Source organism: Lysobacter sp. Root604, from assembly GCF_001427505.1.
GTDB lineage: Bacteria > Pseudomonadota > Gammaproteobacteria > Xanthomonadales > Xanthomonadaceae > Lysobacter.
Window position 1 is genome coordinate 122,327 of sequence record NZ_LMGS01000009.1, and the last position, 57,281, is coordinate 179,607.

Here is a 57,281-nt window from a genome sequence, read left to right on the forward strand (position 1 = left end):
GGCTTCGCTGGCGGCGTTAGGCCCACGCACCTTGGTGCCGGTCAGCCAGCCGCGCGGGTGGTATTCGTAGTCGGTGACCACGCCGGCAATGTCCTTGAGCGACAGCATCCGACCTTGGGCGTCGTACTGCAGCACCTCGGTGACCTGCCCCAGGGCGTTGGTGGTCTTCCACAGGTCGCCCTTGCGGTGTGGGCAGGTCGCGGGCGCGGATGCGCAGCTGGCGTCGTCGCTGGGGTAGTAGGCGTAAGCGGTGACGTCGTTGACGTCCGTGCGTGGGCCATTGACCGACTTGAGCAGGCCGAGAAGCGGGCAGGTGCTGTTGCTGGCCGCGACATCGGCGGCTTCGCAGTAGACGTAGGCCGTGGTCCGGGTGGCGTTGGTGGCGGTGTCACGCACGGTGACGGAGGTCGGCTGCATTCGTGCGTTGCGAGTGATGCGGGTCTCACGGTTGCCGATCAGAGTCGTCAGCACGCGGTTGATCGCAAGCTCGTGGCGCTGCTCGACGGTGCGCGCCTGCGCTGCGCCCTGCGCTTCGACCACGGTATGGGCGCGAGCAAGAAGGCCCGACACGGTATCGGTGAGTTCCGCATACTGGTGTTTGGTCACGGTCCCGTTGGGATCAGTGACCGTGTCGATGCGGCGGCGGAAGTCGGTGGTTTCAGGGTAGTAGGTGTAGTTGGTCGTTCCGGCGCTGTTGGCGACCGATGCGATTTTGCGCGGCGCACCGCTGGGCGGCGTCGCGGTGAGCGCGTAGACATTCTGACGACCTAAGGCATTCGTGGCGGTGGCGGTGCCGGCCGCCGAATACGACAGCGACAATCCGTCGGTGATATCTCCTAGCGTGCGTGACTGCACACGCGCCTTCTCGTCGTATACATTGGTACTGAGGCGTCGATTATCCTCCGCCGTAACGCCGACCAGCAGCATCGGTATCCCATCAATACCGTAGTGGTAACGGCGCTGCGCGCCGTCCGGATAGGTCGCGGTCTCGACCTGCCCCAATGAGGTGTAGGTGTAGCTAACCAACACCACGCCAGCGGAACTGATCGATGCGATTGGAGCGCCGCCCTTACCAGTGGTGCGAGTGAACTCAAGTACTCGTCCGCCGCTGTGGGTAATCGTGCTCAGTCGCTGCAAACTGTCGTAGCCGTAGGCCAACGTGGTGCCGTCTTCGTAGGCCTGCTGTAACAATCGTCCTTCGGCATCAAAACTCAAAGTGCGATCGCTGCGGTACACGACCCAGTTCGTGCCGGAGGCAACCAGCCGGTCGCCGCTGCCATCGCTGGCCTCGTAGGCCGCGCCCACAGACTTGAACGCCGTGTGCCGCCCGTCCGCATCGACCAGCCCGTAGTGCACGGTCGGACTGCCGCCAATCGGATCGGTGCCCATCGCCAAGCGGATGTTGTGCGAGTTGGTCCAGCCCCCGCCGAATCCCCCGCCGGCGACGGAACCACCCGATTGATAGCTGCGCTGCAACGAAACCCAGCCCAGATCGAAGTCGCTGGTGGTCTCCGCCAGGGTGCCGCTGCTGATCTGGCAGTTCTCCTCTGTCGGGCAGGTTCGCACCGGTGCGCTGGCGTAGCTCATCTCGGAGCCAGGCACGCCCGCGCAGGCCTGCTTGGCGGCGCTCCACGCATGCACGGTGATGTTGGGGCATTGAATGGAGCGGTTACGCAGGATCGACCCATTCTCGTTCGTGCTGGTGCAACTGCCGGGCGAGCCGACCGTATAGCTGGCCGTGTAGGTGGTGTTCTCGTTCAGGCTCTGTCCGTTGTCCCAACTGCTGTCCACCTGCCAGTTCGGCGACACGGTCACGACGGTGGACGCCGGACAGCCTTGCCCGGTGCTGTCCGCGTCCAGGCGCTGCTTGATCTGGTCCACCACCATCTGCAAGGTCGCGTTCGGCTGCTGCGGGTCGAGCAGGCTGTGGTGGCTCCACTCGCCCACCACCGGCGGCACGCGCTCGAATTCGTACTGGTAGATCGTGCGGTCGCTCAGCACGGTCTGCTTGGTGACTTCGAAACTGAAGGGGCCGTAGGGCAGCGAGGCGGCATGAATGCTTTCCATGTCCTGCTGCACGGCGCGCTCGGTGAGGTGCGGTCCGTTGAAGGCTAAATCGCTGGTCCAGACCTGGCCGATCTCCTGCGCGGAAGCGGCGCCGCTCAGTAGCGCCAGCAAGCCCAGCGCGGCCGCGAGCGAGCGAGCGCGCACGGCAATGGAGCGGCGGCGGTTCAATCCTTCGTAACCCATACCATCCCCTTCTTGTTGTCTGCGCCGACCTTGCGGACGGCGTGGTTTGCTGCTGAGGCGTGCGCGGCGCGAGCCGGGCATGACCCACGATGAGGCCTACCCGTCGCGGTCGCTGCGACAGCCTCTAGAAGAAGTCCAACAAAGCGATGACACGCCGCAAAACCGGACGCGCCCAGGCTTCCTCGCGGCGCTTGCGCCCACCTTCGACCAACACCAAGACAGGCCCACGACAGGCGCGAATCGGCGAATGGATCGATGCGAAGGAGCCGACGGCGAACGGTCGGCGGGCCCACATTCCTTATGCGTCACTGCGTGGCTCCCCGGTGGGATGCAGCGGTTCCTGTTCGCCCCAGCACGCGGGTTACAGCCCGGTACGGCGTGGGGCCAGCTTCTACACGGCCGAGGGCGGCGTCAAGTGCCGCGCATCGAGGTTTCGAAACTGTTCGAAGCGTCGGGATTGATGGCACACAGAACGCATACTTTGTGCAGGGTCATCCAGCGCCGAAACGTGCACAAAGTGCGCCGAAACGGTGACTACTAGCCGCGCAACGCCCACCACGCCCCGACCGCGACGATCGCCAGCATGCCGGCACCGGCGCCGACCAGGATGCGTTCCTGGCGTTGCGCTTTGGCCAGCGCATCGCCGTAGGGCATCGTGGTGTGCGCGATCATGGTGTACAGCGGCAGCCAGGAACGCGGCAGCAGTCGGTTCAAGGTCACGTCCAGGCGCTTGCGCGCGAGGAACCATGGCGACTGCACTTTCTGACGCAGTTCGACGAAGTTGGCCTTGGACAATTCGGCCAGGGTGTCGGTGTGCGGGCGGCGCGAGCGCTCGTAGTCGGCGAACGCGTCCGCGCGCCGGCCCGGATGACGCGCCAGTGCGGCCATCAACGCCGAGCAATCCTCGAACGCCGAGTTCATGCCCTGGCCGTAGAAGGGATAGACCGCGTGGCAGGCGTCGCCGACCAGCACCATCCAGTCCTCGCGGCTCCACGGCGCGGTGCGCGTGGTCACCAGCGAGCCGACCGGATGCGCCATCCATTCCTCGACCAGCTGCGGCAGCAGCGGCAGCAGATCGGGGAAGTACTTGGTGAACAGCGCGCGCACTTCGTCTTCGCTGCGGGTGGTGGCGAAACTGTCCGGACCCTCGAACGGCAGGAACAGGGTGAGCGTGTGCGAGCCGTCGCGATTGGGATGCGAGACGAACAGGCCGTGGCTGCGCGGCCACACGTGCAGCGCCTCCAGTTCGATCGCCGAGCTGCCGTCGGCCAAGGGTTTGAGGGTGAGCTCCTTGTAGCCCCACTCCAGGTATTCCTGGTGGTAGTCGGCGCGTTCGCCGCGCTGCATTTCCTGGCGCGCGCGCGAGAACGCGCCGTCGGCGCCGACCACCCAATCCGGGCGCACCTTCAAGGTCGCGCCGCCGGCGTCGAATTCGAGTTCGCGCGCGACCTTGTCGGCCGCGACCAGGCGATGGCCGAAATGCAGGCGCACCTGCGGATGGCGCTCGGCGCGATCCAGCAGCAGGCGGTTGAGTTCGTTGCGGTCGATCGAGTGCAGCACTTCGCCGCGGTCCTTGCCGTAGGGCTGGTAGCGGGTGCTGCCGTCGGGCGCGTGGATCACGCGACCGGCCATGGTCACCGAGGTCGGCATCACCGCATCGATCAACTCGGCCTCGGTCAGCGCCTGGATGCCGCGCTTGGACAGGCCCAGGTTGATCGAGCGCCCGCCCTCGGCGCCGCTCACGCGCGGATCGGGGCGGCGTTCGTAGACGTCGACGCCGTGACCGAGCGCGGCCAGACGCAGGGCCAGCAGCGAGCCGGCGAGGCCTCCGCCGACGATCGCCACGCGTGCGGCGGCGGTGGATGTGGCGGAGGCGTCAGTCATCGAGCGCGGATCCCGCGGCGGCGCGCGCCGTGCGTGCGCCGCCCGCACGCGCGACGGTGCGCGGCAGGGCACTCAGGCGCGGCGCTTCGACCGCGATCGCGGCCAGACGCAGCTGCAGCTCGGCCTCGACCAGGGCTTCGATCGCCTGTTCGAAGTTATTGCGGCGCAGATTGGGCCCGAGTCGGCGCAGGTAGGAACGCAGATAGGCCGCGCGCGTTTCCGGCGCGTCGATCTCGCGGCGCAGGAACGGCAGGTCGGACTCGACCATGTGCCGGATCGCGAGCATGGGCACCGGGCTGCGCAGCGGGAAGAAATCGGGATTGCGCAGGCCGGGGCTGCTGTTGTGCGCGTGAAACTCGCCCAGCATCAGGCCCAGCTCGACGAAGCCGCCCTTGTTCTCGGCCTGGATGCGATCGACCACGCTGGCGCCGTCGACGCCCAGGTTGGGGAACACGATCAGGATCGACTTGTTGACCGCCGCCGCGCCCGAGCGCGGTTCGATCTCCAGGAACAGGCCGCGGTAGTGCGCGATCAGCTCGGCCATGCGTTCCGGATCGGGCTCGGCATCGGCGACCTCGGTGAGCCAGATCGTGTCCAGGCCCAGCGCCAGCGGCGTGAACGGACACACCGGCCCGGTCCGGCCCAGCTCCGGGTGCGGCTGGGCGAGGAACTCGCGCACCCAGCTGACGATGGTGGGCAGCGGCGCGCTGGCGGGTTGGTTGCGCTCCACGTCGGAGGCGCGCAGCAGCTGGCCGCGCGCGGCCGCGCCCGCGCTCTCGACATGGCTGCGGCCGGCCATCATGGCCGCGTCCGGGTCGGGCAGTTGGAAGGAATCGTTATCTGGGCTCATCGCCTCGCTCCTGGTTCCTGGCTCAGCCGCGTGCCGCATCGCGCACGCTGAGCGGGCGCATGTCGGTCCACCACTCGCGGATGCGAGCCAGGCAATCGTCCTTCGACCCCTCGAAGCCGGCGTCGCGCCAGCCCTGCGGAATCGCGTATGCCACCGGCAGGATCGAGTACTGGTCTTCGTGATTGACCACCACCCGATACGCGCCGAGATCCATCTCTTCTCCTTGCATGCAACCTCCATCCCAACTCAAGCCGCGGCGCCGATTCCCGCCGCCGAACCCGTCGCCAGGATCGGCGCATCGGGCAATTCGTCCTCGACCCGACGGATCGCGCGCACCGCATAGGCGCTGGCCGCGACCGCCGTCATCAGGACCCCAAGGACAATGAACATCAGGCCCAGGCCGCGGCCCGGACCGACGCCGATCCACGCCCCGACCGTGCCGGCCAGGGCGCCGCCGGGCGCCATCAACGGTTCGAACACGTGTTCGGCCAGCGGACCGGCCAGGCAATAGCCCAAGGGCATCGCCGCTTCCGACAGCACGCGCTGGATCGCGAAGCAGCGGCCCTGCAGATCGGCCGGCACCTTGCTCTGCCACAGCGCGGCATTCGACGCGTTGAGCACAGGTAACGTCAGGAAGAAGCCGAAACCGGCCACCAGCACCAGCGCGAACGACGGCGCCAGGCCGTGCACGGCCAGCAGCACGCCGGCGGCCAGCGAGTAACCGAGCACGCCGTGGATGCGCCGGCGCGGTCCGCCCCAGGTGCTCATGGCCAGGCCGCCCAACAGCAAGCCGCAGCCGCCGACCGCCATCTGCACGCCCAGCAGGGCCGCGTCGGCGAACGACAGCACCAAGGGCGTGATCGCGATGCTGGCGATGCCGAACAGGAAGTTGGTGGCGCCGAACACCAGCAGCAGGCCGTACAGGCCCGGGCGATCGTGCACGTAGCGGAAGCCGGTGGCAGCTTCGCGCCACAGACTGTCCTCGGCCTCGGCGCTGCGTTGCGGGCGCGGCACGCGCGCGAAGCACAGTGCGATCACGCCGATCACGAAGGTCAGCGCATCGACGATCAGCACGCCCTGCATCGAGATCGTGCTGACCAGCACGCCGGCCAGCAGCGGCCCGCCGACCTGGGCGATCGCGAAACCGGTCTGGACCAGGCCGTTCACGCGGGTGAGCTGCTCCTGGCTGGCGAGCAGCGGAATGCTGGCCGCGTACGCCGGCTGCAGGAAGGCGTTGGCGATCGCCGAGATGCCGACGCCGACATAGACATGCCACAAGGCCAGGCCGTCGGTGGCGTACAGCACGGCCAGCGCGACCATGGTCAGGGCCGAGACCGCGTCGCAGACGATCATGGTGCGGCGGCGATCCCAGCGATCGACCAGGGCGCCGGCGATCGGCGAGATCAGCAGCGCCGGCACCGCCATGGCGACGAAGATCAGTGCGAACTGGGTGGTGGAACCGGTGCTCTGGTACACCCAGATGCCCAGCGCGAACGATGTCAGGCGCGAGCCCACGCCCGACACCAGCTGGCCGACCCAGATCAGCAGGAAATCGCGCAGGCCGGCGTAGAGGTTCACGCTTCCTCCTCCTCGACCGCCAGCGGCAGGGCGCCGCGGCTGCGCAGGAAATCCAGATAGGTCGCGAACAGCACGCGGTCGGCGGGCGGACAGACCAAACCCAGCGCGGCGACCGCGTCGAGGGTGGCGCTGCAATCGAAGCGCGGTTCGCGCGGGTCCGGATCCTGCGGGAACAAGCCGGCGAACGGCGCCAGCGCGTTCTCGCGCGAGACCGCCGCTTCGGTCAGCAGCGCCTTGCGCCAGGACGGGTAGTCGATCTCTTCCACCGCCAAGCCGGCGTCGCGCATGGTCTCGACCGCTTCGACGATGGGCAGACGATGCGGATTGAAGAAGTGGTACTGGCCGTCGGCATCGCCCGCGCCCAAGGCCAGGCGCACGATCGCGCGGCCGACGTAATCCACCGGCGCCATGTCGAAGGACTCGTCGGGCAGGTGCGGCGCATAGCCCAGCTGCACGCAGCCCTTGATCCAGGCGTTGAAGTAGTCGCCCACGTTGCTGGTGCCCAGGCGGCTGTCGCCGGTGATGCGCGCCGGGCGGTAGATCGCCACCGGCAGCCCGCGCGCGCGCGCGGCCAGCGCCAGTTGCTCGCCCACCCACTTGCTTTGGTTGTAGCCGCCCATCTGGCCTTCGGCGTCCGGCGGCGGATCGGATTCGCGCACCACCCGATCCATATGGCGCTCGGTGAGATACACGCCCAGGGTCGAAACCAGATGCACCGGCTTGACCCGGTGACGCGTGGCCAGGCGCAGCACCTCGAGGGTGCCGCCGACGTTGGCTGCTTCCAGATGTTCGTAGGGCGCGAGGAAATTGACCTGGCCACCGTTATGGAAGATCACCTCGGCGCGCTGCGCGAGCGCGTCGAACGCCTCGGCGTCCAGACCCAGGCGCGGCGCCGACAGATCGCCGCACACCGGCAGCAGACGAAGTTCGTCGCCCGCGCGCCATAGCTCGTAGGTATCGAGGTTGGCGCGGATGCGGCGCAAGCCCTCGGCCTCGCTGTCGGCGCGCACCAGACACAACAGTTCGGCGTCGGTGGTGTCGAGCAGTTCGCGCACCAGATAGGCGCCGAGGAAGCCGGTGGCGCCGGTGACCAGGGCCGAGGCCGGTTGCGCGCGCGCGGCCGGCGCGCGCGCGCCGCTGGGATCGATGTCCGGCGGCAACACCACGCGCGCGCGCAGATCGGTGCGCGCGTCGGCCACGCCGGCGCGCTGGGCTTCGATCGCGCGCGCCAGGCCGGCCACCGTGGGGCTGGCGAACACCGCCGCCAACGGCAGCTCGACGCCGAACGCGGCGTGCAGCTTGAACACCAGCGGCAGGGTCGACAGCGAATCGCCGCCGAGCGCGAAGAAGTCCTCGTCGGCGCCGATGTCCTCGCGCCCCAGCACTTCGCGCCAGACCGCGAGCACGCCGGTTTCTATTTCGCCCTGCGGCGCGCGCACGCGGCGCTCGGCGGCGGCCGTGGCCGGCGGCGCCGGCAGGGCGTGGCGATCGACCTTGCCGTTGCGATTCAAGGGCAGCGACGGCAGCGCCACGAACAGCGACGGCACCAAGGCGTCTGGCAGGCGTTGGGCCAGGAACTCGCGCAGCGCCGCCGGCTCCAGTCCCGCCTCGGCGACCACGTAGGCGACCAGGCGCTTGTCGCCGGGCCGGTCCTCGCGCAGCGCGGCGGCGGCGGCCTGCACCTGCGGGTGCGCGGCCAGCGCGGTTTCGATCTCGCCCAGTTCGATGCGCACGCCGCGCAGCTTGACCTGGTGATCGCGGCGGCCGAGGAACTGCAGGCTGCCGTCGGTGTTCCAGCGCGCCAGATCGCCGGTGCGGTACAGGCGCGCGCCGGGCGTATCGGCGTAAGGATCGGGCAGGAACGCGGCTTCGGTGAGCGCGGGCTGGCCGAGGTAACCGCGCGCGATGCCGGCGCCGCCGATGCACAGCTCGCCGATCACGCCGCGCGGCGCCAGACCCAGCTCGGTGTCGAGCACGTACACGCGCACGCCCGGCAGCGGCGTACCGATCGGCAGCTCGGCGCCGGCGAATTCGCCGCCGTCGCGGGTGGACAGCATGGTCGCGCAGACCGAGGCTTCGGTCGGTCCGTAATGGTTGCACAAGGCGACCCGGCCGCCGCTGACGCCGGCGTAGCGACGCACCTGCTCCAGCGGCACGCTCTCGCCGCCGATCATCATCAGGCGCAAGGCCGGCAACAGCGGGCGGGTGCGCTGGGCCGCGAACCAGCCCTCGCTCCAGCGCCGCCACAGCGCGGCCGGCGCGTCGATCGCGGTCACGCCGTAATCGCGGCAGAAACTTTCCAGCTCGTACGGGCCCAGCTCGGCCGGGGCCGGATGCAGCACCAGCGCCGAACCGCTGGCCAGCGCCGGGAAGATGTCGCCGACCGAGGCGTCGAACACCAGCGGTGGAATCATCAACAGGCGCTGGGCGACGAAGTCGTGGCGCGCCATGAAGCCCAGGGTGAGATTGACCGCGCCGCGGTGCTCGATCACCACGCCCTTGGGCGCGCCGGTCGAACCGGAGGTGTAGATCACATAGGCGGCGCTGTCGGCGCCGGCCAGTTCCGCCGGCGGCTGCTCGGCCGGCGGCACGCCGTCGGTGATCACGCAGGGCACGGCGCCGGCGACCGCATCGGCGCGCGCGACCAGCGCCGCGGGCGCGACCAGGGCCAGCGCGCCGGCGTCGGCGAGCAGGAAAGCGATGCGTTCGTCCGGGTGGGCAGGATCGATCGGCACATAGGCGCCGCCCGCGGCGAGCACGCCGAGCACGCCGATCAGCGCCTCGGTGGAACGGTCGGCGAGCACCGCGACGCGGGTTTCGGCGACCGTGCCCAAGGCGCGCAGGCGCTGGGCGATGCCGTTGGCGCGCCGGTAGACGTCGCGATAGCTCAACTCGCGTCCCGGCTCGACGATCGCGATCGCCTCCGGGCTGCGCTGGGCCTGACGTTCGAACAGGGCGTACAAGGTCGGCGCAGGCGGCTGCGGCGCGGGTCCGCCGTCGCCCAGCGCCAGCACTTCGTGGCGCGCGTCCTGGTCCAGCAGCGACAGCCGCGACAACGGCAGGTCGGGATCGGCGAGCACGCGGTGCAGCAACACGCCGTATTGATCGGCCAGGCGCGCGATGGTGGAGGCGTCGAACAGGTCGCTGTCGTAGTCGAGCACGCCGTCCAGGCCGGCTTCGGACGCGCCCAGCGACAGGGTGAGCTCGAAGCGCGAGGTGTGCACCTCGGGCTCGAACCATTCGACGTTCAAACCGCGCAGCGTGAGCGGCGCGGTGCCGGCGTTCTGCAGCACGAACATGGTCTGGAACAGCGGCGTTCGGCCGGGCACGCGCTCCAGGCGCAGTTGGTCGATCACGCGCTCCAGCGGCGCCTGCGCATGCTCGAACGCATCCAGGCAGTGGGCGCGGGTGCGCGCGAGCAGATCGCGGAAGCTGGGATCGCCGGACAGGTCGCCGCGCAGCGCCAGGGTGTTCACGAACAGACCGATCAGCGGCGCGACGCCGTCGACGCCGCGGTTGGCGACCGGCGAGCCGATCACCACATCGTCCTGACCCGCGTGACGGCCAAGCAGGCTCTGGAACGCGGCCAACAGGGCCATGAACAAGGTCGCGTGCTCGCGCCGGGCGAGATCGGCCAGGCCGGCGGCGACGCTGAGCGGAATGCGCAGGTGATGGCGCGCGCCGCGCCCGGTGGGCGTCGGCTGGCGCGGACGGTCGCCGGGCAGGTCGAGCAGGCCGCTGCTGCCTTCCAGGGCCTGGCGCCAGAACGCCAGTTGGTCGGCGACCTGGCGCTCCTGCGCCGCATCGCGCTGCCACAGCACGGCGTCGCCGAACTGCAGGCGCAATTCCGGCAGGGCCGGGGTCTGGCCGTCCAGGCGCGCGTCGTAGCAACGCGAGAGTTCGTCGAACAGCACGCCGCCGGACCAGGCGTCGGAGACGATGTGGTGCATCACCATCAACAGCAGGTGTTCTTCGTCGTCCAGACGCAGCAAGGTCGCGCGCAGCAAGGGCGCGCGTGCCAGATCGAACGGACGTTCGGTTTCCTCGTCGGCGTAGCGGCGCGCCGCCGCTTCGCGTGCGATCAGGTTCAGGCCGCGCAGGTCGATCAGCGGCACTGTCACCTCGACCTGCGCCGCCACGGTCTGGCGCGGCTCGCCGGCGACTTCGGCGAACGACATGCGCAGCGCATCGTGGCGCTGAATCACGTCGGCCAGCGCGCGCTCCAGCGCGACCGGATCGAGCGCGCCGCGCAGAATGTGGTGGCCGTACACATGGTAGGCGCCGCTGCCGGGCTGCAGGCGCTCGAAGAACCAGATCCGTTGCTGCGCGGCCGACAAGGGCAGGGATTCGCCCGGTCGGCTGCGGCGCTGGATCGCGTTGTCTTCCGCCGCGTCGGTATCGCGCGCGGACAGGCGTCGGCTCAACAGCTCGCGCTGCTGCGGGGTCAGCCGGGCCAGGCGCTCGGCCATCGCGCCGGGCGCGTTGTCGTCGGGCCGGCTCATGCGCGGTCCACCGCTAAGGCGATCGTCGCGTTCATCGTTCCGCGCCCTCGCCCGCCAACAACAGTTGGATGTCGTCGTCCGACAGCCCCTCGAGCTGGTCGAGCATGCTCGCCAGCGCGTCGGCGTCGACGCTGTCCATGCGCTGGCGCAGCAGCAGCTCGGCGAAGCCGGCCACGCTGGGCGCCTCGAACAGGGCGCGCAAGGCGATTTCGCCGCCGAAGGCCTTCTGCACGCGCGTGATGAGCTGCGTGGCCAGCAGCGAATGACCGCCGAGCTCGAAGAAATCGTCGTGGATGCCGACCCGTTCCAGCCCAAGCACCTCCGCCCAAAGCCGCGCCAGGGTCTCTTCCTCGCCGTTGCGCGGCGCCACATAGGCCTGGGTCTCCAGCGCCTCGGCGTCCGGCGCCGGCAGCGCCTTGCGGTCGACCTTGCCGTTCGGGGTCAGCGGGTACTGCGCCAGCGCCACATAGGCCGAGGGCAGCATGTATTCGGGCAGACGCTGGCGCGCATGCGCACGCAGCTCGGCGGCGTCGGCCTGACCGATCACATAGGCGACCAGGCGCTTGTCGCCGGGCCGGTCCTCGCGGCAGACCACGACCGCCTGACCCACCTGCGGATGCTCGGCCAGCACGGCCTCGATCTCGCCCAGCTCGATGCGGAAGCCGCGCAGCTTGACCTGATGGTCGATGCGTCCCAGCACCTCGATGCGGCCGTCGCGCAGGCGCCGCGCGAGATCGCCGGTGCGGTACAGGCGAGCGCCGACGCGCGCGCCGTAGCGATCGGGCACGAATTTCTCGGCGCTGAGTTCGGGCCGCGCCAGGTAGCCGCGGGCGACGCCGAGGCCGCCGATCAGCAACTCGCCGGGCACGCCCACCGGCACCAGCTGGCCGCGCGCGTCGACGATATGGATCTCGGTGTTGGCGAGCGGACGGCCGATGCTGACCGCCGCGTCGTCGGCGCGCACGCGCTCGACCGCCGACCAGACCGTGGTTTCGGTGGGACCGTACAGGTTCCACAGTTGCGCGCCGTGGGCGAGCAAACGGTCGGCGAGCTCGCGCGGCAGCGCTTCGCCGCCGCACAGCAAGCGCAGTTGCGCACGCCCGCGCCAGCCGGCGTCGAGCAGCATGCGCCAGGTCGCGGGCGTGGCCTGCATCGCGCTGGCGCCGGCGCTGTCGATCAGGCGCGCCAGCGCCGCGCCGTCGGCCGCGGTGGCGCGATCGGCCAGGGCGATGCGCGCGCCCACGCTCAGCGGCAGCAGCAGTTCCAGCACCGCGATGTCGAAGGACAAGGTGGTGACCGCGCACATCACGTCGTCTTCGCCCAGGCCCGGCTCGCGCGCGACCGCGCTGAGGAAGTTGACTGCGGCGCGGTGCGGAATCTGCACGCCCTTGGGCCGGCCGGTGGAGCCGGAGGTGAAGATCACATAGGCCAGGTCTTCCGGGCCGACGCCGCTGTCGACGCGCGCGCCGGGCGCGGCGTCCAGATCGTCCAGCCACAGCGGCTCGCAGTCGCAAGCCGGCAGCTGCGCCTGCAACGCGCGTTCGCTCACGATCAGACGCATGCGCGCGTCCTCGACCATGTAGCCCAGGCGCTCGGCCGGATAGCTGGGGTCCATCGGTACGTAGGCCGCGCCGGCCTTGAGCACGCCGAGCAGGCCGACCAGCATGCGCGGCGAGCGTTCGACGAACAGGCCCACCAACTCGCCGGGGCCCACCCCGCGCGCGGCCAGCGCGCGCGCGAGGGCGTCGGCCTGGGCATCGAGTTCGGCGTAGCTCAGGCGCTGCGCGCCGCATTCGACCGCGATCGCCTCGGGCCGGCGCTCGGCCTGGCGCTCGAACAGACGATGCAGCGGCGTATCCACCGGCGCATCCAATGCGGTGTCGTTCCATTCCAACAGCAGGCGCTGGCGCGCTTCGGGCGGCAGGATCTCGAGCTCGCCGATGCGCTGGTCCGGATCGTCGGCGATCGAACGCAGCAGCTGCTGGAAGTGAGCGGAGAAGGCCTCGATGGTGGCGGCGTCGAACAGGTCGCTGGCGTACTCGAAGAACAGGGCCAGGCCGTCCTCGTGTTCGCTGGCGAACAAGGCCAGGTCCGAGCGCGCGGTGCCGGGATTGATGGTGTCGAAATCCACCGGCACCAGGCTCAGCCCGGCCAGATCGCTCTCTTCGGAGGGGAAGTTCTGGAAGAACAGCATGGTCTGGAACAGCGGCGCGTGGCTGAGCGAACGCTCCGGCTGCAGTTCCTCGATCAGACGTTCGGCCGGCAGGTCCTGGTGCGAGTACGCGCCCAGGGTGGTGTCCTTCACCTGCGCCAGCAGGGTGCGGAACGTGGGATTGCCGGACAGGTCGTTGCGCAGCGCCAGGGTATTGACGAAGAACCCCGCCAGCGGCTCGAGTTCCTCGCGGCGGCGATTGGCGACGCCGACGCCGACCACCAGGTCGTGCTGGCCGGAGTAGCGCATCAACAGGGTCTGATAGGCGGCCAGTACGATCATGAAGGGCGTCGCGCCCTCCTGCCTGCTCAGGCGCTTGATCGCGTCCCAGGTTTGCATCGACAGCATGCTGCGCAGCACGTCGCCGCGGTAGCTTTGCACCGGCGGACGCGCGCGATCGCCGGGCAGCTCCAGCACCGGCAGCGGGCCGGCCAGGCGCTGGCGCCAGTAGTCCAGCTGGGTCTGCAGGGTCGGGCCTTCCAGCAACTCGCGCTGCCACAGGGTGTAGTCGACGTACTGCACCGGCAACTCGGGCAGCGGCGAGGCCGCGCCGGCCTGGTAGGCGCTGTACAACTGGCGCAGTTCCTCGTGCAGCACGCCCAGCGACCAGCCGTCGACCGCGATGTGATGGGCGTTGAGGGTGAACAGATAACGCTCGTCGTCGACCTGCACCAGCAGCGCGCGCAGCAGCGGCCCGCGCGCCAGGTCGAATGCGCGCCGAGCTTCGGCGCGGGCCAGCGCGAACGCCGCCGACTCGCGCTCCGACGCCGGCAGCGCGCGCAGGTCATGGCGTTCGATCGGCACCGCCGACGGCGGCTGCACGACCTGGTGCGGGCCCTGTTCGTCGGCCGCGATCAGCGTACGCAGGCTTTCGTGGCGACGCTGGATCTCGTCCAGCGCGCGCGCGAACGCCGCCTGGTCCAAACGGCCCTGCATCCACAGCGAGGTCGGCACGTTGTAGGCCGCCGAACCGGGATCGATCTGGTCGAGGATCCACAGCCGCTGCTGCGCGAACGACAGCGGAATCCGCGCCGGACGCGGGCGCCGGCCGATTTCGCTGCGCGGCGCCGACGGCGATTGCTTGGCCAGTTGCTGCAGCAGCAGCGCGCGTTTTTCCGGCGACAGGCCGGCCAGGCGCTCGTGGATTTCAGCCATGCGCGCCTCCGGACAGGGTCGCGGCCAGACGTGCGCTGGCCTCCTCGTCGCTGAGGTGCTCCAGACTCGCGAGCAGGCTTTCCAGGTCCTCCGGCGCCAGCTCGGTGCTGGCCGCGGCGACGCGCGCGGCCAGGCGTTCCAGGGTGGCGTCCTCGAACAGCGCGCGCAGCGGCAGCTCGACGCCGTACTGCTGCTCGATCCGCGCCAGCAAACGCGTGGCCAGCAGCGAATGGCCGCCGAGGTCGAAGAAATTGTCGCCGCGCCCGATCCGCGGCGCGCCCAGCAGTTGCTGCCAGATCGCGGCCAGCGTCAATTCCTCGGGCGTGACCGGCGCCTCGTAGCTGGCGTCGTCGTCGCCGCCGGCCACGGCTTCCGGCGCCGGCAGCGCGCGCCGGTCGACCTTGCCGTTGGGCGTGAGCGGGAAGCGCTCGAGCACGACGAAGGCGCTGGGCACCATGTAATCGGGCAGCGCGGCCTTGAGGTGATCGCGCAATGCGGATATCGCCGGCGCGACGCCGTTGGCGGTCACGTACGCGACCAGACGCTGGTCGCCGGGCCGGTCCTCACGGCAATGCACCACCGCCTGGGTCACCTCCGGCACCTGCGCGAGCACCGATTCGATCTCGCCCAGTTCGATGCGGAAGCCGCGCAGCTTGATCTGATGATCGATGCGGCCGATCACCTCGATCGTGCCGTCGCGGCGCCACAGCGCGAGGTCGCCGCTGCGGTACAAACGGCCGCCCGGCGCGCCGAAGGGATCGGAGATGAACTTCTCCGCGGTCAGATCGGGGCGCCCGCGATAGCCGGTGGCCAGGCCGTCGCCGCCGATCAGCAGTTCGCCCGGCACGCCCGCCGGCAGCCGCTTCATGTGACGGTCGACGATGTGGATCTGGGTGTTGTCGACCGGCTTGCCGACCAGGATCGGGCCGCTGCCCGGGTGCACCCGGCACAGCGCCGAGTACACCGTGGTTTCGGTGGGGCCGTAGAGGTTCCACAGTTCTCGCGCGCACGGCAACAGACGGTCGGCCAGTTCGCGCGGCAGGGCCTCGCCGGTGGAGATGATCTTGATCCCGGCTTTGCCGCTCCAGCCCAGTTCCAGCAGCATGCGCCAGGTCGCGGGAGTGGCCTGCATCACGTCGATCGCGGTGTCGTCGACCAGACGGCGCAGGCGCAGGCCGTCGCGCGCGGTGTCGCGGTCGACCAGCAGGATGGTCGCGCCCACGGTCAGCGGCAGCACCAGCTCGAACAGGGCGATGTCGAACGACAGCGTGCTGATCGCGCACAGCACCTGACCGCGCGCCAGGCCCGGCTCGCGCGCGACCGAACGCAGCAGGTTGACCGCCGAGCGCTGCTGGATTTCCACGCCCTTGGGCTTGCCGGTGGAACCGGAGGTGAAGATCACATAGGCCGGATCGCGCGCCGCGGCGCCGCCGTCGGGCGCGCGCTCGGCGCGCGCGTCCAGCGCCGCATCGGCGTCGGCGCAGATCACCGTCGCGACATCGCCTGGCAGGCTGTCGGCGAGCGCGCGCTGGCTGACCAGCACACGCGCGGCCGAGGCCTCGAGCATGTAGGCCAGGCGATCGGCCGGATAGGTCGGGTCCAGCGGCACGTAGGCGCCGCCGGCCTTGAGGATGCCGAGCAGGCCGATCAGCATTTCCGGCGTGCGTTCCACGTACAGGCCGACCAGCTCGCCGGGACCGACGCCGGCCGCGCGCAGTTCGTGGGCGAGCGCGTTGGCGCGGCGGTCGAGTTCGCGGTAGGTCATCTCGCGCGCGCCGCAGCGCAGCGCGATCGCGTCGGGCGTGCGCTCGACCTGGGCCTGGACCTGGGCGGCGATGGTGGGATCGTCCGGCAGCTCGCGCGCGGTGTCGTTCCAGCGCGCGAGTTCTTCGCGCTCTGCGTCCGTCAGCAACTCCAACGTACTCAGCGGTGCGTCGGGTGTGGCCGCGGCCGAGGCCAGCAGGCGCAGCAGATGCCCGCACAAGCGCTCGATGCGCGCGCGGTCGAACAAATCGGTGCTGTACTCCAGCATCAGTTCGCGCTGACCGTGCTGGTTCACGAACAGGCTCAGATCGCCCTGGGCGGTGCCGGGGGCCAGATCGGTCAGATGCGCCTGGCGCACCTGCATGCCGCCCATGCCCAGGCCCAGCGCGGGATAGTTCTGGAAGAAGAACAGCGCTTGCGCGAACGGCGTGTGGCTGGCTGAGCGCGGCAGGCGGCGGGTCTCCAATATCCGGTCCAGCGGCGCGTCGGCATGCTCCATCGCGCTCAGCACGCTCTCGCGCACCTGCGCCAGCAGCTGGGCGAAACTCGGATCGCCTTCGATGCGCGTGCGCATCGGCAGGGTGTTGACGAAGAAGCCGATCACCGGCTCCAGCTCGACCCGCGCGCGGCCGGCCACGCCCATGCCGACGGTGATGTCGTCCTGGGCGGTGTAGCGCGACAGCAAGGCCTGATACGCGGCCAGGAACACCATCGAGAGCGTGGCCTGGCGCTCGCGCGCGAGCCGCTCGAGCTGCTCGTAAACCGGCGCCGGCACTTCGCTCAGGTACAGCGCGCCGCGGAAACTCTGCGCGGCCGGACGCGGCCGGTCGGCGGGCAGATCCAGCGAGGTGAGCGCGCCGTCGAGGCGCTCGCTCCAGTAATCCAGCTGCGGTTTCAGGCCGTCGCCGCCGAGGGTCTCGTGCTGCCACAGCGCGATGTCGGCGATCTGCAACGCGGGCGCGGCGGTGTCGGCGGCGCCACCGGCGCGCAGGGCGTCGTAGGCGCGCTGCAATTCCTCCAGCAGCGCATTGGTGGACCAGCCGTCGATCGCGATGTGGTGGAAGCCCAACACCAGCAGATGGCGCTGCGCGGCGACGTCGATCAGGGTCGCGCGCATCATCGCGTCGCGCCCCAGGTCGAACGCGCGCGCGGTTTCCACGCGCGCCAGGCGCAGGGCCTCGGCTTCGCGCTCGTCGGCATTGGCGCCGCTCGCGCTCAGCTCCTGCCAGGGCAGGTCGATACGCGCGAGGATGTGCTGATACGGATCGCCGTCCTGCGCGCGGAACACCGTACGCAAGGTTTCGTGGCGATCGAGCAGGGTTTGCAGGGCCGCGCGCAAGGCGACGCGATCGAGTTCGCCGTCCAGCCACAGGCCGACCGGCAGGTTGTAGGCGGTCATGCCGGGCAGAAAACGGTCCAGCCACCACAGCCGGCGCTGGCCGAAAGTCAGCGGGATGCGCTCGGGGCGCGCGCGCGGCTGAATCCGGTTCTGGCCTACGCGCTGACGCGCGCTCAACTGACGCAGCAGTTCGCGTTTCGCAGGCGATAGCTCGGCGATACGCGGGTCGATATCACTCATCCCTGAACTTCCTTGACTTACGAGCATCCTCGGCCGACCTGATCCGGTCGGTTTCCCTTTGGCATCCAGCACGCGTCGCTTCGGAGATGCTCTTGCACGCGAACCATGTTCGCGATCATCCTTGGCGTTCCATCCGTGGTGCCCCCCGTCTATATCCTATCCACATAACGTGGTCAGGGGGCAAATGCGGACCACATCGGTTGCCGGGACGTCCAATGCCCGGCTGGGGAAACCGTTGCGGGGAGTGCGTTATCCGGCCGTGGGACGGCCGGTTGCAAGTCCAAACCGAGTATTAGGGGTTTCAGGAGCAACAGCCAGCAGGGAGGGGGAACACATGGATCGACCGTTCTCGCAGCACCGAACGACGCCCAGACCACGCACCGACGCCGCGCTGGCGGGGGCGTGATGGGTCACATCGCAGCCGCTCTCGACGCGTTGATCGCCTGGTCGGCGCGGATCGGCGCCGATCCGCTGCTGGTACAGGGCGGCGGCGGTAACACGTCGGTCAAACAAGACGGCACCTTGTGGGTCAAGGCCTCCGGCACCTGGCTCGCGCAGGCGCGCGAGCGCGATATTTTCGTGCCGCTGCCGTTGGACGAGGCGCGCGCCGCGCTCGGTCACGCCGACGGCGAAGCGCGGCTGGCGCGGCTGGGCGCCGCGCATGCGTTGCGGCCCTCGATCGAAACCTCGCTGCACGCATTGCTGCCGCATCCGGTGGTCGCGCACGTGCATTCGGTGAACACCATCGCCTGGGCGGTACGCGCGGATGCGCGCACGCGACTGGATGCCCTGTTGAAGGACCTGAATTGGGCCTGGGTGCCGTATCGGCGCCCCGGTTATCCGCTCACCCAGGCGGTGCGCGAGGCCTTGAATGAACGCGCGGCCGACGTGCTGGTGTTGGCCAATCACGGCCTGGTCGTCGGCGCCGGCGACTGCGTCGCGGCCGATGCGTTGCTGAACGAAGTGGAGCGTCGATTGGCGTTGCCCGAGCGCTCCACGCGCAGCGCCGACCCGGCGCGCTTGCGCGCGGTCAACGACCTGAATTGGGAAGCACCGCAGGACCCGCGCGTGCATGCGCTCGGCGTCGACGCGGCCGCGCTGGCGATCGCCCGCGACGGCGCGCTGTATCCGGACCACGCGGTGTTCCTTGGCGCGCGCGCGGCCGTGCTGGACGGCACCGACGCGCTCTCGGACGCGGTCGCGCGTTGCACCGCCGCCAGCGGCGTCGCGCCGGCGTTCGCGCTGTTGCCCGGCGCCGGCGTGCTGGTCGCGCCCGGCCTGTCGGCCGGCGCGCAGGCGATGCTGCAGTGCCTGGCCCTGGTCGCGCTGCGCCTGCGCGGCGACGAGCCGCTGGTCTACCTGGGCGACGACGACGTCGCCGCCCTGGTGGACTGGGAAGCCGAAGCCTATCGCCGCGCCTTGGCGCGGCTCGCGCACTGACCCCCACGCACCGCACGACGCCACGGAAGGAGCCCATGCAGATCGTCGTCCCCATGTCAGGTTTCGGAGAGCGCTTCCGCCGCGCCGGTTATCGCGTGCCCAAGCCGCTGATCGAGATCGACGGCAAGCCGATCATCGCGCACGTGGTCGACCTGTTCCCGGGCGAGACCGATTTCGTGTTCGTGTGCAACCAGGATCATCTGGATCGCGACGACTACCGCATGGCCGAGCAGCTGGCGCGGATCTGTCCGAGCGGGCGGGTGCTCGGGATCGCGCCGCACAAGCGCGGCCCGGTGCACGCGGTGCTGCAGGCGATGGAGCTGCTGGATCCGGACGCGCCCACCCTGGTCAACTACTGCGATTTCGCCTGCGCCTGGGACTACCGCGATTTCAAGTCCTTCGTGCTCGACAGCGGCTGCGACGGCGCGATTCCCTGCTACACCGGTTTCCATCCGCACATGATGGGATCGACCAACTACGCCTACGTGCGCACCGACGGCGCGCGCGTGCTCGACATCCAGGAAAAGCAGCCCTACACCGACCAACCCACGCGCGAGTACGCTTCCAGCGGCAGCTATTACTTCAGGTCCGGCACGCTGATGCGCGACGCCTTCGAACGCTGCAGCGCGCGCGAGGATCTCAGCCTAGGCGGCGAGCACTACGTGAGCCTGGCCTACAAGCCGATGCTGGAAGACGGCGCCTGCGTCGCGGTGTACGAGCTCAACCATTTCATGCAGTGGGGCACGCCGCAGGACCTGGAGGAGTACCGCTACTGGTCCGACGCGTTCCGGCGCCTGGCCGATCCGGCCCGTCCGCAGGCGCCGCCGCGCCAGCGCGGCGCGGTGATGGTGCCGATGGCCGGGCTGGGCGCGCGCTTCGCCAGCGAGGGCTATCGCGAGCCCAAGCCGCTGATTCCGGTCTCCGGCGAACCGATGGTGGTGCAGGCCGCGCGCGACCTGCCGGAGCCGGCGCGGCGCGTGTTCGTGCAGCGCCGCGACCTGGAGGGCGCCGCGCGCATCGCCGATGCGCTGCGCGCGCGTTTCCCTGGCTGCGCCCTGGTCGATCTGGAGCGCGTGACCGACGGCCAGGCCCGCACCTGCCTGCTAGGCCTGGACGATGTCGACCCCGAGCAACCGCTGACCATCGGCGCCTGCGACAACGGCGCGGTGTTCGACGCGCAGGCGCTGTCGGCGCTGCTGGACGACGAGGACGTGGACGTGATCGTCTGGGTCGCGCGCGGCTATCCGGGCGCGGCGCGCCGGCCCACGCACTACGGCTGGGTCGACGAGGTCGACGGCCGGGTGCTGTCGGTGTCGGTCAAGCAGCCGCTGGCCGATACTGCCCGCGATCCGATCGTGCTGGGTACCTTCACGTTCCGCCGCGCCGCCGATTTCGCCACCGCCGCGAACGCGATGATCGCGCGCGACGGGCGCGTCAACGGCGAGTTCTACGTCGACAGCTGCATCAACGACGCGGTCGCCGCCGGCCTCAACTGCCGCGTGTTCGAAGTCGCGCACTATCTGTGCTGGGGCACGCCCGACGACCTGCGCACCTTCGAGTACTGGCAGTCCTGCTTCCACAAGTGGGACGCCCACCCCTACCGCATCGAACACGACCCGCGGGTGCCCGCGCACGCGCGCCCGGCCCTGGCCGAGCGCTACCGCATGCGCGAGCCGGAGCGCTTCCGATGCTGATCCCTGCTTTCGCCGCCGTTCGCAACATCGCTGCCCGTTCCGCTGGAGAGTCGTCCCATGGTCCTGCCTAGCACCTACTTCCCCACGCACGAGGAGAACCGCTTCGCGCACGAAGGCGAAGTCGGACTGGCGCGCGAGTTCTTCCTCAAGCACCGCCCGCGCAATCTCGAGTTCCTGCTGCACAAGCGCTACGACTGGATGAACGCCTACCTCAAGCCCGGCCAGCGCGTGGTCGAGTTCGGCGCCGGCTCCGGCTTCAGCAAGGAATTCATCCGCCACGACAATTTCCGCATCACCGACGTGGAGGCGCGGCCGTGGATCGACGACGTCGCCGACGCCATGGACCCGCCGTATCCGGACGGCTCGATCGACGTGGCGGTGTTCAGCCACATGATCCACCACCTGCCCAATCCGGTGCGCTTCTTCCAGGTCATGCAGCGCAAGCTCGCGCCGGGCGGGTTGATCCTGATCCAGGACCTCAACACCTGCTTCCTGCTGCGCCTGGCCCTGCGCGCGATGCGCCACGAGGGCTGGTCCTACGACATCGACGTGTTCGACGAGAACGTGGTCGCCAACGATCCGCGCGATCCCTGGTCGGCCAACTGCGCGATCCCGCTGCTGTTGTTCCGCGACGAGGACGCGTTCCGCCGCCACCTGCCCGGCTTCGCGATCGAACGCAACCAGCTCAACGAGTGCTTCGTGTTCCTGGTCTCCGGCGGCGTGGTGGTGCAGGCCAAGACCGTCGAGCTGCCGCGCTTCCTGCTCAAGCTGATCGACGCCACCGACCGCGCCCTGGTCCGCTTGCTGCCGTCGGTATTCGCGATGGGCCGTTCGGTGGTGCTGAGGAAGATCGAAACGCCGTGACCATCTCCCTGCGCCTGTCCCTGGTGATCCCCTGCTACAACGAAGCCCGCAACCTGCCGTTGCTGGTGGCGCGCCTGCGTCAGACCTTCGTGCGCGAGGACGTGGAAGCGATCCTGGTCGATAACGGCTCCACCGACGACACCCCGGCGGTGCTGGCCGAATTGCTGGACGGCGTCGAACGCATCCGCAGCGTCCGCGTGGAACGCAACCAGGGCTATGGCTACGGCATCCTCGCCGGTCTGCGCGCCGCGCGCGGCCTGATCGTGGGCTGGACCCACGCCGACATGCAGACCGATCCGGCCGACGCCCTGGAGGGCCTGGCCCTGTTCGACGACCGCGACCCGGGCACGCTGTTCGTCAAAGGCCGCCGCTACGGCCGGCCGGTGGCGGACGTGGTCTTCACCGTCGGCATGTCGCTGTTCGAGACTCTGCTGCTGCGGCGCCGGCTGTGGGACATCAACGCCCAGCCGACCCTGTTCGCGCGCGCCTTCTTCGAACGCTGGCAGGCGCCGCCGCACGATTTCTCGCTGGACCTGTACGCCTACTACCAGGCCCGTCGCAGCGGCCTGCAAGTGCGCCGTTTCCGGGTGCGCTTCGGCGAACGCGCCTACGGCAGCTCGCACTGGAACGTGAACTGGCGCGCCAAGGCGCGCTTCATCCGCCGCACCGTGGATTTCAGCCTGCGCCTGCGCAAAGACCTCTCGCACCCCGCATGATCATCGTCCGCCACCGCCGCAACACCCGCGCGGAACTGCGCGCGACCTCGCCGGAGTTCGGGATCGAGCTCGATCTGCGCAGCCGCGGCGACGCCATCATCATCCACCACGACGCCTTCGCCGACGGCGAGGATTTCGAGGACTGGCTGGACGACTACCGCCATCGCCTGCTGATCCTCAACGTCAAGGAGGAGGGACTGGAGGACCGCCTGATCGCGCTGATGCGCGAGCGCGGCATCCAGGACTGGTTCTTCCTGGACCAGTCCTTCCCGTTCCTGGTCCGCACCGCCGCGCGCGGCGAATCGCGCTGCGCGGTGCGGGTGTCGGAGTACGAATCGATCGACACCGCGCTGTCGCTGGCCGGTCGGGTGGGCTGGGTCTGGGTCGATTGCTTCACCCGCTTTCCGCTGGATCGCGCCCAGGCCGATCGCCTGCGCGCGGCCGGCTTCCGCCTGTGCCTGGTCTCGCCGGAACTGCAGGGCCGCGACGCCGCCCAGGGCATCGCCGAGTTGCGCGAGCGGCTCGCGCGCGACGGCATCGCCGTGGACGCGGTCTGCACCAAGGAGACCGAACTTTGGCGATGAGTCTGGCGCGGCTGTGGCGAGACCCGATGCTGCGGACCTGGGAGTTCCGCGCCGGCCTGTTGCTGCGCGCGGCGCTGATCGTGCTGCTGGTGCCGAAGATTCAGCAGCAGTGGTTCCTGCCGTTCCTGGATCACGCGATCCGCTTTCCCAGTCTGGATCCGTGGTCCAGCTTCCTCGCCGCCGGCGGCACGCCGCTGGCCTATCCCTACGGCCCGGTGATGCTGCTCGCGCACGCGCCGGGCAGCGTGCTGGGCTGGCTGGTCGACGCCGCCACCGGCAGCGACGCCTACACCGGCATCGGCTTCCGCCTGGGCCTGCTCGGCGCCGACCTGGCCTGCCTGCTGCTGTTGCGGCGCCTGCTGCCGACCGAGCAGCCGCGCATGCTGCTGTGGCTGTACTGGTGGTCGCCGATCGTGCTGTTCGTGACCTATTGGAACGGCCAGACCGACATCGTGCCGATCGCCTTGCTGCTGCTATCGCTGCTGTTGATCCGACGCTATCGCCCGGTGGCTTCCGGCGCCGCGCTCGGATTGGCGTTGGCGGCCAAGCTCAGCATGGGCCTGGCCGCGCCTTTCATCGGCATCTACCTGTGGCGCAACAAGCGCCTGCGTTCGATGTTGGCGCCGTTCGCGCTGGCCTGCGCGGTGCTGGCGACGCTGCTGACGCTGCCCTGGCTGGCGTCGTCCGGCTTCGTGAGCATGGTGTTCGGCTCGCGCGAATTCGGGCGCGTGTTCGACCTGGCCCTGCCGCTGGGCGAGGAACTCAAGCTCTACCTGACCCCTACCCTGTACCTGCTGGCGGCCTACGCGGCCTGGCGTTTCCGCCGCATCAGTTTCGAACTGCTGATCGCCAGCACCGGCCTCTCGTTTTTCCTGGTCGTGCTGGGCACGCCGGCGCCGCCGGGCTGGTACCTGTGGCTGGTGCCGTTCCTGGTCGCGCACCAGTTGCAAGGCGATCGCAGCGCACGCGTGCTGGCCGGCGGCTTCTCGCTGCTGCTGATCGCGATGCACGTGTTCATTTCCAGCGGCGCCAGCGCGCCCCTGCTGGGCTGGGATCCGGCACCGGCGATCGCGACGGTGGCCGCGCGCATCACCCCGCACGTGCATTCGCTGTGGATGACCCTGATGGTGGCGTCGGGCCTGGTGCTGATCGTGCAGATGTTGCGCGAACGCGTCGGCCGCAACGACTACTACCGCATCGCCCAGAAGCCGCTGGCGCTGGGCATCGCCGGCGATTCGGGCTCGGGCAAGGACACCCTGAGCCGCGCCCTGGCCGGCGTGTTCGGCGACCACTCGGTGGTGCACGTATCGGGCGACGATTACCACATCTGGGACCGCTACGCGCCGATGTGGAAGGGCCTGACCCATCTCAATCCGCGCGCCAACGACCTGCAGCGCTTCGGCAACGACGTGCTGGCGCTGATGGACGGCAAGGCCATCGTCTGCCGCCGCTACGATCACAGCGCCGGGCGCTTCGAGAAGCCGACCCTGCTGGCCAAGAACGACGTGATCATCGCCTCGGGCCTGCACGCATTGCACTTCCCGCGCCTGCGCCGGCGCTACGACGTCAGCGTGTTCCTGGACGTGGACGAATCGCTGCGCCGGGCCTGGAAGATCCACCGCGACGTGCATCAGCGCGGCCACGACCTGGCCGCGGTCACCGGCTCGCTGGAGCGGCGCGCGCCGGATTCGCAGCGCTACATCCATCCGCAAAAGGCGGTCGCCAGCCTGGTGCTGCGCCTGCAACCGGTCAACCCGCAGCAACTCGAGCGCGGCATCCCGCCCGATCAGGTGCGCCTGAAGCTGGTCGCGCTGATCCGCAACGGCACTTATCACGAGCGCGTGGCGCGGATCCTGATCGGCGTGTGCGGCCTGCACCTGGACGTGCAGCTGGCCGACGACTCGGGCGAAGTCGAGATGGAGATCGAAGGCGACGTGGTCGCCGAGGACATCGCCCTGGCCGCGCGCAGTCTGGTGCCGGGCCTGCAGGAGATGTTGGACATCCGTCCCCAATGGGAGGACGGCATGAGCGGGATCATGCAGTTGCTGGTCCTGGTGCACACCGAAGAAGCCCTGAAGAACCGAATCCAATGAGCCTGAACATCCACAACGCGGATACCGCCCTGCGCGCGCCGCAGGCGATCATCTTCGACACCGACAACACCCTCTACGCCTACGGTCACCCGCACGCCTGCGCGACCGTGGCCGCCGAGGAGAAGGCGGTGCGCCTGCTCGGTTGCGACGTCGCCGACGTGCGTCAGGCTTTCTCGCAGGCGCGATTGGAAGTGAAGCAGCGCCTGGGACGCACCGCCAGCTCGCACAGCCGCCTGTTGTATTTCCAGCGCGGCATCGAGCTGCTCGGGCGCAAGACCCAGTTGGTGATCACGCTGGATCTGGAACAGACCTACTGGCGCACCTTCCTCGCCCACTGCGAGCTGTTCCCGGGCGTGCGCGAGTTCCTGATGGCGCTGCGCAGCCGCGGCATCGGCACGGCGATCATCACCGACCTCACTTCGCAGATCCAATTCCGCAAGATCATCTACTTCGGCCTGGACGATTGCTTCGACTACGTGGTGACCTCCGAGGAGGCCGGCGCCGACAAGCCGCAGGAGGCGCCGTTCCAGTTGGCGATCGACAAGCTCGGCATCGATCCGGAGCGCATCTGGATGATCGGCGACGACCCGGCCAGCGACATCGCCGGCGCGCGCCGCTTCGGCATCACCACCCTGCTGCGCGTCGATCGCGCCCACAACGGCCATGCGCGCGAGTCCGCGCCGGACCTGGTGTTCGACGACTTCGAGGAACTCAGCCGCTACGTGTTCTCGGGCAAGGTCGAAGGCTGGGCCGCGCAATGAACGCCGCACGCCTTCGCTCGCGCCGCACCGTCCTTCGGAGCCAGACCGCATGAACCTCGCCGCGCACCGGATTTCCAGCGAACGCTGGGTCGTCGCCGCCCTGTTGAGCCTGCTGCTGGCGACCCTGCCCGCGGTGGCGGTGGGCGCGTATGTGCCCACCGCGTTCGCGCCCAGCGTCGCGCTGGCGATCGCGCTGGCTTTGGCGGTGTTCGCCACGCCCTGGCTCGCGCGCCGGCTGCCCGGCGAATGGGACGGCCTGCGCCGCGCGCATCCGATCTGGAGCGCGCTGTGGCTGCTGATCGCGCTGGCCGCGATCGCGCGCACCGCCGGCGTCGCCTTGTTCATGCTCGATCCGGCCCAGGCCCAGGCCTCGGCGTACTGGTTCGACGAGTTCTACGTGCGCCACAACTGTTTCTCCGGCATGTGGAAGGCCGCCGGGCTGGCCGCGCAGGGCGTGCCCAACCTCTACGATCCCGAGCACTACGGCGGCATGGAAGGCCGCTTCAAGCTCGACGACTTCCTCTACCTGCCGCAGTTCCTGATCATGCCGCGCGCCGGCCTCGCGGTGAGCGACGGCTTCCTCGAACTGCGCGCATTGTGGTTCGCGATCGAAGGCGCGGTGCTGGCGGCGAGCGTGTTCGTGCTGGGCCGCTGGATCGGCGGCGCGGCCGGGCGCCGCATCGCCTTGCTGATGCCCGCGCTGTGGCTGAGCACGCCGGTGCTGCTGACCTTGCAGCTGGGCAATTTCCAGATCGCGGCGATCGCGATGTCGCTGCTGGCGATGATGCTGTTCTGGCGCGGCCGCCCGATCGCCGGCGGCGCCCTGCTCGGCTTCGCCGTGTTCAAGCTGTTCCCCGGCTTGCTCGGCCTGTACCTGCTGGCCGCGCGGCGCTGGCGCGAGGCGGCGTGGACGATCGCGTTCGCGGCGTTGTACAGCGTGATCGCGCTGCTCTGGCTGGGCACCGCGCCCTTCGAAGCCTTCTTCCAGTTCCAGGCGCCGCGCATTCTCAGCAACGAATCCTGGGCCTTCCTGTGGCTGGACGGGCTGGAGCCGGTAGTGGCGATCAACGATTCGGTGCCGGGCCTGACGCTGAAGCTGGAGCTGCTGGGCGTGGGCGGCATGACGCCGGCGGTGGAGAAAGCCGTGTCCTGGGTCTGGACGCTGGCGGTGTTCGCGCTGGCGATCTTCGCGGCGCGCCGCGCGTCGAGAATGTCGCGGCTGGAACTGGTCTCCACCTGGCTGGCGCTGCTAGCGCTGGCCGCCTACCGCAGCCCGTTCGTGCCCGACCACAACGGCCTGTTCGCGCCGATCTGGTTGTGGCTGCTGGTCGCCGCGGGCAGCCGCCTGCAGCCGCCGCGCGTGGCCGCGCTGGCGCTGGCCTACCTGGCCCTGAGCGCGGTGCTGCCGTTCGGCGGCATGCCGCTGCCCGAACTGATGGGCCGTCTGGCGCTGTCCACCTTCAGCCAGTTCGTCGCGCTCGGCCTGTGCCTGTGGGTGGTGTTGCGCCGGCCGTTGGGCGAGGTCGACGCCACGCGCGCATCGGCAACGCCGTCGCCGGCGTTGTCGATGGGGTGAGGGCGCGATCAGCTGGCAACCACCACCCGCCAGTGATCCGGCCCCAGCGCCTGCCAATCGATTTCCACCGGCAGGAACTTCTCGATCAGGCGCGCGTTGCTGCTCAGGTGCTCGCTGATCGTGGTGGTGGTGAACTCGCCGCCACCGGCCAGGGCCATCGGCAGCAGCAGCTGATCGGCCAAGTGCTCGCCGACGCAGGCCGGCGAATCCAGATACGCGCGCACCTCGTCGGCGAGCTTGCGCGCGATGTCCTCGGCCATCACGCCGCGCTCGCCGTGACCGGTGAAGGTCTCGCAGTGCGTGGTATGGCGCACCTGCACGCTCAGCGCATTGCCCGGGCCGAGCGCCGGACGCACGCTGAGCAGCTCCAGCTCGCTTTCGCCCAGTCCCAGGCGCTCGCCCAACACTTCCAGCTCGCGGCGGCCGATGCTGGCCGACAGCGCCGACAGCAGCGCGGTCGCGCGCACCGACTCGCGCTCGCCGCGGGTATCGAACACGCGGCGCTGCAATTGGGCGCCACCGGCCACCGTCGCGTGGACGATGCCGCCACCGGCCGGATAGAAACCGTGGCGCTCCAGGCGCAGCGAAGCCTCCGCGCCGATCCGGCGCAGCGCCGGCAGATAGCTGTCGGCGATGAAGTCGGCGCTGGGCGCGAGCGGATTGTGGGTGCCGCCCTCCAGCACCAACCGCGACGCCGCGTCGCAGCTCCATAGCGCGGGCAACACCGTCTGCAGCACCAGCGTGGTCGAGCCTGCGGTGCCGGTGGCGAAGCGATAGTCGCCCGGCACGACCTGGCCCGGCTCGAAGCGCAGGCTGGTCGCGCCCAAATCGACGCCGTGCACGAAGGCGCGGCCGACGGTCGCGGCCGCGTTGACGGCGGTGAGGTGCTGGCGCATCAGGCCGGGGCGCGAACGCTTGGCGCGGATGTGCTGCATGCTGAAGCCGATGCCTGTGCATAGGCTCAGGCTCAGTGCGGTGCGCAGCAGTTGCCCGCCGCCCGCCGAGCCGTCCAGTTCGATCATGTCCATTGCGAATTCCGAATAACGATGCGGACGGGGCCCAACCCCGTCCGTTTTCCTTTCCATGCCGCGCCGCAACCGGCGACGCGCTCAACCCTTGACGCACACCACCTGACGCAGCGTATGCACGATCTCGACCAGGTCGCTCTGCGCGGCCATCACGGCTTCGATCGGCTTGTACGCGGCCGGCGACTCGTCGACCACCTCCGCGTCCTTGCGGCATTCCACGTGCGCGGTGGCCTTGACGTGGTCGGCCACGCTGATCAGCTTGCGCGCCTGGGTACGGCTCATCACCCGGCCCGCGCCATGGCTGCAGCTATGGAAGCTGTCGGCATTGCCCAGGCCGCGCACGATGAAGCTCTTCGCGCCCATGCTGCCGGGGATGATGCCCAACTCGCCCTTGCGCGCGCTCACCGCGCCCTTGCGGGTCACGAACACGTCCTTGCCGAAGTGCTGCTCGCGATTGACGTAGTTGTGATGGCAGTTCACCGCCTCGGCCGCGGCCTCGAAAGGCTTGGCGATCACCCCACGCGCGGCCGCGACCACGTGCTGCATCATGATCTCGCGATTGATGCGCGCATAACGCTGCGCCCAGTCGACCGCGAACACGTAGTCGGCGTAATGCTCGCTGCCCTCGGGCAGGTACGCCAGGTCCTGATCGGGCAGGTTGATCATCCAGCGGCGCATGTCCTGCTTGGCCAGCTCGATGAAGTGGGTGCCGATCGCGTTGCCGACGCCGCGCGAGCCGGAGTGCAGCATGAACCATACGCGCTGCTCCTCGTCCAGGCAGACCTCGACGAAATGGTTGCCGGTGCCCAGCGTTCCCAGATGGTTGAGGTTGTTGGTGTTCTTCAGGCGCGGGTGGCGCTCGCAGATGCGCTGGAAATCGGCGACCAGCTGCGACCAGCCCTCGATCGCGCGCTCGGGCGGGTTCTGCCAGGCGCCCTTGTCGCGCACGCCGCGGCCGGTGGTGCGGCCGTGCGGCACCGCGCGCTCGATCGCGCTGCGCAGCCCGGCCAGATCGTCCGGCAGGTCGCTCGCGGTCAGGCTGGTGCGCGCGGCGATCATGCCGCAGCCGATGTCGACGCCGACCGCGGCCGGCACGATCGCGCCGATGGTCGGCACCACCGAGCCCACGGTCGCGCCCTTGCCCAGATGCACGTCCGGCATCACCGCGATCCAGCGGTGGATGAAGGGCAGCTTGGCGATGTTCTGCAACTGCTGGCGCGCCTCGTCCTCCAGCGGCACGCCGCGGGTCCACAGCTTGATCGGGGCGGAGCCGGGCTCCTGGATGACGTCGTAATTCTGGGTGCTCATGACCTTCACTCTATTCGTTGGTGGTACCGCGTCGGGCCCGCGCCGTGGCGCCGGGCCGGTGGCCGCCGCCTTGGCGCGCCGTTGCTGCCGGCCCGGCTGGCCCCATTGCCAGCCAGGCGCCGCTGCCTGCTCGCACCCGCCGAAAACCGCCGGGCGCCTACGTACCAGAGCAATCGCCGTGCCAACTTCGCGACGAAGCTATATCCAATTGATATTGAAGGACTATTTTTGATATATGGGCGAATGGAGCTCGGTAGTTATCTGAATTTCGTATATTCTCAGCGCGCCTCTTATAGGAATGGATATGCGCAAGCGTCAGGTCGTGATCGGCATGCTCGGCACCACGCTGGACAGCGGCACCGGGCCCGGGCGCTGGGAGAAATGGCGGCCGACGGTGTCGCTGGGCATGCACCAGGACTTCCTGCTCGATCGCCTGGAACTGCTGCTGGACCAGCGCCGCTACGGCAAGCTCGCCGCGACCGTGCGCGAGGACCTGGGCCAGGCCTCGCCGGAGACGCAAGTCCGCATCCACGACACTTATCTGGCCGACCCCTGGGATTTCGAGGGCGTGTACGCGGCGCTGCACGACTTCCTGGCCGGCTACGAGTTCAAGCCGGAGGAAGAGGACTACTACGTCCACATCACCACCGGCACCCATGTCAGCCAGATCTGCTGGTTCCTGCTGACCGAGAGCCGGCACTTCCCGGGCCGCCTGCTGCAGACCTCGCCGCCGCGCAAGCAGGGCGGCGCCGATCCGGGCACCTACGCGGTGATCGACCTGGACCTGTCGCGCTACGACCTGATCGCGCAACGCTTTCAGCAACAGCAGCTGCACGATCGCGACCTGCTCAAGAGCGGCATCGCCACCCGCAACGCCGCCTTCAACCGCATGATCGAGCAGATCGAAACGGTGGCCACGCGCTCGCGCGCGCCGATGCTGCTGATGGGCCCGACCGGCGCCGGCAAGAGCCAGCTGGCCAAGCGCGTGTTCGAACTGAAGAAGCTCAAGCACCAGCTGCTCGGCCAGTTCGTCGAGGTCAACTGCGCGACCCTGCGCGGCGACGGCGCCATGAGTTCGCTGTTCGGCCATGTCAAAGGCGCCTACACCGGCGCGGCCGGCGACCGCGCCGGCCTGCTGCGCTCGGCCCATCGCGGCCTGCTGTTCCTGGACGAGATCGGCGAGCTGGGCCTGGACGAACAGGCGATGCTGCTGCGCGCGCTGGAAGAGAAGCGCTTCCTGCCGGTGGGCAGCGACAAGGAGGTCGAAAGCGACTTCCAGCTGATCGCCGGCACCAACCGCGATCTGCACGAGGCGGTGCAGCAGGGCCGCTTCCGCGACGACCTGCTGGCGCGCCTGAACCTGTGGACCTACCGCCTGCCCGGCCTGGCCGAGCGCGCCGAGGACATCGAGCCGAATCTGGACTTCGAACTCGAACGCTGGTCGCGCGAGCAGCACCAGCGCGTGACCTTCAACCGCGAGGCGCGCGAGCGCTACCTGCGCTACGCCACCAGCGCCGAGGCCGTCTGGAGCGGCAACTTCCGCGACCTGGGCGCCTCGGTGATGCGCATGGCGACCCTGGCCAACGCCGGGCGCATCCAGACCGCCCAGGTCGAAGAGGAGATCGAACGCCTGCGCCGTCAGTGGCGCTCGGGCCAGCCGCTGTCGCCGCTGCAGGCCCTGCTGGGCGAACGCTGGGACGCGCTGGACCGTTTCGACCGCGTGCAACTGGAAGACGTGGCGCGCGTGTGCGCGCGCGCGAAGTCGCTGTCGCAGGCCGGGCGCGAGCTGTTCGCGGTCTCGCGCAGCCAGCGCGCCAGCACCAACGACGCCGACCGCCTGCGCAAATACCTGGCGCGCTACGGGCTGGATTGGGAACAGCTGCGCGAGGCCGCCGTCGACCCCGCCTGACACGATCCAGACCCGGAAAACCTGCGCATATCCGGTGCCTTTCGACGCCGTCTGTAAACGTTGCCAGCGCGCATTCATTCGCCGTTTTGTTCGGCAAATTCGCTGTAAATCCTTTGTTTACAAGTATTTAACAGGCATGACTTTCGGCGCGACCGTGCACGAACCGCAGAGTTCCTAAACTTTCAAGTACAAAATTCAGCTTCGATTGAATCGCCGCTTGGATACTGCGCCACATCCGAATCACAAGAGCCGCCCCACCCCGAGGCGCCGCGATTCGGACGCACAACACCCAATAAGAGGCTGAGACCTTTATGAAGCGCACTTTGCTTGCCCTGACCCTGCTCGCCGCCCTGCCGTTCGCCGCCTCCGCGGCCGAGGGCGTGTCCTACAACTACGTCGAAGGCGGCTACGCCAAGACCAACACCGATGGCGGCGACGCCGACGGCTGGGCCCTGAACGGCTCGGGCGCGATCGCCGACAACTTCCACATCTTCGGCGGCTACAGCAAGCAGGAGATCGACAACACCAATGTCGACTTCGACCAGTGGCGTGTCGGCCTGGGCTACAACCACGAGCTGAACTCGCGCGTGGACCTGCTGACCCGCGTGGCCTACGAGAAGTTCGACGCCGGCCAGGGTCTGGACTTCAACGGCTACAGCGTCGAAGCCGGCGTCAACGGCACCCTGACCCCGAACATCCAGGGTTATGCGCTGGCCGGTTACGAGGACTACGAGAAGTCGGACGGCGAGTTCTACGGCCGCGTCGGCGCTCTGGTCAAGTTCAACGACACCTGGGGCGTGAACGGCGACGTCAAGTTCGTCGACGGCGACACCCAGTTCTTCGTTGGCCCGCGCATCAGCTTCTAAGCGCGAGCGCGTTACCCCGCAGCAATCGCGATTTCTCTCTCTCCCCCGAACGTCGCGATCGAGCCCGGCCCCGGCCGGGCTCATTTTTTTTGCGCCGAACCGGTTTAACCCCAGCCTGGAGGCGGTCACACGGAATTTGTGTCGCTTTTGGCAGTTGTGGCGATGTGAATGTTTCGTTATCGTGCGCCCCGCCGCAATGCGGCATGGACGCAAACCAAACATCAGGATTGAGAATTCATGAAGAAGCAACTCGTGCTGGCAGCGCTGCTGGCCACTGCCCCGTTCGTCGCCTCGGCCGAGGGCCTGAGCTATTCCTACGTCGAAGGCGGCTACACCCGCGTTGACGTCGACACCGGCGTCGCCGGCTTCGATCCCGAGCTGGACGGCGGCTACATCCGCGGTTCGGTCGAGCTGGGCGAAAACTTCACCGTCTTCGGCCACTACAGCAAGACCCAGGACGATGTCCGCGTCAACGGCATCCCCGGCACCTTCGACACCGACTTCGAAAGCGCCGAAATCGGTTTCGGCTACCACGCCGACATCAGCGACCGCGCCGACTTCATCGCCGAGCTGTCGTACCTGCGTCAGGAAATCTCGGTCGAGAACAGCAGCGGCGAAGGCAAGGGCGGCAAGCTCAACCTGGGTATCCGCGGCGAGATGACCGACAACCTGGAAGGCTGGGTCAAGGCCGGCTACATCGACGGCGGCGACTTCGACGGCAACTTCGTCGGCACGCTGGGCGGCCAGTACAAGTTCAACCAGACCTGGGGCATCGTGGCCGAGGTCGAGTTCGTCGAAGACACCACCCAGTACATGATCGGCGCTCGCGCCAGCTTCTGATCCATCGAAGCGGTCGAACGATAAGAGAAAGCCCGGCTTGCCGGGCTTTTTCTTTGCGCGTTCGATCGATGCGTAGACGCCCCGGCAGCCCCGTAGGATGCGGTGAGCCGAAAGCGAACCGCATCGCCGCGCAACCCTGCCAAACGCGGCGGACCGCGGCAACGCGATGCCGCGCTTGAGCGCGCCGCGCGCCCGATTGCCGGCCCGGCTCACTCTTCCGCGCTGGGCTCCGTCTCGGGCGCTTCCGCCGGAATCCGTTCCAGCACCTCGCGCAGCGATTGCTCGAGTTCGCGCTCCATCTGCTTGCGATTCATCGCCGCGGCGCTGGCCAGTTCCAGTTCCTCGCAGGCGACCGAACGCGGCTCGTTCTTGCAGACCTTGCGGATACCGGCCAGCAGCTTGTCGTCGCCGCTGTTGTGATAGGCCTCGACCACGTTGCCGCAGCCTTCGCGCACGTGCATCGCGCAGACCCGGTCGTAGTAGCCGGCCGCGCGCGCCCAATCGCCGCCGAGCGCGGCGGTATGGCCGGCGCCCATGCAGGCCGACATCGAGCCGCTCGCGCAGCAGGCCTCGACGCTGGCGCCGGCGGCGAGCGCGCAGTGGTCGACGCGGTAGGGCTGTTCGATGATCTGGTCGCTGGCGATCGGCAGCGGCACCGCCGCGCAGGTCTCGGGCATGCCGCGCAAATAGACGGTGAATCGGGTCCAGTCGTCCATGCCGACCAGGGTATCGTCGCCCAGCCAACGCAGCACGAAGTCGTCGCCCTTGTCGTGGCGCACCAGCACCTGGTCCTCGCGCAGGCGATAGCGCATGGTCGCTTCGCCATCGCTGGAGGCGGCCACCGCGCGGTCGTCGCCGAAGCGGAAGACATCGAACAATCCGCCGGCGCCGCTGGCGTAGGTGCCGCAGGGCTGTTGCGGCTTGCGGCGCGCGGGCGCGTCGCTGAGCTCGATCACCTTCAAGCCCTGGACGTGCTCGCAGGCCTGAGCGTCCAGCCGCCATTCGCAGGCGCTGGCCAAGGTGTCGCGCGCGCTGGCGTAGCGGCCGGCGATCCAGTCCTGTTCGGCCAACGCGGTGCAGGCCTTGGCCGAGCGCGCTTCGCGGCAGCCGGCGCGCAGGGCGGCCAGTTCCGGCGCCGATACCGCCGCGGTGCGGAACAGGTACAGCGGTGCGTTCGGGTCCTTGGGGGCGAGCGCCTTGACCCACTCTTCGCAGGCGTAGGGGCTGGCCTCTTGTCGGCAATACGCCTGCAAGCGCTGGGCGCGCTGTTCGGTCGGCATTTCGCGGTCGTAGGCGAGTTCGCCGACGCAGGCCTGGATGTCGCCGGCGGCGCAGGCCAGACGATCCTGATCGGCTTCGGGCGTGCCCTGCGGCGCGTTGGCGACACCCGCGCCCAACGTGGGGACGCAGACCGCGGGCGCGCTGCGGCGATAGGTCAGCGCCTGGCTGCGCATGCGGTCGGGTTGCAGCACCAGCCGCTCGCCGCCGGCCTCGATGCGGTAGACGTCGAGCAGCGGGCTGTCGGCGTGACGCATCAACAAGGTGTCGCCGTCGATGCGATAGCGCCAGGCGTTGGTGCTGAGAAAGCCCTGGCGGTCGCGTGCGCTCACGCTGTTGCCGGCGAAGTTGAGCAGCGGGGCGTATTCGTCGTCGGGTTGGTACTCGCCGCAGGGCGGTACGGCGGCCCAGGCGGGCGCGGAGAAACACAGCAGCAGCGGCAGGGCCGCGAGTAGCGCGCGCATCGGAAGTCCGTTTCGACGGGGAGGGCGCGCTAGTGTGGCCTCGAGCGGGGCTCAGGCCAAGATGGGCGACCGTGCGGCGCCGGACTCAGCCGAACAGTTCGTGCGGGTACTCGGGCTTCTGTTCGCGCGCGAGCAGCTGACGCAGGCCGTCGGCGGGCGTGATCTTGCCGTGCAACACGGCCTGGACCGCGCTGGAGATCGGCAGTTCGATGCCGTGGCGTTCGGCCTGGCGCATGACTTCGTCGGCGGTCTGCACCGACTCGACCACCTGGCCGATCTCGCGCACGGCCGCTTCGATGCTCTGACCGCGGCCCAGCGCCAGGCCGAGACGGCGATTGCGCGAGAGGTCGCCGGTGCAGGTCAAGACCAGATCGCCGAGACCGGCCAGGCCCATCAGGGTTTCCGGCTGGCCGCCGATGGCGTGGTTGAGGCGCAGCATCTCGTTGAGGCCGCGGGTGATCAGGCCGGCGCGCGCGTTGAGGCCCAGCTGCATGCCGTCGGCGACGCCGGTGGCGACCGCAAGCACGTTCTTCATCGCACCGCCGAGTTCGGCGCCGAGCATGTCGTCGCCGGTATAGGCGCGGAAGCTCGGGCCGTGCAGCACGCCGGCGACCGCGCGCGCGAACGCGGCGTCGTCGGAATGCACGGTCAGCGCGGTTGGCAGGCCTTGCGCGACTTCCTTGGCGAAGGACGGGCCGGTGACCACAGCCAGCGGCACGTCGTCGCCCAGCACTTCGGCCGCGACTTCATGCAGGAAGCGGCCGCTGCCGGGTTCGAAACCCTTGGTCGCCCAGGCCACTCCCGCGTGCGCGGGCCGATGCGGCGCGAGCGAGCGCAAGGTTTCGGCGAAGGCGTGCGAGGGCACCACCACCAGCACCAGATCGGCGCCGGCGAGCGCGGCCGCCATGTCGGCGGTCGCGCGCAGCGATTCCGGCAGGGCGATGCCCGGCAGGTAACGCGGGTTCTCGTGTTGCGACTCGATCGCCGCGACGCCGTCGGCGTCGCGGCCCCACAGCACGGTCGGATGACCGTGCCGCGCGATCAGGGCGGCGAGCGCGGTGCCCCAGGAGCCCGCGCCCAACACCGCCACGCGCGGCGAGGCATCACCGGAAGTCGCGTCCGTGTCCATGCCGTGGTCCGATCGCGGGCGGCCCTCAGGCGTTGCCCGCGGTCTCCGCGTCGGCCAGACCGCCGGCCTGCTGCGAGGCGCGCTGACGCAGGCCTTCGGCGTACAGGGCGTCGAAGTTGATCGGCTGCAGGAAGAACGGCGGGAAGCCGCCGGACTGGATCAGGTCGCTGACCAGCTGGCGCGCGTACGGGTACAGCACGTTCGGGCAGTGGGTGCCCAGCATGCCGTCCAGGGTGGCCTCGTCGAAACCGGCCAGGCCGAACACGCCGGCCTGCTTCACTTCGACCAGGTACATCGGCTTGTCGCCGGCGCTGCAGGTCAGGGTGATGCCCAGCACGACTTCGAAAGCGGCGTCGTTGAGGCGCTGCACGCTCTGGTTGAGGTTCATCTGCAGCTGCGGCTGCGCGGTCTCGTTGAACACCGCCGGCGCGCCGGGGACTTCGAAGGAGACGTCCTTCACGTAGATCTTTTCGACCGTGAACGCCGGACCGGCGGCTTCGACCGGCGCGACGGCGCCGTTGACGTTTTCTTCGGACATCGGATGACTCCAGCGGTGTTAAGTGTTTGACGATGCGGCCGAAACCGCGGAAAGAGGCCGATTATGGCATGCGTGCGAACCACGCCCCGCGTTCAGGCGTGGGGGCGCCGCGCGCCGCACGCAAGGGGCGGCCGCGCACGGCGGCCGCCGCCGGGCAGGATCAGGCGCGGCCCTTGACCAGCGGCAGATCGGCCTGCTGCCAGGCCTGCACGCCGCCGTCGAGCCAATAGACCTGCTCGAAGCCGGCCTTCTTCAGGCGCTTGGCGGCATCGGCCGAGGCCTGGCCGTTGCGGCAGACCATGACCACCGGCAGCGACTTGGCGCTGGCCAGCAGTTTGTTCTCGGGATCGAACTGGCCGGGCGAGACCGAACGGCTGCCGGCGATGTGGCCCTTCTCGAAATCGCTGGTCGGCGAAAGGTCGACCACCAGCGCGTTCTCGCGGTTGATCAGGCCGGTCAGCTCGGCCGGACGCAGGGCCTTGTAGCCGCGGAACAGGCGCGCGCCTTCCGTGTAGACCAGGGCGACGGTGAGGCCGACCAGACCCATCGACAGGAACATGTGGCGGCTGCCGAAGGCGAGCAGTTCTTCTAAGGTCACAGGATCACGGGGACGACGGATGGGGGCGCGATTGTCGCCCACGGCGGCGGGCGGCGCAAAAAAACCGGCTCGGGCCCGTCGCGACGGGCCCTGGGCGGGGTTACATGCCGTCCCAGAGGTCCGGCAGGCCCGAGGTCAGCCACCAGGTCTTGGCGATCGGGTCCCAGCGCCATTCCTCGCGGTAGCGCACGGTGCGTTCGGCCTGGGTGTGGCGGTTGATCACGCCGATCTCGATGTCGCGCACGGCCAGGCCGAGTTCCTTGTCCAGGCTGGAGCCGACGTCGCGGTAGGACGACACCTGGACCTGCTTGTAGCGCTCCAGCTCCAGCGCGGTGACCGGGTGGGCCTTGCGGTAGATCGGATCGATCAGGTTCTGCGCCTGTTCGAATTCGCCCCAGCGCACCGCGCCGGACCAGGCGTACTGGTTGCGTTCGAGTTCGTTGGTCTTCTTGCTGGCCAGGGCGCCGCCGGCGACCGCGCACAGGCACAGCAGCAGCAGGACTTTCAACAGGCGCATCGGGTGTCTCCGGCAAGGGACCGCGTCGGCCGACATGCTAGCCGGTTCCGGGCGCGGTGTTGTGTCGCGCGCCTCAGCCGCGCGCGATGGCGACGTAGCGGGCGGTGAAATCGGTCGCGACCCCGCCTTCGGGCAGGCGCACGCGCGCCACCAGGCCGGTGCGGGCGCGTCCGCGCTCGCGCAGCGTGCTCAGGAAGCTGTCCCAGTCGGCGTCGGCGGCGAGCTCGGCGTCGACGTCGATGTCGGCGTAGAGGGGGGCGAGGTAGCGGATCTGGCTGTCGGCCACATAAACGTCGGCGTCGAGGCCGGCCTGTTCCAGGCGCAGCGAGACCAGCCCCCAGGAGGCCAGGGTCATCATCGAGGCCAGGCTGCCGCCGAAGGCGCAGCCCTTGTCGTTCACGTGTTGGGCCAGCGGCGCGTGCAGGCGCAGGCGCTGGCCGTCGTAGTCGGCGACGTTGAGCTGCATCGCCGCCACCGGCGGCATCGATTGGTAGTGCTGACGCAGGCGTTGCAGGGCTTGTTCGAGGCTCATGGGGCACGCGTTGGGGGAGGCGGACGGGATGCCGCGGCCTGCGCGGCTATGCCAAGCTGCCGGCATGCGTCCGCACACACCGCCACAACCGCCGCGATGGTACGTGATCTCGCTGCGGCCCAGCGGCGCGCACGCCGCCCTGCGGCGGGGCGCGGCGCGGCTGGGCGCCGACTTCATCGCCCTGTCGCCGTGGCGTTGGCGCCGGCGCGACGACGAGGCCGCGCGCGCCGCCCTCGAGGTCGCGCTGAGCGCGCCCTATGCGGTGTTCACCAGTCCCGAAGCGGTACGCGCCGCGCACGCCTTGCGGCCGCTGCGCGACGACGGCCGGCGCGAGTGGTTCGCGGTCGGCGCCGGTAGTGCGGCGGCCTTGCGCCGGGCCGGCATCGCGCGCGTGCACGTGCCGCGCCGAATGGACAGCGAAGGCCTGCTCGCCGCGCTCGACACCCGCGAGCTGGCCGGCCGCGCGGTCGGCCTGATCACCGCGCCCGGCGGCCGCGGCCTGCTGACCCCGGAGCTGCAGGCGCGCGGTGCGCGGGTGTTGCGCGCCGACGTCTATGCGCGCGTGCCGATCGCGCCCGCGCCGCGCGCGATCGCGCGGCTGCGCGCGCTGGATGCGCCGGCGGTGCTGGCCCTGTCCAGCGGCGAAGCGCTGCAACGCGCCCTGGAGACCCTGCCCGAGGACGCCGCCCGCGCCCTGCGCGGCGCCACCGCGCTGGCCGCCAGCCAGCGCCTGGCCCTGCTCGCGCGCGAACTGGGTTTCGCCCGGGTCCGGGTCGCCGCCGGCCCGCGTCCGCGCGAGCTGCTGGCGGCCGTGCCGGACGAGTTGCGTCGATCCGCATGACTTGCGGGGACGGGCCTTCCGGTAGCATGGCGGTGTCATGAGCGCCTCCCCCGATTCTTCCGCCCCGGCCTCCCCCACCTCCCGGCCCGCCTCCGACGTGTCCTCGCCCTCGCCCGCCCCCCGACGCTCCTCTTACTCCTGGCTCTGGTTGCTGTTGCTCGTGCTGCTCGCGGCCGGCGGCTGGTACTACTGGAAACAAATGCAAGCGAGTGCCGCGCGCGAACGCGCCGCGGTCGCCGACGCCGACCTGCGCCTGGACGCGCTGGACGAGCGCATCAACGCGCTGCGCAACGACCAGCGTTCGCAGAACCGCCGCCTGCAGCAGGCCGACACCACCAACCGCGTGCTGCGCGACGAATTGCACGGCATCGGCACGCGCGCCAGCCTGATCGAAGACAGCGTGTCCAAACTCGCAGACCCCGATCGCCACGGCGCCCAGGCCATGCGCCTGGACGAAACCGAACTGCTGCTGACCCTGGGCCAGCAACGCCTGCAGATCGCCGGCGACCTGGCCGGCGCGCGCCGCGCCTATGCGCTGGCCGGCGGCGTGCTCGACGGCATCGACGACCCGGCCTACCTCAGCCTGCGCCAGACCCTGATGCAGGAGCGCGCCGCGCTGGACGCGCTGGGCATCGACCCGCGCGTGCGCGCGATGGCCGAGCTGGACGCGTTCGCGCGCACGCTGAGCCTGGCGCCGGTGCGCGACGCGCAGCCCGCCGCGCCGCGTGCGCCGTGGTGGCAGCGCGCGTTCGGCAACATCGTCGACATCCAGCCCAGCGACGGCGCGGTCGCGCTGCGCCCGGCCGATCGCGCGATCGCATTGGCCGGCCTGCAACTGGAAATCTCGCTCGCTCGCGCCGCCGCCGAACGCCGCGACGATGCCGGTTACCGCAACGCGCTGAGCCGCGCCGACGGCTGGCTGCAACGCCTGGCGCCGGCCTCGGCGGCGCAGACGCGCCAGCGCGACAGCCTGAAATCGCTGGCCGCCATGCCGCTTTCACTGACGGTTCCCACGCTGGGCAGCACACTGCAGCAACTGCGCCAGTTGCGCACCACGCGCTGAGGAGCCCGGATGAATCTGTTCCGCAATCTGCTGTTCTGGATCGTGTTGGCGCTGGCCGGCGCCCTGGTCGCGCAACTGCTGGTGCAGGACCCCGGCTACGTGCTGGTGCGCTACGGCGGCAACGACTACACCACCAACGTCCCGAAGGCGATCCTGATCGCGGGCGCCACCTTGATCGGCTTGTGGCTGGCCTGGAAGGTGCTGTCGCTGCCGTTCGCGGCGGTGCGCCGGCATCGCAAGAAGCAGGCGCGCGCGCGCTTGATCGACGGTCTGGATGCGCTGCATCAGGGCCATTGGTCGCGCGCGGAAAAGTCCCTGGCCCTGGCCGCGCGCAGCGACGATGTCGCCTCGATCGCGCATGTCGGCGCCGCCCAGGCCGCGACCGCGCGCGGCGACGCCGCCGCCAGCGCGCAGCATCTGGACAGCCTGAGCAATGCCGGCTACCCGACCACGCGCGCGCTGGCCGCGGCCGAACTGGCCCTGGCCGAGGATCGCGCCGACGAGGCCCTGGTCGCGCTGGATGCGCCCGCCGCGCAGCCGCTGCCGCCACGCGGACTGCTGCTGCGCGCGCGCGCGCTGGCCGCGCTGGGCCGCGCCGGCGAGGCTTACGGGCTGCTCGGTGCGCTGCGCCAGCAACAAGCCGTGCCGGCCGAGCGCCTGAGCCTGCTGGAAGCGCAGTGGGCCGAGGCGTCGCTGCGCGAAGCCGCCGACGCCAACGTGCTGGCCGATCGCTGGGAAGCGCTGCCCAAGCCGCTCAAGAGCGAACCGGCCGCGGTCGCCGCCTACGCCGAACGCGCCGCCGCGCTGCGCTGGGAAGAAGCCGCGGCCAAGAGCCTGGAACAGGCGCTGGACACGCGTTGGGACGAATCCTTGGCCGCGCTCTACGGGCGCCTGCCGATCGGCCGCCTCGACGCGCGCCGCGGCAACGCCGAGCGCTGGCTGTCGGCGCACCCGGCCAGCCCGGCGCTGCTGGTCACGCTGGCGCGCCTGGCCCGCGCGCAGGGCCAATGGCCGCAGGCCGAGGCCTATCTGCATCGCGCGCTGGCCCAGGGCGCCAACAGCGAAGCCTGGGAAGAGCTGGGCCACGGTTTCGCCGCCGCCGGCGACGATGCGCGCGCGCGCCTGAGTTACGCCAACGCCCTGCGCGCCGCGCGTGGCGAGGCCGCGAGCGAGCTGCCGGGACGCGACCTGCGCCAGAAGATTTTCGACGAGGCCGTGGTCGAGGAACGCGACGAACACGGCATGCCGCGTCTGCGCGGCTGAGCGGCGTCAGGCATCGATGCGCGGCGATCGCCGCGCGTTCGCGCAGCGGACTCAGCGGCCGCCGACGTAGGTCGGCAGCGTCGCCAGGAACGCCTGGCCGCAGCCTTTGAAGCGCGCATAGACCGGGCCGATGTGGCTGGGCATCAGGATCCGCGCCATGGCCACGCCGCCGATCAACAGCCCCAACATGAGCAGGGCGCCGGCCAGGATCAGCCAGCCGCGCTCCATATCCACGCCCATGAACATCAGTGTCATGCCCAGCGGCACGCTGGCCCAGGCGATGCCCAGGCCGATCCTGCGCCGGCGCAGGTGGCGTTCGCACAGGCCGGCGCTGACGCGCGTGTGCTTGCGCACCATCGCCGCGACTACCGCGTAGATCAGCAGATTCAACAGGATCAGCACGTACCAGGCCGGCGTATGCCAGTAATAGCCGCGATGCTTGATCGGCTCCACTGCCGGCGCATTGCACTTGATGCAGCGCGGCGGCAGTTTGCACTCCGCGCGCACCACCAGCACCGCGCCTTCCCGCCAGCAGTCGCCGTCCAGCTCGACCCGCGTCGGCGCGACATACAGCGGCGCTTTCGGCGCCTCATACGGATTGAACGCAGTCATCGGATCCCCTGTCGCCGGCGACTCGGCGCGCCCGTGTTCGCAAGGCCGCGCCGGTGGACGCGCGCCATCCCCATGACTGCGCGCCGTGCCTGCGACGAGGATAGAGGCCGCGCAGCGGCTTGCCTAGCCGGCCGCGAGCAAATCCCGATACACCGCAAGGTCCGCGGCCGAGTAGCAGCAGAAGATCGCGCGCAGCGGGTACGACTGCGTGGCCAACGTCGTCGTCGCGATCGCGACGCGCGCGGCGGCTTCGATCGGATAGCCGTAGATGCCGGTGCTGATCGAGGGGAACGCGATCGAGCGCAGCGCGTGCCGCTGCGCCAGGGCAAGCGCATTGCGATAGCACGCGGCCAGGGTGTCGGCCTCGCCGTGCTCGCCGCCGCGCCAGACCGGGCCGACGGTGTGGATCACATGGCGCGCGGGCAGCCGATAACCGCGCGTGAGCTTGGCCTCGCCGGGCTTGCAGCCGCCGAGTAGGCGGCATTCGGCGACCAGTTCGGGACCGGCGGCGCGATGGATCGCGCCGTCGACGCCGCCTCCGCCCAGCAGCGAGCTGTTGGCGGCATTGACGATGGCGTCGACGTCCAGGGTGACGATGTTGGCCTGGATCGCTTCGAGGGACATGCCGGCGCTCCTGGGTGAAAAACTCGATGCCCGTTAACACGATGGGAGCGGGGCGAGTCGCGAGGGCGCCGGGCGCCGATCGCGGCTCACGCCGCTCCCACAGGTTGCAGGACGCGTGCGGGCGAGGCTCAGCGCTCGAGGATCGCCACCACGCCCATGCCGCCGGCGGTGCAGATCGAGATCAGGCAACGGCCGCCGCCGCGCTGCTTGAGCTCCTTGGCGGCGGTGGCGACGATGCGCGCGCCGGTGGCCGCGAACGGATGGCCGGCCGCCAGCGAGGAGCCGTTGGGGTTGATCTTGGCCGGATCGATGCGGCCCAGCGGCGCGTCCAGGCCGAGGCGGTTCTTGCAGTAGTCCTCGCTCTCCCAGGCGCGCAGGGTGCACAGCACCTGCGCGGCGAAGGCCTCGTGGATCTCGTAGAAATCGAAGTCCTGCAGCGTCAGCCCGTTGCGCTTGAGCATCTCCGGCACCGCCACGGTCGGGGCCATCAGCAGGCCTTCGCCGTGCACGAAGTCCACCGCCGCCACCTGCGAATCGCGCAGGTAGCACAGCACCTCGTGGTTGTGCGCGCGCGCCCACTCTTCCGAGGCCAGCAGGCAGGCCGCGGCGCCGTCGGTGAGCGGGGTGGAATTGGCCGCGGTCAGGGTGCCGCGCCCGGAGACCTTGTCGAACGCCGGCTTCAGCGTGGCCAGCTTTTCCAGGCTGCTGTCGGCGCGCAGATTGTTGTCGCGCGAGACGCCGCGGAAGCTGACCACCAGATCCTCGAAGAAACCGCGCTCGTAGGCCGCGGCCAGCTTCTGGTGCGAGGACAGCGCCCACTCGTCCTGCGAGTCGCGCGCGATGTTCCACTCCTTGGCCATGTCCTCGCAGTGGTCGCCCATGCTCTTGCCGGTGCGCGGCTCGGCCACGCCCGGGAACTCGGGCTTGAGCTCGCGCAGATGGAAACCCTTGAACGCGGCCAGCTTGTCCTTGGTGGTCTTGGCGCGCGCGGCCTCGAGCAGACGGCGGCGCAGGCGCTTGCCGTACACGATCGGCACGTCGGAAGTGGTGTCGGAACCGCCGCCGATGCCGACCTCGATCTGGCCGGTGGCGATCTTGTTGCCGACGGTGATGATCGAATCCAGCGAGGTGCCGCAGGCGCGCTGCAGGGTGATGCCCGGCGTCAGCGGCGACAGCCCCGAGGACAGCGCGGCCTCGCGGCCGAGGTTCCAGTCGCTGCTGTGCTTGATCACCGCGCCCATCGCGACCTCGCCCAGCTGCTGGCCGTGCAGGCCGAATTTCTCGACCAGGGCGCCGAGCGTCCGTACCGACATGCCGAGATTGCCGACGTCCGCGTAGGCGGTGTTCTGGCGGCAGAACGGAATGCGAACGCCACCGAGCACGGCGACGGGACGGACAGGACGCATCGGGATACCTCGGGTTGGCGGGACAGCGGGAAGGCGGGTGAAGCTGGAGACCGGCCCGCAACATCATCGCGGGCATAATGGCGCAGTGTAGCGCCGCCTCCGCGCGCAACCAAACGCCAGCGTATCCAAGCCCGACGATGACCTCAGACGCCAGCCACCGCCAAGCGCCTCCCGCCCCGCTGCACGTGCTCGGGGCGCTTGCGCTGGAGCTCCGGGGCGACGCCGCCGTCGCCCGCCACGCCCTGTCCCAGGCCCAGGTCGGGCCGCTGGCCGACCTGATCGCGCGCGATCTGGCCGGCTTCGCGCCCCAGGCCGCGGCGCTGGAGCTGGTCGTCGTCGGCGCCCATTACGACCCGGTCGAAGTGCTGCGCCCGGGCTGGCCGCTGCACCACGAACTCGACCAGTTGGCCGTGCGCGCGCCCGGCCGGCGCGAGGCCGAGGGCCGGATCGTGGCCTTCGGCGCCCATGAGGACCGTCTGCCCGGCACCCTGTCGCCCTCGCCCGATTTCGCCGGCGGCCCGCTGCGGCTGGTGCCGTTCCTGCTCGGCGGCGACCCCGACATCGCCGCGCGCGTGGGCGACGCCTTCGAAACCAGCCTGCTCGAACGCGGCATGGCCGGCGCCGACACCGCCCTGGCCGCGCAGGAGGCGTTCGGCCTGCAGGTCGAGCACGCGCGCTACCTGACCGTGCACGACCTGGCCGCGATGATGGCCATGCAGTACGAGCACGCCGGCCTGGCGCCGCTGTGGCCGATCCTGGAAACCGCGCTGCTGCAGCCCGACGGCGAGGAGTGGTTGGACACGCCGCCGGAGCCGCTGATCCACTACGCCGACGGCGAAGCGCGGATCGCGATGTTCTCGCCGCCGGCCTGGCATGCGCGCTACGCGCCCGAGGCGCCCTGCGACAGCGACGACTGCCGCGCCCAGCTCAATCGCCGCTACCAGCATTTCGAGGCGCGCCTGCGCCAGATCGCCGCGGTGCTGGGCGCGCACGGCGTGCCGGTGACCTTCGTGCATTGCGAAGACGGTGAGCAGGCGCGCGATCAGCTTTGAAGCGCGCCTGAGCCGGCGCGCTCAGCTTTTGCCGAACTCGCTTTCGAAGATCGCGTAACCCGCATCGTCCATGGCCAGCGCACGATACGTGCTTTGCGCGGCGGTGTTGGTGCGTTCGACGTACAAGCGCAGACCGATCACGCCCGGCGTGGCCTGCGCCAGCGCGGCGACGTGGCCGTGCATGGCCTGGTACACGCCCTGGCGGCGGTGCTCGGGGGCGACGTAGACGCTCTGGATCCACCACCAGTCGCCGTTGCGCCAGTCGCTCCACTCGTGGGTGAACATCAAGGTGCCGGCGGCGGCGGCGATGGTTTCGCGGCCGGCGACTTCGACTTCGCGCATGGCGATGAAGTAACGCGCCTTGGCGCCATCGGCCAGACCGGCCTCGACGCCGGCGCGCACGGTGTCCGGATCGAGTCGCTTGTGTTCGGTTTCCCAGGCCATCGCGATCATCCAGTCGGCGATCAGATCGCGGTCGGCGGCTTCGGCGTCGCGGATGCGCAGGCGGGTCATGGCGGCGTGTCTAGGCGGGGGAGGTCAGGATAAGCGGGCGGCGCTGGTTCGTCGCCGCCCTTATGCCTCGACGGCGACGCGCGGCGCCGCCGATCGCCGAACTCAGTGCGACACCGAGATCACGCCGCAAGCCACGCGCGCGCCGGCGTTGCCGGCCGGCTGGCTCACGTAGTCGTCGGGCGCCGCATGCACCACCACCGCGCGGCCGGCGATGTCGTTGCCGGCGCCGCCGCCCAGGGTCACGGCGCGCGCGTACGCGTCGACCTTGGCCACGCCGTCGGCATCGGCGACCAGGTTGTCCATATCGCCGCCGTGGTGGCTGCCGCTGTCGACCTTGCCGTGCGCGCTCATGCCCGGATTGAAGTGGCCGCCCGCGCTGCTGGCGTCGACCGCGCTGCAATCGCCCTTCTCGTGGATGTGGATCGCATGCACGCTGCCCGGCGCGAAGCCGCCGATCACGCCGGTCAGGCGCACGCCGTCGGCGGTCGGCACGATCTGCAGCTTGCCGCTGACCAGACTGCCCGAGGCCGAGGCCAGGATCGCCTGCCCGGACTGCGCGGTGGACACCGGCTTGGGCGCCGGCGGCGCGGTCTTCTTCGGCGCCGACCCGCAGGCGGTCAGAACCACGGCGGTGACGGCGATCAGGGCGGTGCGGGCGGCGGTGTTCATGACGACTCCTGGGTTCGATCGAATGCGTTGGATAAGGAATGGGATAGCGGCCCCGGCACGCTAGCGCGCGCTCGGTTCAGCGCCGGTGAAACTAGCTGCGCTTACGACCGGAGCCGAGCTTGCGGGTCAAGGTGTTGCGGCCCAGGCCCAGGCGCGCCGCGGCTTCGCTGCGGCGGCCGCCGGTATGCTCCAGCGCGGCTTCCAGCAGCGTGCGGTCGAACCGATCGCGCGCATGCGCATGGATGTCCTGCGCACCCTCGGCCAGTTGCGCGCGCACCCACGCGGCCAGGCGCGCGTCCCAGTCGTCGTCGCCGCGCGCGCGCGCGCTGGTGGCCAGCGCCTCGTCCAGATCGGCGCGGCCGATGCTGTCGCCGGGCGCCAGCGCGGCCAGGCGCCAGCACACGTTCTCCAGCTCGCGCACGTTGCCGGGCCAGTCGTGCGCCTGCAATCGCTCCAGCGCCGCCTTCGATAGGCGCTTGGGCGCGGCCGCGAACTTGGCCGCGGCCGCGGCCAGGAAACGCTCGGCGAGCTGGCCGATGTCGGCGCGGCGTTCGCGCAGCGGCGGCAGGCGCAGGCGCACCACGTCCAGGCGATGCAACAGATCGGCGCGGAAGCGGCCCTCGCCGACCAACGTCTCCAGGTCCTGATGGGTGGCGGCGATCACGCGCACGTCGACGCGGATCAGTTCGCGGCCGCCGACGCGGAAGAACTCGCCCTCGGCCAGCACGCGCAGCAAACGCGTCTGCAACGGCAGCGGCATGTCGCCGATTTCGTCCAGGAACAGGCTGCCGCCGTCGGCCTGTTCGAAGCGGCCGATGTGGCGGCGCTGGGCACCGGTGAAGGCGCCGGCTTCGTGGCCGAACAATTCGCTTTCCAGCAGCTCGGCCGGAATCGCGGCGGTGTTGAGCGCCACGAACGGGCGCTGCGCGCGCGGCGATTCGCGGTGCAGCGCGCGCGCGACCAGTTCCTTGCCGGTGCCGGTCTCGCCGGTGATCAGCACCGACAGCGGCGCCTGCGCGAGCCGGCCGATGGCGCGGAACAGCGTGCGCATCGCCGGCGTGTCGCCGATCAAGGCATCGGCCGCGGCCGCGTCGCCGGCTTCGGCCGGTGCCGGCGCGCCGCGTTCGGCGCCTAGCGCGCGCGCGGCCAGCGCCACCGCGTCGTCGAGATCGAAAGGCTTGGACAGGAACTCGTGCGCGCCGCCGCGGAACGCGCCGGCGGTGCTGGCCACGTCGGTGTAGGCGCTCATCACGATCACCGGCAGATGCGGTGCGCCGGCCTTGAGCTTGTCCAGCAGCACCAGGCCGTCGTCGCCGGGCATGCGCACGTCGGTGAACAACAGCTCGGGCGCGCCGCGCGAGGCCAGCGCGTCCAACACGTCCTGGGCGTTCTCGAAACCGTCGACCGCATAGCCGGCCTCGCGCAAGGCGGTGGCCAGCACGAAGCGCACGCTGCGGTCGTCGTCGACCACCCAGACCCGGGCCGGCGCGGAAGGGACGTTCATTCGGGCGCAGCCTCCGGTTCGATCGACATCGGCAGCAACAGGGTGAACACCGTATGGCCGGGCCGCGAACGGTAGGCCAGCGAACCGCGGTGCTCGCGCGCGACCTGCTGCGCCAACGCCAGGCCCAGGCCGCTGCCTTCGGCGCGGCCGGATACCAGCGGCAGGAACAATTGCTCGGCTAGTTCCTCGGGCACGCCACGGCCGTCGTCGCCGATCTCCAGGCGCAGCGCAATCGCATGCGCGATGTCGGCGATGCGCACGCTGTGTTCGGCGCGCGTGCGCAGGGTCACCTGGGTCGCGCCGGCCTCGATCGCATTGCGCACCAGGTTCCACACCGCCTGCATCAGGCGGTCGGCGTCGCCGGCGAACTCGGGCAGGCTGGGGTCGTAATCGCGCACCAGCCGTACCGCCCAACCGGCCTCGCTCTCGGCCAGCCGCAGCACGCGTTCGAGCACCGCATGAATATTCAGCGCCGCATGCGCGCGCGGCGGCGCCGGCGTCAGCAGCTGATCCAGCAGCGCGGTCAGGCGATCGACTTCGCTGCCGATCAGACCGACCAGCTCGCGCGAATCGCCGTTGCCCGCGTTGCCGTGATCGAGCCGGCGCGCGAGCAACTGCGCCGCGCCTTTCACGCCCGCGAGCGGATTGCGCAACTCGTGCGCCAGCCCCTTCAACGACGCCGACAGAGCCGAGGGCAACAGCAAGGCCGGATCGTCGCCCGGGAACTCATCGACCGGGTGCACCTCCAGCAGCCAGCCGCCATCGTCCAACCGGCTCAGCCACAGATCGGCGAAACGCTCCTCGCCGTCGGCATAGCGCAGGCGGGTGCGGCGCAAACGCAGCGACTCGTCCATCGTGGTACGTGCCAAGGCCGCTGCCAGCCGCCCGTCGCCCGCATCCAGCCCGGCCAGCGGCCAGCCCGGCAGGCGCCGCGCGCTGACCCCGAGCCAGCGCGAAAACGCCGCATTGCAACCCAGGATCGCACCGCCGGCATCGCTCCAGGCAAGCGGGGTGGTGAGGCTGTCCAGGGCCGGCGCGGGGATGGAATCGGGGGGCATTGCACCATCTTAGTGCAAGTGCGAGCGGGTTCACTGGTGACACGCCAAGGACCGAACCCAGCGCGCCGGCGCCGCGCTCGCGATCAGGCCACGTTGGCCCTGGCGGCGAGCGGGCTGACCTGCCGGATCAGCTCCTGCAAGGGGCAGGGCTTGTGGATGGCATAGCCTTGCGCCGCGTCCACGCCGATCTCGCGCAAGCGCTGCAGCACCGCCTCGGTCTCGGCCCACTCCGCCACGGTGCGCTTGCCCTGCGAGCGGGCGACTTCGGTGATCGCGCGGACCACGGCGTAGTCCAGATCGTTGCGATCGATGTCGCGCACGAACAATCCGTCGATCTTGAGGATGTCGACCGGCAGGCTTTTCAGATACGCGAACGACGACAGTCCGCTGCCGAAGTCGTCCAGCGCCACCAGGCAACCGCGCGCATGCACGGCGTCGATGAAGGCATGGGCCTGGGAGAGCCGGTCGATGGACGCGGTTTCGGTCAGTTCGAAGCACAGCTTGCGAGCGACCTCGGGGTGCGCGTCCAGCAAGGCTTCGGCGCGCCGGCAGAAATCGCGCGAGGCCGCCGACTGGCCGGACACGTTCACGTGGCACAGCTCCAGCTGCTCCAGATGCGCGCGATTTCGCGACAGCGCCTGCAAGGTCAGGTTAAACACTTGCAGATCGATCATGCTGGCCTGGCCATAGCGCTCGGCCGCCGGCAGGAACGCGCCGGGATTGCACAGGTTGCCGCTGACGTCGCGCAAGCGGACCAGGATTTCGTACTGCAGCCCACCGGTTCCCGCCGTGAGCGACGCGATGCGCTGCGCATACAGCTGCAGACGATCCTCGGCGATCGCCGAGCGCGTCTGATCGACCCAATGCATCTCGCGCCGGTGCTCGGCGACCTCGGTATCGCTTTCGACATACACCTGAACGCTGTTGCGGCCACCGTCCTTGGCGAGATAGCAGGCGGTATCGGCGGCGCGAAGCAGCCAGGCCACGCTGGGGCTTTCGGCGTTGATCTCGACCAGCCCGATGCTGGCGGTCAACGCGAAATGGTGGCCCTCCCACAGCAGACAGGTGTCGGCCAGCACCTGGTTGATGCGGCCGGCGAGCCTGGTCGCGGCCTCGACGGGCGTATCGCGCAGCAGCACCGCGAACTCGTCGCCGCCCAGGCGTCCCATCCAGTCCTCGGGGCGAAGGTGGCCGGGCAGGGTCGTCGCGATGAGCCGCAGCACTTCGTCGCCGGCCGCGTGGCTGCAGGTGTCGTTGATCAGCTTGAACTGGTCGAGATCGAGGAAGCACAGCGTGTGGCGGCGACCGTCGGCGTGCGCCTGCGCCAGCAATTCGTCCAGACGATGCTCGATCTCGCGCCGGTTGATCAGGCCGGTCAATCCGTCGTGGCTGGCCTGGAAGGTCAGGATCTGCGCCAGGTCGCGCGCCTCCGACACGTCCTCGATGATGAGGAAGATCCGGCCGGCTCCGGCCTCGACCTGCACGTTCGACGGCGTGACGCGCCCCCAGAACTCGCTGCCGTCCGAACGCCGGACCTTGCGTTCGACCGGGGCCGAACCGTCCATCCAGGCATCGCCCGCGGGGCTGGCGTCGACCAGATGGTCGCTGAAACGCGTACCCACCAGGTATTCCGCCGAATAGGACAGCATCGCCGCCAACTCTTCGTTCGCCGCCAGCACCAGGCCTTCGCTGTTGAGCTTGGCCATGCCCACGCTGGCCTGCTGAAACGCCGCGCGGAACCGGCTTTCGGTGGCGCGGATGCGGCGTAACGAGGAGTGATAGGCGAGCACCGCCAAGGCGGCGATGACGACGAACAGGACGCCACTGACCAGCAGCAACAGCGCGCGCACTTGCGCTACGCCCTCGAGCAGGGTGCTCGCGAACTTGCGTTCCATGGGCTGCAGCGTGCGGCCGATGCTATCCAGCTCCGCGCGCACCTGCGGTCCGGCGGCGGTCGCGCCCGGTCGACGCCAATGCGCCTCCAACTGATCGGCGATGGCTTGCAGCCGGTAGATACGAGGCTCGGCCTCGCGCCAGATCGCGACCGCGTCGGCGAAGAACGGGGCCCGGGAAAAGGCCCGGTACACCCAGATCAGGCGCGGGATATCCGCTTCGGCGTTGCGGCCGGCGCGGAAGCCGCGTTCGGCCGCCTGCAGATCCACAGGGCGGCGCTCCAGCGCCAATCGGCCCGCGCGGTCGCCCATGGGCACTTCCAGCGCCTTGCGCGCCAGCGCCAACTCGTGCGGATCGCCCCGCAAGGAGTAGCGGTCGAGGTGGTAAACGATTTCCAGGCGGGCCCGGGACCAATGGCCCTCGCCGACCAGGTAGGCGGTCGCGCCCGCCTGGATCTCGATGACGGCCGCGGAGATGGCCGTGGCCAGCCCCGCCGCGAACACTAGGGCGACGAAACCCATCCAGATACGCCAGGGCGCCTGCTTGATGCCGGACGTCGCGCACCAGGCTCCGTTGCGCACAGCAGCTACATCCCTGTACTGCATGACCGCCCCCCCGAGCCTGGCATGTGTGACAGCGAATGTACGCCGTTGCCGGCGAATCTCAACTGCCCGGTATGCGGCCCCGCCGACGCCGAAACCCGGCGCCGGCGCGGCGCCGGTCGCCGGGGGGAGACCGGCTCAGAGCGACATCGCGGACTCGATTTCCGCGGTCTTGATGCGCGCCAGCGCCAGGCTCGATTTGGCCTTGTCCAGCACCAGGTAGATGAAGACGCCCGAGCGCTCGGTCATGGGCCGGATCACGTGGTACTGCTTGCCCAAGGTGATCAGGATGTCCTCGATGTTGTCCTTCAGACCCAGCGACTTCATGGTCTTGAGCTTGGCGCGCACGACCTCCGTGTTGCCGGCGCCGGCGACATCCAGGTCCACGCCGCCGCCGGCCTTGCCCAGCACCATGCCGCTGTTGGAATCCACCACCGCGGCAGCGGAAGCACCGTCGATCAGCATCAGCTCTTCCAGGGATTGCGTCAGATTGCCCATGGCCCACCTCCTCGGTTTCGCACCGGAAACGGAACGGCCACGGACCCGATGCGACGTCCGCGGCCGGTATGCGGATCAAGTCGCCAGGCGTCGCCCCAGCGCGTGCGCCGTGTCGCGCGCGGCGTACAGCACCGACCCCAGACTCGCGGCGTCGCTGCACAGAACGCTCATCAACAGTTCGCGACCCGGCACGGGTATGCGCAAGGTCACCACCGCGCCGCCGTCGGTTTCGACGATGACGTTTCGACAGCCGCTCATCTGCAGCTCTTGCGCCACCGCTTCGCTCAGCGCGAGCAGCGAGCTGACCATGGCGGCGAGCTTTTCGACCGCGATGCCGTCGCGCAGGACCGCGGCGACTTCGAAGCCGTCGCCGGTGACGACCGCCGCCGAGTCCACGCCCAGGGTCTGGCTGACCAGGACCTCCAGTACGTCGCGGCAGGGCGGGTGCAGATCGTGCGCGCTCACGCGGGGGCTCCGGTGGGCAGCGCCGCGGCCGCTTTGGCCTCGACCATCGCGATCAAGGCGCCCAACATCGTCCGCACCTGCGCGGCGTTGCGGGCATCGACGGAAAACACCGGCAAGACCCGCCCGAGCTGCGTCAGTCGCACGTGGTAGGCGTCCATGGCCGGGCCGCGGCCGACGTCGCGACGGGTGATGCCGATCACCAGCGCGCCGCGCGTGCCCAAGGCCTCGAAGCTATGCAGATAGCGCTCGAGCTCGGACAGCGGGTCAGGCCCGTCGTTGTCCAACAGCAGCATCATCCCCAGCGCGCGCTTCTCCAGAATGCGCCACATGAAGTCGAAGCGATCCTGGCCCGGCACGCCGTAGAGTCGGACCTTGTCGCCATCGCCCAGCGAGATCTCGCCGTAATCCAGCGCCACCGTGGTGGTGGCCTTGGCATTGCGCTGCAAATCCGTGTTGCCCGCTTCGGTGCGCACGACCGGTATCTCGCTCAGCGCGGATATGGCCGTGGTCTTGCCGGCGCCCATGGGGCCGGCCACCAGCACGATGTATTCGCGAGCCATCGATATCTCCTACTTCATCCAACGTCGCCACAGACGATCGAACAGGCCGCCGGTCGCTCTGTCTTGCGGGGGCGGGATCGGCGCCGGCGCGACCGCGGCCACTTCCAGCACGCCGCACAACTGGCAGGCATGCATGAAGTGATCGGCTTCGGTCTCGCTCATGCCGGTGGCCGCGGCCAGTTCGCAGGCGTCCATCGCGCCCGCCGCCAGCGCCGCGCAGGCTTGCAAATGCCGCGGATCGTGCGGCAGGCGCGCGAAATCCGGCCACTGGCGCAAGCGGTGGCGCTCGTGGCGGGCCGCGTGCTCGCGCGAGGCCAACAGGCCGATCGGCCACAGCAATTCGTCCAGCGGCGATCCGCGATCGCGCTCGGCCGCCAGTTCCGGCGAATCCGGCGCGATCGCGGTGAGCACGAAGCGCTTGCTCTCCAGCGCCTTGCCCAATTGCGCCTGCTCGAAGTCCATGCAGTACGTGCGGCTGCGCGTGCACAAGTACACCGTGCCGTGACCCAGCACGCGTACGCGCAGCGTGTGTTCGACCGGGCGCACCAGCAGCCGCGCGAGCGATGAGGCCAGGGTCTTTTCGTCTTCGACGGCTTCGGCCGCCCCCGCGACGCCGCCCTGGACGGCGAGCTGCTCCTGCTGCAGGCGATCTATCGCGCCATCCAGCAGTTCGAGCACCGCCATGACGCGGAACGGAACCGCCAAAGCGAGCGCTTCGGCTGGCGCGGCCGGTTCGTGTTCGCGCACCAGCAAGCCCGACACGCCGGCGCGCACGCCTGGCCGGCGCAGGGTGCGCGTGTGCAGATACAGATCCGTGTCCGTGCCCTCGGCCCAGATCCAGCCGCGCAGGGATTTGGAGGCGACCACCTTCAGGATCGCATCGAGCGTCGCGTGTTCGTCGGCGTCGAGACCGTCGACGAGCAGGCGGAGAGGCGCAGTATCGCGTTCGGACGCCGCGCAAGCGGGCGTCGGATCGAAAATAGCGTCTGTATTCATCGGCGCGCACTCCCCTGGAATCGCTAATGCGATCGGCGGGTGCGGGGCCGAGTGGAACGGATGGCCTGCCGGTTCGAGGCAGTCGTTACGCCGCAGCGCGCTTGCGGGGCGCCAGGGCTGGGATAGACGCTAGTCCGGATCGCGAGGGCGTGTCAATTCTCGAAAATGCGACGACGATCACTAATCCGATCGGTCACCATTCAGTGCCGAGGCCGCCAGCGCGTCGGCGGCGAACACGATGCCCTCGGCCAGTTCGGTCATTTTCCGCCGCTGCGAGCGCGCCGTGTCGCGCAAGCGCAGCTCCGCTTCGCTTCGCGACAGCCGGTGTCGCTCCATCAGGATGCCGATCGCGACGCTGATGCCTCGCTGCTGGTCCAGTGCCTGCTCCAGCTGGCGCCCGGTGCTGCGCAAGCGGCTCAGATCGGCGGCGCGCTTCAAGGCCGCTTCCACCGCGGGCATGATTTGCGGAATATCGATCGGCTTGACCAGAAACCCCACCGCGCCCAGCTCGGTGGCCTCGTCGACCGTGGCTTCGTCGCCATAGGCGGAAAGGAACATGAAAGGAATCCCATCGCGCGCCTGCAGCTCGCGCGCGAGTTCGAAACCGCCGCGCTCGCCCATCCGAATGTCCAGCAAGGCCAGGTCCGGTCGCCAGTGGTCCAGCAGCGCGACCGCTTCGTCCACCGATTGCGCCGATTCGACCTGATAGCCGGCGGCCTGCAAGCCGCGGCAAACCGTCGCGAGCACCAATCGATCGTCGTCCACCACCAGCAGACGGTGTATGCGGTTCATGCGATCGCCTCTTGGTCTTTCGTGCTTTCGCTGAGCACATCGGGCGCGTGCAGCGCGAGGGTGGCCACGACGCGACGGCCTTCTTCGGCCAGGCCGATGCTGGCGCCGCGCCGCGGCAACAGCGAGCGGATCAGACCCAATCCGTTACCGAGGCTGACGCCGGCGCTGAAGTCGAAGTTCGCGGGCAGGAAGCCCGGATTGCTGACCAGGATTTCCGCCCGTTGCGCATGCGCGATCGCGTCGATGGCGACGATGCCATTCACGCCAGAGCGCGATCGATGCTTCGCCGCGTTCATGATCAGCTCGTTCAGCACCATCGCCACCGGCACGGACTCCTCTTCGTTGACGCTGAATCTTTCCAGCGCCGCGCACCGATCCGATACCGTGATCGGTGCGTGCATGATGCCGGAAACGGACGCGGCCACCCTCACCATCAGCATGCGCAGATTGATCTGACCGTCCTTGGCCTCGCCGTGCAAGCCATGCACCGCCGCGATCGCCGACACCTGCGCGGAGGCGGCTTCGAGCAGGGGCTTCAGCAGCGGCTTGTCGGACAGGTGCTGGCGCAGCAGTCCGGTCACGCCTTGCAGGCTGTTCTTGATGCGATGGTGGACCTCGCGCACCAGGGCATCGCGCTGCGCGCGCGCGACCTCCCCCGAGTTCGTATCGGCCGCGCTGGACACGGCATCCTCGATGGCGGCCACGATCAGGCCGTCGCCGCCGCCGGCCAGGGAGACGATGGCGTCCACCGCGGCGCCGTTGGCGCGCCGCAATTCCAAGCGCGCGAAGGGCTGGGTGCCATTCAGTCCAGCGGCCGCCTGCCGCAGTGCATCCATGCCCGCCGGCAGCGGCTGGCCCAACATCCGCGCGGCATCGAAGCCGAACAAGCGCTGCGCGCCGGCGCTCCACAGCACGATGCTGCCGCGCTGTTCCCAAGCGACGAATGCGACCGGCGTGTGCGACGACAACGCATCCAGTACCGCGATCAGGCGCCGCGACTCTTCGCGGCGCCCGTGGCGTCGCGCCGCATGCCAGGTCGCCAGCGGCAGTAGCGCACACGCGAGGATCAGCAGCAGCGCGAGAGAATTCATGCCAGCTAAGCGACCGGTGATGAGCACTGCCTGGCGGCGCCCGCAATCTCGGATCCATGCGAGCCCGCAGCCCTTTCCTACCCCTGCGTCGGCCGGGTATCGCCTACCCGCCGCCCTCGGCAAAGGTACCGTTGCCGACCACCGCCAGCAACACGGCCGCAAGCCGCGTGCTCGAGCTACTGCGCCGCAAGGCGCAAGGAGAACCCGGAGGCGGGTTCTCCTTGCCGCCGTCTGGCGACGCATGCATCGGGATGCGCACCGACAAGAGCGAACTCCCGCCGACACGCGACATGCAAGACCGCGCCTGCGTCGCGCTTGGATCAGCGAGCAGCGCGAGCCGCGTCGGCGATCACCTCGGCCACCGCTTCCGGATCCGACGACATCGGCACATGGCTGGTCTGCAGCACGGTGGTCTTGGCCTTGAGCTTCTTCGCCAGCGCACGCTGCGCGCCCGGATCGATCATGCGGTCCTGGGCGGCGACGATGTACCAGGAAGGCTTGGCGGTCCACGCGGCGGCCGTGACCTTCTGTCCGAAGTTGGCGGCGCGCACCGGGCCTTGGGTGGCCGCGATCAGGTTGGCTTCCTGCGCGCTGACGTCCTGGGCGAAGTCCTGGGCGACGGCATCGGCCGGCAGGGTCAGGTAGCCGTCGGCATCGGCGATCACGCGGGCCAGGCCGGGGCTGGCCGGGAAGGCCTTGGTGCCCTCGCCCGAGCTTTCGCCCAGCGACGGCGCGAAGGAGGCGACGTAGATCAGCGACTTGACCTTGTCGTGAGTGCCGGCCTGGGTGATCACGGTGCCGGCCCAGGAGTGGCCGACCAGCACGACCGGGCCGGTCTGGGCATTGATGACGCGGTTGGTGGCGGCGACGTCGTCTTCCAGCGAGGTCAGCGGGTTCTGCACCGCGACCGCCTTGAGGCCCTTGGCCTGCAGCAGCGGGATCACCTTGTTCCAGGACGAACCGTCGGCGAAGGCGCCGTGGACCAGGACCACGGTGGTGGCGTCCTTGGCGGGGGCCGGAGCGGCCGCTTCGGCGGCCGAGGCGGTGGAGATCGCCGCCGACAGGGCCAGGGAGAGCAGCAGGACGGCGGAAGCACGGGGGCGCGAGGTGTTCATGGGTCTACTCCTGGAGGGCTGAGGGATGAATATCGCAATATCATTTATCGCGATAACGATCAGACTACACGAGCCCAAAAGACTGTCAAGATATTTTTTATCGTGATAAGCTTATTTCAGCTAAGTGCTTGACTGAACAGGCTTCGAGGACTCCG

46 protein-coding genes (1 of these 46 cut by a window edge) are annotated in these 57,281 nt (G+C 69.7%); 15 read left to right on the plus strand and 31 right to left on the minus strand.

The genetic code is table 11. The annotated features are described in order from the left end of the window. The 8 genes from ASD69_RS08970 to ASD69_RS09005 all read right to left on the minus strand — a co-directional run. Window positions 1-2,250 carry the 5' end (the start) of an RHS repeat-associated core domain-containing protein gene (locus tag ASD69_RS08970; RefSeq protein WP_056177030.1) on the minus strand. It extends 2,460 nt beyond the left edge of the window, so only the first 2,250 of its 4,710 coding nucleotides appear in the window; it begins with the start codon at window positions 2,248-2,250; its stop codon lies beyond the left edge, outside the window. Between the two features lie 537 nt (window positions 2,251-2,787). Next, complete coding sequence (locus ASD69_RS08975) at window positions 2,788-4,134, minus strand: NAD(P)/FAD-dependent oxidoreductase (protein WP_056179692.1); 1,347 nt, start codon at window positions 4,132-4,134, stop codon at window positions 2,788-2,790. Beyond that, window positions 4,127-4,984, minus strand: a complete 858-nt coding sequence (locus ASD69_RS08980) for a DUF6875 domain-containing protein (RefSeq protein WP_056177032.1) — start codon at window positions 4,982-4,984, stop codon at window positions 4,127-4,129. Before ASD69_RS08980 ends, ASD69_RS08975 begins: the two co-directional genes overlap by 8 nt. 22 nt (window positions 4,985-5,006) lie before the next feature. Continuing rightward, window positions 5,007-5,213, minus strand: a complete 207-nt coding sequence (locus tag ASD69_RS08985) for an MbtH family NRPS accessory protein (RefSeq protein ID WP_056177035.1) — start codon at window positions 5,211-5,213, stop codon at window positions 5,007-5,009. A gap of 17 nt (window positions 5,214-5,230) precedes the next feature. Then, a complete protein-coding gene (locus tag ASD69_RS08990; protein ID WP_056177038.1) occupies window positions 5,231-6,562 on the minus strand; it encodes an MFS transporter in 1,332 nt (443 codons plus the stop codon). Next, entirely contained in the window at window positions 6,559-11,064 is a 4,506-nt protein-coding gene (locus ASD69_RS08995; protein ID WP_056177041.1) for a non-ribosomal peptide synthetase, read from the minus strand. Before ASD69_RS08995 ends, ASD69_RS08990 begins: the two co-directional genes overlap by 4 nt. 31 nt (window positions 11,065-11,095) lie before the next feature. Further along, window positions 11,096-14,431, minus strand: coding sequence for a non-ribosomal peptide synthetase (locus ASD69_RS09000; protein ID WP_056177043.1), 3,336 nt, complete (start codon window positions 14,429-14,431; stop codon window positions 11,096-11,098). Further along, window positions 14,424-17,774, minus strand: a complete 3,351-nt coding sequence (locus tag ASD69_RS09005; RefSeq protein ID WP_056177044.1) for a non-ribosomal peptide synthetase — start codon at window positions 17,772-17,774, stop codon at window positions 14,424-14,426. Before ASD69_RS09005 ends, ASD69_RS09000 begins: the two co-directional genes overlap by 8 nt. Window positions 17,775-18,179: 405 nt before the next feature. Between ASD69_RS09005 and ASD69_RS09010 the strand changes: the two genes are divergently transcribed. The 8 genes from ASD69_RS09010 to ASD69_RS09045 are packed head-to-tail and all read left to right on the plus strand — an operon-like array spanning window position 18,180 to window position 27,502. Continuing rightward, window positions 18,180-19,214, plus strand: a complete 1,035-nt coding sequence (locus ASD69_RS09010; protein WP_056177047.1) for a class II aldolase/adducin family protein — start codon at window positions 18,180-18,182, stop codon at window positions 19,212-19,214. 35 nt (window positions 19,215-19,249) lie between these two features. Next, on the plus strand, window positions 19,250-20,908 hold the full coding sequence (locus ASD69_RS09015; RefSeq protein WP_056177049.1) for an NTP transferase domain-containing protein: 1,659 nt from the start codon (window positions 19,250-19,252) through the stop codon (window positions 20,906-20,908). Window positions 20,909-20,965: 57 nt separating this feature from the next. Beyond that, entirely contained in the window at window positions 20,966-21,772 is an 807-nt protein-coding gene (locus ASD69_RS09020) for a class I SAM-dependent methyltransferase (protein ID WP_056177051.1), read from the plus strand. Continuing rightward, window positions 21,769-22,488: a glycosyltransferase family 2 protein gene (locus tag ASD69_RS09025; protein ID WP_200943973.1), complete on the plus strand. Its 720-nt coding sequence runs from the start codon at window positions 21,769-21,771 to the stop codon at window positions 22,486-22,488. Before ASD69_RS09020 ends, ASD69_RS09025 begins: the two co-directional genes overlap by 4 nt. Further along, complete coding sequence (locus tag ASD69_RS09030) at window positions 22,485-23,072, plus strand: phosphatidylinositol-specific phospholipase C/glycerophosphodiester phosphodiesterase family protein (protein ID WP_056177053.1); 588 nt, start codon at window positions 22,485-22,487, stop codon at window positions 23,070-23,072. Before ASD69_RS09025 ends, ASD69_RS09030 begins: the two co-directional genes overlap by 4 nt. Beyond that, window positions 23,069-25,165 (plus strand): glycosyltransferase 87 family protein, encoded by a 2,097-nt coding sequence (locus ASD69_RS09035; protein ID WP_157499127.1) that lies wholly within the window; start codon window positions 23,069-23,071, stop codon window positions 25,163-25,165. Before ASD69_RS09030 ends, ASD69_RS09035 begins: the two co-directional genes overlap by 4 nt. Further along, window positions 25,162-25,926, plus strand: coding sequence for an HAD family hydrolase (locus ASD69_RS09040; protein ID WP_056177058.1), 765 nt, complete (start codon window positions 25,162-25,164; stop codon window positions 25,924-25,926). The genes ASD69_RS09035 and ASD69_RS09040 overlap by 4 nt, the downstream gene beginning before the upstream one ends. Before the next feature lie 49 nt (window positions 25,927-25,975). Beyond that, on the plus strand, window positions 25,976-27,502 hold the full coding sequence (locus ASD69_RS09045; RefSeq protein WP_056177060.1) for a glycosyltransferase family 87 protein: 1,527 nt from the start codon (window positions 25,976-25,978) through the stop codon (window positions 27,500-27,502). Window positions 27,503-27,510: 8 nt separating this feature from the next. Here the strand turns inward: ASD69_RS09045 and rtcA are convergent, their stop codons facing one another. Further along, entirely contained in the window at window positions 27,511-28,530 is a 1,020-nt protein-coding gene (rtcA, locus tag ASD69_RS09050) for an RNA 3'-terminal phosphate cyclase (protein ID WP_056177062.1), read from the minus strand. Between the two features lie 81 nt (window positions 28,531-28,611). Beyond that, window positions 28,612-29,838 (minus strand): RtcB family protein, encoded by a 1,227-nt coding sequence (locus ASD69_RS09055; protein WP_056177064.1) that lies wholly within the window; start codon window positions 29,836-29,838, stop codon window positions 28,612-28,614. Window positions 29,839-30,142: 304 nt separating this feature from the next. Here ASD69_RS09055 and rtcR point away from each other — a divergent pair, with 304 nt between their 5' ends. The 3 genes from rtcR (at window position 30,143) to ASD69_RS09070 (ending at window position 33,453) form a co-directional block, all read left to right on the plus strand. Continuing rightward, the gene (gene rtcR / locus ASD69_RS09060; RefSeq protein ID WP_056179700.1) at window positions 30,143-31,747 is read left to right on the plus strand and encodes an RNA repair transcriptional activator RtcR; all 1,605 of its coding nucleotides are present in this window, start codon (window positions 30,143-30,145) and stop codon (window positions 31,745-31,747) included. 311 nt (window positions 31,748-32,058) lie between these two features. Beyond that, window positions 32,059-32,613: an Ax21 family protein gene (locus tag ASD69_RS09065; protein WP_056177066.1), complete on the plus strand. Its 555-nt coding sequence runs from the start codon at window positions 32,059-32,061 to the stop codon at window positions 32,611-32,613. Window positions 32,614-32,850: 237 nt separating this feature from the next. Beyond that, on the plus strand, window positions 32,851-33,453 hold the full coding sequence (locus ASD69_RS09070) for an outer membrane beta-barrel protein (protein WP_056177068.1): 603 nt from the start codon (window positions 32,851-32,853) through the stop codon (window positions 33,451-33,453). Window positions 33,454-33,662: 209 nt separating this feature from the next. Here the strand turns inward: ASD69_RS09070 and ASD69_RS09075 are convergent, their stop codons facing one another. The 6 genes from ASD69_RS09075 to ASD69_RS09100 form a co-directional block, all read right to left on the minus strand. After that, window positions 33,663-35,195 carry a hypothetical protein gene (locus tag ASD69_RS09075; RefSeq protein ID WP_056177070.1) on the minus strand — a complete coding sequence of 511 codons (1,533 nt, stop codon included), beginning with the start codon at window positions 35,193-35,195 and terminating at the stop codon, window positions 33,663-33,665. An 85-nt stretch (window positions 35,196-35,280) separates the two neighbouring features. Further along, entirely contained in the window at window positions 35,281-36,324 is a 1,044-nt protein-coding gene (locus ASD69_RS09080; protein ID WP_056177072.1) for an NAD(P)H-dependent glycerol-3-phosphate dehydrogenase, read from the minus strand. 25 nt (window positions 36,325-36,349) lie between these two features. After that, a complete protein-coding gene (gene secB, locus ASD69_RS09085; RefSeq protein ID WP_056177074.1) occupies window positions 36,350-36,862 on the minus strand; it encodes a protein-export chaperone SecB in 513 nt (170 codons plus the stop codon). Window positions 36,863-37,022: 160 nt separating this feature from the next. After that, the gene (locus ASD69_RS09090; RefSeq protein WP_157489589.1) at window positions 37,023-37,460 is read right to left on the minus strand and encodes a rhodanese-like domain-containing protein; all 438 of its coding nucleotides are present in this window, start codon (window positions 37,458-37,460) and stop codon (window positions 37,023-37,025) included. Between the two features lie 100 nt (window positions 37,461-37,560). Then, on the minus strand, window positions 37,561-37,977 hold the full coding sequence (locus tag ASD69_RS09095; protein WP_056177076.1) for a hypothetical protein: 417 nt from the start codon (window positions 37,975-37,977) through the stop codon (window positions 37,561-37,563). 73 nt (window positions 37,978-38,050) lie between these two features. Further along, window positions 38,051-38,509, minus strand: coding sequence for a YiiD C-terminal domain-containing protein (locus ASD69_RS09100; RefSeq protein WP_056177079.1), 459 nt, complete (start codon window positions 38,507-38,509; stop codon window positions 38,051-38,053). Between the two features lie 103 nt (window positions 38,510-38,612). Here ASD69_RS09100 and ASD69_RS09105 point away from each other — a divergent pair, with 103 nt between their 5' ends. Genes ASD69_RS09105 through ASD69_RS09115 form a run of 3 tightly spaced genes read left to right on the plus strand, consistent with a single transcriptional unit; the run spans window position 38,613 to window position 41,676 of the window. Further along, window positions 38,613-39,350, plus strand: coding sequence for a uroporphyrinogen-III synthase (locus ASD69_RS09105; RefSeq protein WP_235567192.1), 738 nt, complete (start codon window positions 38,613-38,615; stop codon window positions 39,348-39,350). Window positions 39,351-39,387: 37 nt separating this feature from the next. Beyond that, a complete protein-coding gene (locus tag ASD69_RS09110) occupies window positions 39,388-40,413 on the plus strand; it encodes a uroporphyrinogen-III C-methyltransferase (RefSeq protein WP_082576394.1) in 1,026 nt (341 codons plus the stop codon). Window positions 40,414-40,422: 9 nt separating this feature from the next. Then, window positions 40,423-41,676 (plus strand): heme biosynthesis HemY N-terminal domain-containing protein, encoded by a 1,254-nt coding sequence (locus tag ASD69_RS09115; protein ID WP_056177082.1) that lies wholly within the window; start codon window positions 40,423-40,425, stop codon window positions 41,674-41,676. Window positions 41,677-41,727: 51 nt separating this feature from the next. On the opposite strand, the gene ASD69_RS09120 is transcribed toward ASD69_RS09115, so the two are convergent. From ASD69_RS09120 to ASD69_RS09130, 3 genes are all read right to left on the minus strand, one after another. Continuing rightward, a complete protein-coding gene (locus ASD69_RS09120; protein WP_056177084.1) occupies window positions 41,728-42,288 on the minus strand; it encodes a hypothetical protein in 561 nt (186 codons plus the stop codon). A gap of 123 nt (window positions 42,289-42,411) precedes the next feature. Continuing rightward, window positions 42,412-42,912: an O-acetyl-ADP-ribose deacetylase gene (locus ASD69_RS09125; RefSeq protein ID WP_056177085.1), complete on the minus strand. Its 501-nt coding sequence runs from the start codon at window positions 42,910-42,912 to the stop codon at window positions 42,412-42,414. Window positions 42,913-43,040: 128 nt separating this feature from the next. Then, window positions 43,041-44,318, minus strand: a complete 1,278-nt coding sequence (locus tag ASD69_RS09130) for an acetyl-CoA C-acetyltransferase (protein WP_056177088.1) — start codon at window positions 44,316-44,318, stop codon at window positions 43,041-43,043. Window positions 44,319-44,455: 137 nt separating this feature from the next. Here ASD69_RS09130 and ASD69_RS09135 point away from each other — a divergent pair, with 137 nt between their 5' ends. Next, on the plus strand, window positions 44,456-45,370 hold the full coding sequence (locus ASD69_RS09135; protein WP_056177090.1) for a hypothetical protein: 915 nt from the start codon (window positions 44,456-44,458) through the stop codon (window positions 45,368-45,370). A 21-nt stretch (window positions 45,371-45,391) separates the two neighbouring features. Here the strand turns inward: ASD69_RS09135 and ASD69_RS09140 are convergent, their stop codons facing one another. From ASD69_RS09140 to ASD69_RS09195, 12 genes are all read right to left on the minus strand, one after another. Continuing rightward, on the minus strand, window positions 45,392-45,883 hold the full coding sequence (locus ASD69_RS09140) for a GNAT family N-acetyltransferase (RefSeq protein ID WP_056177092.1): 492 nt from the start codon (window positions 45,881-45,883) through the stop codon (window positions 45,392-45,394). A gap of 102 nt (window positions 45,884-45,985) precedes the next feature. Then, window positions 45,986-46,552 (minus strand): superoxide dismutase family protein, encoded by a 567-nt coding sequence (locus tag ASD69_RS09145; RefSeq protein ID WP_056177094.1) that lies wholly within the window; start codon window positions 46,550-46,552, stop codon window positions 45,986-45,988. 91 nt (window positions 46,553-46,643) lie between these two features. Next, window positions 46,644-48,056: a nitrogen regulation protein NR(I) gene (ntrC, locus tag ASD69_RS09150; protein ID WP_056177097.1), complete on the minus strand. Its 1,413-nt coding sequence runs from the start codon at window positions 48,054-48,056 to the stop codon at window positions 46,644-46,646. Continuing rightward, complete coding sequence (locus ASD69_RS09155; protein ID WP_056177098.1) at window positions 48,053-49,114, minus strand: ATP-binding protein; 1,062 nt, start codon at window positions 49,112-49,114, stop codon at window positions 48,053-48,055. The genes ntrC and ASD69_RS09155 overlap by 4 nt, the downstream gene beginning before the upstream one ends. A gap of 83 nt (window positions 49,115-49,197) precedes the next feature. Then, complete coding sequence (locus ASD69_RS09160) at window positions 49,198-51,588, minus strand: EAL domain-containing protein (protein WP_162250636.1); 2,391 nt, start codon at window positions 51,586-51,588, stop codon at window positions 49,198-49,200. A 159-nt stretch (window positions 51,589-51,747) separates the two neighbouring features. Further along, window positions 51,748-52,107, minus strand: coding sequence for a hypothetical protein (locus tag ASD69_RS09165; protein ID WP_056177102.1), 360 nt, complete (start codon window positions 52,105-52,107; stop codon window positions 51,748-51,750). Between the two features lie 75 nt (window positions 52,108-52,182). Beyond that, a complete protein-coding gene (locus tag ASD69_RS09170) occupies window positions 52,183-52,572 on the minus strand; it encodes a roadblock/LC7 domain-containing protein (protein ID WP_056177104.1) in 390 nt (129 codons plus the stop codon). Then, window positions 52,569-53,132, minus strand: a complete 564-nt coding sequence (locus tag ASD69_RS09175; RefSeq protein WP_056177106.1) for an ATP/GTP-binding protein — start codon at window positions 53,130-53,132, stop codon at window positions 52,569-52,571. The genes ASD69_RS09170 and ASD69_RS09175 overlap by 4 nt, the downstream gene beginning before the upstream one ends. 9 nt (window positions 53,133-53,141) lie before the next feature. Beyond that, window positions 53,142-54,128, minus strand: a complete 987-nt coding sequence (locus ASD69_RS09180) for a hypothetical protein (RefSeq protein ID WP_056177108.1) — start codon at window positions 54,126-54,128, stop codon at window positions 53,142-53,144. A gap of 180 nt (window positions 54,129-54,308) precedes the next feature. Further along, on the minus strand, window positions 54,309-54,896 hold the full coding sequence (locus tag ASD69_RS09185; RefSeq protein ID WP_200943974.1) for a response regulator: 588 nt from the start codon (window positions 54,894-54,896) through the stop codon (window positions 54,309-54,311). Window positions 54,897-54,916: 20 nt separating this feature from the next. Next, window positions 54,917-56,254 (minus strand): histidine kinase dimerization/phosphoacceptor domain -containing protein, encoded by a 1,338-nt coding sequence (locus ASD69_RS09190; protein WP_082576396.1) that lies wholly within the window; start codon window positions 56,252-56,254, stop codon window positions 54,917-54,919. A 77-nt stretch (window positions 56,255-56,331) separates the two neighbouring features. Continuing rightward, entirely contained in the window at window positions 56,332-57,126 is a 795-nt protein-coding gene (locus tag ASD69_RS09195; RefSeq protein WP_056177115.1) for an alpha/beta hydrolase, read from the minus strand. Between the last annotated feature and the right edge of the window lie 155 nt (window positions 57,127-57,281).

What these genes read in the sequence shown, in the direction of transcription:
- ASD69_RS09015 (WP_056177049.1), top strand. Translation starts at nt 19,250, where the DNA reads ATGCAGATCGTCGTCCCCATGTCAGGTTTCGGAGAGCGCTTCCGCCGC.
- ASD69_RS09145 (WP_056177094.1), bottom strand. Translation starts at nt 46,552, where the DNA reads ATGAACACCGCCGCCCGCACCGCCCTGATCGCCGTCACCGCCGTGGTT.
- ASD69_RS09125 (WP_056177085.1), bottom strand. Translation starts at nt 42,912, where the DNA reads ATGTCCCTCGAAGCGATCCAGGCCAACATCGTCACCCTGGACGTCGAC.
- ASD69_RS09155 (WP_056177098.1), bottom strand. Translation starts at nt 49,114, where the DNA reads ATGCCCCCCGATTCCATCCCCGCGCCGGCCCTGGACAGCCTCACCACC.
- ASD69_RS09130 (WP_056177088.1), bottom strand. Translation starts at nt 44,318, where the DNA reads ATGCGTCCTGTCCGTCCCGTCGCCGTGCTCGGTGGCGTTCGCATTCCG.
- ASD69_RS09140 (WP_056177092.1), bottom strand. Translation starts at nt 45,883, where the DNA reads ATGACCCGCCTGCGCATCCGCGACGCCGAAGCCGCCGACCGCGATCTG.
- ASD69_RS09075 (WP_056177070.1), bottom strand. Translation starts at nt 35,195, where the DNA reads ATGCGCGCGCTACTCGCGGCCCTGCCGCTGCTGCTGTGTTTCTCCGCG.
- ASD69_RS09110 (WP_082576394.1), top strand. Translation starts at nt 39,388, where the DNA reads ATGAGCGCCTCCCCCGATTCTTCCGCCCCGGCCTCCCCCACCTCCCGG.
- ASD69_RS09190 (WP_082576396.1), bottom strand. Translation starts at nt 56,254, where the DNA reads ATGCGTCGCCAGACGGCGGCAAGGAGAACCCGCCTCCGGGTTCTCCTT.
- ASD69_RS09020 (WP_056177051.1), top strand. Translation starts at nt 20,966, where the DNA reads ATGGTCCTGCCTAGCACCTACTTCCCCACGCACGAGGAGAACCGCTTC.
- ASD69_RS08985 (WP_056177035.1), bottom strand. Translation starts at nt 5,213, where the DNA reads ATGCAAGGAGAAGAGATGGATCTCGGCGCGTATCGGGTGGTGGTCAAT.
- ASD69_RS09115 (WP_056177082.1), top strand. Translation starts at nt 40,423, where the DNA reads ATGAATCTGTTCCGCAATCTGCTGTTCTGGATCGTGTTGGCGCTGGCC.
- ASD69_RS09005 (WP_056177044.1), bottom strand. Translation starts at nt 17,774, where the DNA reads ATGAGTGATATCGACCCGCGTATCGCCGAGCTATCGCCTGCGAAACGC.
- ASD69_RS09100 (WP_056177079.1), bottom strand. Translation starts at nt 38,509, where the DNA reads ATGAGCCTCGAACAAGCCCTGCAACGCCTGCGTCAGCACTACCAATCG.
- ntrC (WP_056177097.1), bottom strand. Translation starts at nt 48,056, where the DNA reads ATGAACGTCCCTTCCGCGCCGGCCCGGGTCTGGGTGGTCGACGACGAC.
- ASD69_RS09045 (WP_056177060.1), top strand. Translation starts at nt 25,976, where the DNA reads ATGAACCTCGCCGCGCACCGGATTTCCAGCGAACGCTGGGTCGTCGCC.
- ASD69_RS09165 (WP_056177102.1), bottom strand. Translation starts at nt 52,107, where the DNA reads ATGGGCAATCTGACGCAATCCCTGGAAGAGCTGATGCTGATCGACGGT.
- ASD69_RS09095 (WP_056177076.1), bottom strand. Translation starts at nt 37,977, where the DNA reads ATGCGCCTGTTGAAAGTCCTGCTGCTGCTGTGCCTGTGCGCGGTCGCC.
- ASD69_RS09010 (WP_056177047.1), top strand. Translation starts at nt 18,180, where the DNA reads ATGGGTCACATCGCAGCCGCTCTCGACGCGTTGATCGCCTGGTCGGCG.
- ASD69_RS09120 (WP_056177084.1), bottom strand. Translation starts at nt 42,288, where the DNA reads ATGACTGCGTTCAATCCGTATGAGGCGCCGAAAGCGCCGCTGTATGTC.
- rtcR (WP_056179700.1), top strand. Translation starts at nt 30,143, where the DNA reads ATGCGCAAGCGTCAGGTCGTGATCGGCATGCTCGGCACCACGCTGGAC.
- ASD69_RS09065 (WP_056177066.1), top strand. Translation starts at nt 32,059, where the DNA reads ATGAAGCGCACTTTGCTTGCCCTGACCCTGCTCGCCGCCCTGCCGTTC.
- ASD69_RS09175 (WP_056177106.1), bottom strand. Translation starts at nt 53,132, where the DNA reads ATGGCTCGCGAATACATCGTGCTGGTGGCCGGCCCCATGGGCGCCGGC.
- ASD69_RS09030 (WP_056177053.1), top strand. Translation starts at nt 22,485, where the DNA reads ATGATCATCGTCCGCCACCGCCGCAACACCCGCGCGGAACTGCGCGCG.
- ASD69_RS09055 (WP_056177064.1), bottom strand. Translation starts at nt 29,838, where the DNA reads ATGAGCACCCAGAATTACGACGTCATCCAGGAGCCCGGCTCCGCCCCG.
- ASD69_RS09000 (WP_056177043.1), bottom strand. Translation starts at nt 14,431, where the DNA reads ATGGCTGAAATCCACGAGCGCCTGGCCGGCCTGTCGCCGGAAAAACGC.
- ASD69_RS09035 (WP_157499127.1), top strand. Translation starts at nt 23,069, where the DNA reads ATGAGTCTGGCGCGGCTGTGGCGAGACCCGATGCTGCGGACCTGGGAG.
- ASD69_RS09070 (WP_056177068.1), top strand. Translation starts at nt 32,851, where the DNA reads ATGAAGAAGCAACTCGTGCTGGCAGCGCTGCTGGCCACTGCCCCGTTC.
- ASD69_RS08995 (WP_056177041.1), bottom strand. Translation starts at nt 11,064, where the DNA reads ATGAGCCGGCCCGACGACAACGCGCCCGGCGCGATGGCCGAGCGCCTG.
- ASD69_RS09180 (WP_056177108.1), bottom strand. Translation starts at nt 54,128, where the DNA reads ATGAATACAGACGCTATTTTCGATCCGACGCCCGCTTGCGCGGCGTCC.
- ASD69_RS09080 (WP_056177072.1), bottom strand. Translation starts at nt 36,324, where the DNA reads ATGGACACGGACGCGACTTCCGGTGATGCCTCGCCGCGCGTGGCGGTG.
- ASD69_RS08975 (WP_056179692.1), bottom strand. Translation starts at nt 4,134, where the DNA reads ATGACTGACGCCTCCGCCACATCCACCGCCGCCGCACGCGTGGCGATC.
- ASD69_RS08980 (WP_056177032.1), bottom strand. Translation starts at nt 4,984, where the DNA reads ATGAGCCCAGATAACGATTCCTTCCAACTGCCCGACCCGGACGCGGCC.
- rtcA (WP_056177062.1), bottom strand. Translation starts at nt 28,530, where the DNA reads ATGGACATGATCGAACTGGACGGCTCGGCGGGCGGCGGGCAACTGCTG.
- ASD69_RS09195 (WP_056177115.1), bottom strand. Translation starts at nt 57,126, where the DNA reads ATGAACACCTCGCGCCCCCGTGCTTCCGCCGTCCTGCTGCTCTCCCTG.
- ASD69_RS09040 (WP_056177058.1), top strand. Translation starts at nt 25,162, where the DNA reads ATGAGCCTGAACATCCACAACGCGGATACCGCCCTGCGCGCGCCGCAG.
- ASD69_RS09135 (WP_056177090.1), top strand. Translation starts at nt 44,456, where the DNA reads ATGACCTCAGACGCCAGCCACCGCCAAGCGCCTCCCGCCCCGCTGCAC.
- secB (WP_056177074.1), bottom strand. Translation starts at nt 36,862, where the DNA reads ATGTCCGAAGAAAACGTCAACGGCGCCGTCGCGCCGGTCGAAGCCGCC.